This is a genomic window from Streptomyces sp. ADMS (assembly GCF_033441795.1).
In the GTDB taxonomy this organism is placed as follows: domain Bacteria; phylum Actinomycetota; class Actinomycetes; order Streptomycetales; family Streptomycetaceae; genus Streptomyces.
The window spans coordinates 1-51,317 of record NZ_JAVFVX010000060.1 but is presented as its reverse complement, the minus strand read 5'-3'; the positions used below and the strand labels follow the sequence as shown (position 1 = coordinate 51,317).

Annotated in this window: 44 protein-coding genes, 1 tRNA gene and 4 pseudogenes; 18 read left to right on the top strand and 31 right to left on the bottom strand. The window is 70.8% G+C overall.

The annotated features are described in order from the left end of the window. Positions 1–55: 55 nt before the first annotated feature. The 3 genes from cydD to RB628_RS24740 all read left to right on the top strand — a co-directional run bounded on the left by cydD (position 56) and on the right by RB628_RS24740 (position 6,412). Positions 56–3,637, top strand: coding sequence for a thiol reductant ABC exporter subunit CydD (gene cydD, locus RB628_RS24750; protein ID WP_318322718.1), 3,582 nt, complete (start codon positions 56–58; stop codon positions 3,635–3,637). Positions 3,638–3,663: 26 nt separating this feature from the next. Beyond that, the gene (locus RB628_RS24745; protein ID WP_318322717.1) at positions 3,664–5,241 is read left to right on the top strand and encodes a GAF domain-containing sensor histidine kinase; all 1,578 of its coding nucleotides are present in this window, start codon (positions 3,664–3,666) and stop codon (positions 5,239–5,241) included. 103 nt (positions 5,242–5,344) lie between these two features. Beyond that, positions 5,345–6,412, top strand: a complete 1,068-nt coding sequence (locus tag RB628_RS24740; RefSeq protein ID WP_318322716.1) for a M23 family metallopeptidase — start codon at positions 5,345–5,347, stop codon at positions 6,410–6,412. Between the two features lie 25 nt (positions 6,413–6,437). On the opposite strand, the gene RB628_RS24735 is transcribed toward RB628_RS24740, so the two are convergent. The 6 genes and pseudogenes from RB628_RS24735 to RB628_RS24710 form a co-directional block, all read right to left on the bottom strand. After that, a complete protein-coding gene (locus RB628_RS24735; protein WP_318322715.1) occupies positions 6,438–7,307 on the bottom strand; it encodes an HAD family hydrolase in 870 nt (289 codons plus the stop codon). 80 nt (positions 7,308–7,387) lie between these two features. Then, positions 7,388–7,753 (bottom strand): annotated as a pseudogene (locus RB628_RS24730) (LLM class flavin-dependent oxidoreductase); the annotation flags it as partial. Positions 7,754–7,809: 56 nt separating this feature from the next. After that, complete coding sequence (locus tag RB628_RS24725) at positions 7,810–8,757, bottom strand: ribosome-inactivating family protein (RefSeq protein WP_318322714.1); 948 nt, start codon at positions 8,755–8,757, stop codon at positions 7,810–7,812. A 132-nt stretch (positions 8,758–8,889) separates the two neighbouring features. Continuing rightward, the gene (locus tag RB628_RS24720; RefSeq protein ID WP_318322713.1) at positions 8,890–10,113 is read right to left on the bottom strand and encodes a HAMP domain-containing sensor histidine kinase; all 1,224 of its coding nucleotides are present in this window, start codon (positions 10,111–10,113) and stop codon (positions 8,890–8,892) included. Positions 10,114–10,149: 36 nt separating this feature from the next. Next, entirely contained in the window at positions 10,150–10,818 is a 669-nt protein-coding gene (cseB, locus tag RB628_RS24715; protein WP_318322712.1) for a two-component system response regulator CseB, read from the bottom strand. A 62-nt stretch (positions 10,819–10,880) separates the two neighbouring features. Beyond that, entirely contained in the window at positions 10,881–11,330 is a 450-nt protein-coding gene (locus RB628_RS24710; RefSeq protein ID WP_318322711.1) for a hypothetical protein, read from the bottom strand. A 437-nt stretch (positions 11,331–11,767) separates the two neighbouring features. Here RB628_RS24710 and RB628_RS24700 point away from each other — a divergent pair. Beyond that, positions 11,768–12,013 (top strand): annotated as a pseudogene (locus RB628_RS24700) (LLM class flavin-dependent oxidoreductase); the annotation flags it as partial. A 33-nt stretch (positions 12,014–12,046) separates the two neighbouring features. Here the strand turns inward: RB628_RS24700 and RB628_RS24695 are convergent. Further along, the gene (locus tag RB628_RS24695) at positions 12,047–12,949 is read right to left on the bottom strand and encodes an LLM class flavin-dependent oxidoreductase (RefSeq protein ID WP_318322709.1); all 903 of its coding nucleotides are present in this window, start codon (positions 12,947–12,949) and stop codon (positions 12,047–12,049) included. Positions 12,950–13,249: 300 nt separating this feature from the next. On the opposite strand from RB628_RS24695, the gene RB628_RS24690 reads away from it, so the two are divergent. Continuing rightward, positions 13,250–14,065 (top strand): sulfite exporter TauE/SafE family protein, encoded by an 816-nt coding sequence (locus RB628_RS24690; protein ID WP_318322708.1) that lies wholly within the window; start codon positions 13,250–13,252, stop codon positions 14,063–14,065. A gap of 109 nt (positions 14,066–14,174) precedes the next feature. Here RB628_RS24690 and RB628_RS24685 read toward each other — a convergent pair whose 3' ends face one another. The 4 genes and pseudogenes from RB628_RS24685 to RB628_RS24670 form a co-directional block, all read right to left on the bottom strand. Continuing rightward, complete coding sequence (locus RB628_RS24685) at positions 14,175–15,143, bottom strand: lanthionine synthetase C family protein (RefSeq protein ID WP_318322707.1); 969 nt, start codon at positions 15,141–15,143, stop codon at positions 14,175–14,177. Continuing rightward, positions 15,140–16,126, bottom strand: coding sequence for a thiopeptide-type bacteriocin biosynthesis protein (locus tag RB628_RS24680; protein ID WP_318322706.1), 987 nt, complete (start codon positions 16,124–16,126; stop codon positions 15,140–15,142). Before RB628_RS24680 ends, RB628_RS24685 begins: the two co-directional genes overlap by 4 nt. A gap of 63 nt (positions 16,127–16,189) precedes the next feature. Next, positions 16,190–16,282, bottom strand: a pseudogene (locus RB628_RS24675) (hypothetical protein); the annotation flags it as partial. 70 nt (positions 16,283–16,352) lie between these two features. Further along, positions 16,353–17,423 carry a lantibiotic dehydratase family protein gene (locus RB628_RS24670; RefSeq protein WP_318322705.1) on the bottom strand — a complete coding sequence of 357 codons (1,071 nt, stop codon included), beginning with the start codon at positions 17,421–17,423 and terminating at the stop codon, positions 16,353–16,355. Between the two features lie 264 nt (positions 17,424–17,687). Between RB628_RS24670 and RB628_RS24665 the strand changes: the two genes are divergently transcribed. Next, positions 17,688–18,080 carry a hypothetical protein gene (locus RB628_RS24665; RefSeq protein WP_318322704.1) on the top strand — a complete coding sequence of 131 codons (393 nt, stop codon included), beginning with the start codon at positions 17,688–17,690 and terminating at the stop codon, positions 18,078–18,080. 312 nt (positions 18,081–18,392) lie between these two features. On the opposite strand, the gene RB628_RS24660 is transcribed toward RB628_RS24665, so the two are convergent. The 5 genes and pseudogenes from RB628_RS24660 to RB628_RS24640 all read right to left on the bottom strand — a co-directional run bounded on the left by RB628_RS24660 (position 18,393) and on the right by RB628_RS24640 (position 22,551). Further along, entirely contained in the window at positions 18,393–18,836 is a 444-nt protein-coding gene (locus RB628_RS24660) for a hypothetical protein (protein WP_318322720.1), read from the bottom strand. A 41-nt stretch (positions 18,837–18,877) separates the two neighbouring features. Further along, positions 18,878–19,162, bottom strand: a pseudogene (locus tag RB628_RS24655) (hypothetical protein); the annotation flags it as partial. Between the two features lie 23 nt (positions 19,163–19,185). Next, positions 19,186–19,734 (bottom strand): RNA 2'-phosphotransferase, encoded by a 549-nt coding sequence (locus RB628_RS24650; protein WP_318322703.1) that lies wholly within the window; start codon positions 19,732–19,734, stop codon positions 19,186–19,188. Between the two features lie 173 nt (positions 19,735–19,907). Next, entirely contained in the window at positions 19,908–21,662 is a 1,755-nt protein-coding gene (locus RB628_RS24645) for an SDR family oxidoreductase (RefSeq protein WP_318322702.1), read from the bottom strand. A 46-nt stretch (positions 21,663–21,708) separates the two neighbouring features. After that, positions 21,709–22,551 carry a M24 family metallopeptidase gene (locus tag RB628_RS24640; RefSeq protein ID WP_318322701.1) on the bottom strand — a complete coding sequence of 281 codons (843 nt, stop codon included), beginning with the start codon at positions 22,549–22,551 and terminating at the stop codon, positions 21,709–21,711. A 266-nt stretch (positions 22,552–22,817) separates the two neighbouring features. Between RB628_RS24640 and RB628_RS24635 the strand changes: the two genes are divergently transcribed. The 5 genes from RB628_RS24635 (at position 22,818) to RB628_RS24615 (ending at position 26,765) form a co-directional block, all read left to right on the top strand. Continuing rightward, positions 22,818–23,831: an ABC transporter ATP-binding protein gene (locus RB628_RS24635; protein ID WP_318322700.1), complete on the top strand. Its 1,014-nt coding sequence runs from the start codon at positions 22,818–22,820 to the stop codon at positions 23,829–23,831. Beyond that, the gene (locus RB628_RS24630; protein ID WP_318322699.1) at positions 23,821–24,744 is read left to right on the top strand and encodes an ABC transporter permease; all 924 of its coding nucleotides are present in this window, start codon (positions 23,821–23,823) and stop codon (positions 24,742–24,744) included. Before RB628_RS24635 ends, RB628_RS24630 begins: the two co-directional genes overlap by 11 nt. Next, entirely contained in the window at positions 24,741–25,652 is a 912-nt protein-coding gene (locus RB628_RS24625; protein WP_318322698.1) for an ABC transporter ATP-binding protein, read from the top strand. The genes RB628_RS24630 and RB628_RS24625 overlap by 4 nt, the downstream gene beginning before the upstream one ends. Positions 25,653–25,663: 11 nt before the next feature. Continuing rightward, on the top strand, positions 25,664–26,383 hold the full coding sequence (locus tag RB628_RS24620) for an ABC transporter permease subunit (protein ID WP_318322697.1): 720 nt from the start codon (positions 25,664–25,666) through the stop codon (positions 26,381–26,383). A 100-nt stretch (positions 26,384–26,483) separates the two neighbouring features. Further along, positions 26,484–26,765: a hypothetical protein gene (locus RB628_RS24615; protein ID WP_318322696.1), complete on the top strand. Its 282-nt coding sequence runs from the start codon at positions 26,484–26,486 to the stop codon at positions 26,763–26,765. Positions 26,766–27,093: 328 nt separating this feature from the next. Here RB628_RS24615 and RB628_RS24610 read toward each other — a convergent pair whose 3' ends face one another. From RB628_RS24610 to RB628_RS24570, 9 genes are all read right to left on the bottom strand, one after another. After that, positions 27,094–27,906, bottom strand: a complete 813-nt coding sequence (locus RB628_RS24610; protein ID WP_318322695.1) for an HAD family hydrolase — start codon at positions 27,904–27,906, stop codon at positions 27,094–27,096. Then, positions 27,903–29,192: a serine--tRNA ligase gene (serS, locus tag RB628_RS24605; protein ID WP_318322694.1), complete on the bottom strand. Its 1,290-nt coding sequence runs from the start codon at positions 29,190–29,192 to the stop codon at positions 27,903–27,905. Before serS ends, RB628_RS24610 begins: the two co-directional genes overlap by 4 nt. 538 nt (positions 29,193–29,730) lie before the next feature. Further along, the gene (pheA, locus tag RB628_RS24600; RefSeq protein WP_318322693.1) at positions 29,731–30,663 is read right to left on the bottom strand and encodes a prephenate dehydratase; all 933 of its coding nucleotides are present in this window, start codon (positions 30,661–30,663) and stop codon (positions 29,731–29,733) included. A gap of 102 nt (positions 30,664–30,765) precedes the next feature. Continuing rightward, positions 30,766–32,085 carry an iron uptake transporter deferrochelatase/peroxidase subunit gene (gene efeB / locus RB628_RS24595; protein WP_318322692.1) on the bottom strand — a complete coding sequence of 440 codons (1,320 nt, stop codon included), beginning with the start codon at positions 32,083–32,085 and terminating at the stop codon, positions 30,766–30,768. A 7-nt stretch (positions 32,086–32,092) separates the two neighbouring features. Beyond that, a complete protein-coding gene (locus RB628_RS24590; protein WP_318322691.1) occupies positions 32,093–34,063 on the bottom strand; it encodes a copper resistance CopC/CopD family protein in 1,971 nt (656 codons plus the stop codon). A gap of 19 nt (positions 34,064–34,082) precedes the next feature. After that, entirely contained in the window at positions 34,083–34,550 is a 468-nt protein-coding gene (locus RB628_RS24585; protein ID WP_412180717.1) for a copper chaperone PCu(A)C, read from the bottom strand. After that, on the bottom strand, positions 34,547–35,200 hold the full coding sequence (locus RB628_RS24580; protein WP_318322690.1) for an SCO family protein: 654 nt from the start codon (positions 35,198–35,200) through the stop codon (positions 34,547–34,549). The genes RB628_RS24585 and RB628_RS24580 overlap by 4 nt, the downstream gene beginning before the upstream one ends. 138 nt (positions 35,201–35,338) lie before the next feature. Next, on the bottom strand, positions 35,339–36,082 hold the full coding sequence (locus RB628_RS24575) for a YcnI family protein (RefSeq protein WP_318322689.1): 744 nt from the start codon (positions 36,080–36,082) through the stop codon (positions 35,339–35,341). A gap of 168 nt (positions 36,083–36,250) precedes the next feature. Next, positions 36,251–37,087, bottom strand: coding sequence for a hypothetical protein (locus RB628_RS24570; RefSeq protein ID WP_318322688.1), 837 nt, complete (start codon positions 37,085–37,087; stop codon positions 36,251–36,253). A 250-nt stretch (positions 37,088–37,337) separates the two neighbouring features. On the opposite strand from RB628_RS24570, the gene RB628_RS24565 reads away from it, so the two are divergent. From RB628_RS24565 to RB628_RS24555, 3 genes are all read left to right on the top strand, one after another. Beyond that, entirely contained in the window at positions 37,338–37,850 is a 513-nt protein-coding gene (locus RB628_RS24565) for an ATP-binding protein (protein ID WP_318322687.1), read from the top strand. Positions 37,851–38,376: 526 nt separating this feature from the next. Next, positions 38,377–39,318, top strand: a complete 942-nt coding sequence (locus tag RB628_RS24560; protein WP_318322686.1) for an intradiol ring-cleavage dioxygenase — start codon at positions 38,377–38,379, stop codon at positions 39,316–39,318. A 9-nt stretch (positions 39,319–39,327) separates the two neighbouring features. Beyond that, a complete protein-coding gene (locus RB628_RS24555; RefSeq protein ID WP_318322685.1) occupies positions 39,328–40,161 on the top strand; it encodes a triphosphoribosyl-dephospho-CoA synthase in 834 nt (277 codons plus the stop codon). 441 nt (positions 40,162–40,602) lie between these two features. Here the strand turns inward: RB628_RS24555 and RB628_RS24550 are convergent, their stop codons facing one another. From RB628_RS24550 to RB628_RS24540, 3 genes are all read right to left on the bottom strand, one after another. Further along, entirely contained in the window at positions 40,603–40,737 is a 135-nt protein-coding gene (locus RB628_RS24550; RefSeq protein ID WP_318322684.1) for a hypothetical protein, read from the bottom strand. Positions 40,738–41,055: 318 nt separating this feature from the next. Continuing rightward, on the bottom strand, positions 41,056–42,522 hold the full coding sequence (locus RB628_RS24545; RefSeq protein ID WP_318322683.1) for an aminopeptidase P family protein: 1,467 nt from the start codon (positions 42,520–42,522) through the stop codon (positions 41,056–41,058). A gap of 88 nt (positions 42,523–42,610) precedes the next feature. Next, positions 42,611–44,026, bottom strand: coding sequence for a PP2C family protein-serine/threonine phosphatase (locus RB628_RS24540; RefSeq protein ID WP_318322682.1), 1,416 nt, complete (start codon positions 44,024–44,026; stop codon positions 42,611–42,613). A 607-nt stretch (positions 44,027–44,633) separates the two neighbouring features. Between RB628_RS24540 and RB628_RS24535 the strand changes: the two genes are divergently transcribed. Both RB628_RS24535 and RB628_RS24530 read left to right on the top strand, forming a co-directional pair. Continuing rightward, on the top strand, positions 44,634–45,308 hold the full coding sequence (locus RB628_RS24535) for a bifunctional DNA primase/polymerase (protein WP_318322681.1): 675 nt from the start codon (positions 44,634–44,636) through the stop codon (positions 45,306–45,308). 56 nt (positions 45,309–45,364) lie between these two features. Continuing rightward, the gene (locus tag RB628_RS24530) at positions 45,365–45,946 is read left to right on the top strand and encodes a hypothetical protein (RefSeq protein WP_318322680.1); all 582 of its coding nucleotides are present in this window, start codon (positions 45,365–45,367) and stop codon (positions 45,944–45,946) included. A 209-nt stretch (positions 45,947–46,155) separates the two neighbouring features. On the opposite strand, the gene RB628_RS24525 is transcribed toward RB628_RS24530, so the two are convergent. From RB628_RS24525 to RB628_RS24515, 3 genes are all read right to left on the bottom strand, one after another. Further along, complete coding sequence (locus tag RB628_RS24525) at positions 46,156–47,121, bottom strand: DUF5926 family protein (RefSeq protein ID WP_318322679.1); 966 nt, start codon at positions 47,119–47,121, stop codon at positions 46,156–46,158. Between the two features lie 134 nt (positions 47,122–47,255). Further along, on the bottom strand, positions 47,256–47,894 hold the full coding sequence (locus tag RB628_RS24520; protein ID WP_318322678.1) for an ATP-binding protein: 639 nt from the start codon (positions 47,892–47,894) through the stop codon (positions 47,256–47,258). A 195-nt stretch (positions 47,895–48,089) separates the two neighbouring features. Continuing rightward, complete coding sequence (locus tag RB628_RS24515; protein ID WP_318322677.1) at positions 48,090–48,899, bottom strand: glycerophosphodiester phosphodiesterase; 810 nt, start codon at positions 48,897–48,899, stop codon at positions 48,090–48,092. A 288-nt stretch (positions 48,900–49,187) separates the two neighbouring features. On the opposite strand from RB628_RS24515, the gene RB628_RS24510 reads away from it, so the two are divergent. Both RB628_RS24510 and RB628_RS24505 read left to right on the top strand, forming a co-directional pair. Next, positions 49,188–50,651 carry a S1C family serine protease gene (locus tag RB628_RS24510; RefSeq protein ID WP_318322676.1) on the top strand — a complete coding sequence of 488 codons (1,464 nt, stop codon included), beginning with the start codon at positions 49,188–49,190 and terminating at the stop codon, positions 50,649–50,651. Positions 50,652–50,714: 63 nt separating this feature from the next. After that, a tRNA-Ser gene (locus RB628_RS24505) sits at positions 50,715–50,802 on the top strand. Positions 50,803–51,317: the final 515 nt, after the last annotated feature.

Here is a 51,317-nt window from a genome sequence, read left to right as displayed (position 1 = left end):
GTTTCACGATGTTTCACGTGAAACATCGTGAAACCACCACCCTGGACCGAAGGGCATGTTTCACGTGAAACCAATCGATCCGCGGCTCCTCCGGTACGCCGGTGCCACGCGCCGCTTCCTGCTGGCGGTTGTCGGCCTGGGTGCCGTCGGCGCGGGGCTGGTCATCGCACAGGCCATGCTCATCGCCGAGGTGGTGGTCGGCGCCTTCCAGCATGGTCTGTCGGTCACCGAACTCCGCACTCCCCTGCTGTTGCTGGTGGCCGTCGCCGGTGGCCGGGCCGTCGTCTCCTGGCTCACCGAGCTGGCAGCGCACCGGACGAGCGCGGCGGTGAAGTCGGAGCTGCGCGGGCGATTGCTGGAGCGGTCCGTCGCGCTCGGCCCCGGGTGGCTGAGCGGGCAGCGGACCGGGTCACTGGTCGCCCTCGCGACCCGGGGAGTCGACGCGCTCGACGACTACTTCTCGCGCTATCTGCCCCAGTTGGGGCTCGCGGTGGTCGTACCCGTGGCTGTGCTGGCGCGGATCGTCACCGAGGACTGGGTGTCGGCCGCGATCATCGTCGGCACCCTGCCGCTCATTCCGGTCTTCATGGTCCTGATCGGCTGGGCCACACAGTCCAGGATGGACCGGCAGTGGCGGCTGCTGTCACGGTTGTCGGGCCACTTCCTCGATGTCGTGGCCGGGCTGCCGACGCTGAAGGTGTTCGGCCGGGCCAAGGCGCAGGCCGACTCGATCCGGCGGATCACCGGTGAGTACCGGCAGGCGACCATGCGGACCCTGCGGATCGCCTTCATCTCGTCCTTCGCGCTGGAACTGCTGGCCACGCTGTCCGTGGCGCTGGTCGCGGTGACCATCGGTATGCGGCTCGTGCACGGTGAGATGGACCTGTACATCGGGCTCGTCATTCTCATCCTCGCGCCCGAGGCGTACCTGCCGCTCAGGCAGGTGGGTGCCCAGTTCCACGCGGCGGCGGAGGGGCTGGCCGCGGCGGAGGAGATCTTCGCCGTGCTGGAGACGCCGGTGCCGGAATCCGGGACCGGAGCGGTTCCGGAGGGCGGGGTGGCCTTCGAGGGAGTGACGGTCCGTTATCCCGGGCGGTCGGCGGACGCGGTGGCGGACGTGTCCTTCGCTGTCGAGGCCGGGGAGACCGTCGCGCTCGTCGGGCCGAGCGGTGCGGGCAAGTCGACGCTGCTGTACGCGCTGCTCGGGTTCGTACGGCCGACGGAAGGGCGGGTGTGTGTCGGGGGCGCCGATCTTGCCGGCGTCGACCTGGAGCGGTGGCGTTCGCGGGTGGCCTGGGTGCCGCAGCGGCCTCACCTGTTCGCCGGGTCGATCGCCGAGAACGTACGGCTGGCCCGGCCCGCCGCAGACGACAACGCCGTACGGAGGGCACTGGCCGATGCCGGTGCGCTGGAGTTCGTGGAGGCGCTGCCCAAGGGCGTCCATGCGGTGCTCGGTGAGGACGGGGCCGGGCTCTCCGCCGGGCAGCGGCAACGGCTCGCGCTCGCCCGGGCGTTCCTCGCGGACCGGCCTGTACTGCTGCTCGACGAGCCGACGGCCGCGCTGGACGGGGAGACCGAGGCCGAGGTCGTGGCCGCCGTTCGGCGCCTTGCCGTCGGGCGGACGGTGCTGTTGGTCGTGCACCGGCCGGCGCTGCTGGGGGTGGCCGACCGGGTGGTGCGGCTGGAGGAGGCTGTCCGCCCCGCTCAGCTGCCTCACCCCGAGCAGGCAGGCGGTTCCTTCGGCGGCGACGGGCTCCTCATCGGCACTCCGCGGGGTGCGCAGCTTCCCGCGCCCGACGAGGAAGAACGTGTGCCGGGCGCTCCCGCAGGGCGCCAGGGTGTGCTCGCGCGGGTGCGGGCCATGTCCGGGGCCCGGCGCGGGCGGCTCGGACTCGCGCTGCTGCTCGGAAGTCTCGCGCTCGGCAGTGCCGTCGGGCTCATGGCGACCTCCGGATGGCTTATCTCGCGGGCCTCGCAACAGCCGCCCGTGCTGTATCTGATGGTCGCCGTGACGGCCACGCGGGCCTTCGGGATCGGCCGGGCCGTCTTCCGGTACGCCGAGCGGCTGGTGTCGCACGAGGCCGTGCTGCGGATGCTGGCCGACACCCGGGTCGCCGTCTACCGGCGCCTGGAGCGGCTGGCGCCCGCCGGACTGCGGACGACCCGGCGCGGTGACCTGCTGTCGCGGCTCGTCGCCGACGTGGACGCCCTCCAGGACTACTGGCTGCGCTGGCTGCTGCCCGCCGGGGCCGCTCTCGTCGTCTCCGCCGCCTCCGTCGGGTTCACGGCGTGGCTCCTGCCGGAGGCCGGGGCCGTGCTCGCCGCCGGGCTGCTCGCGGCCGGTGTCGGCGTTCCCCTCGTGACCAGTGCCGTGGCGCGGCGGGCGGAACGCCGGCTCGCCCCGGCCCGCGGGGTACTGGCCACGCACGTGGCCGACCTGCTCACCGGGACCGCCGAGTCGACGGTCGCGGGCGCCCTGAACGGACGTACCGAGCAAGTACGGCAGGCCGACGGCGCGCTCACCCGGATCACCTCGCGAGCCGCGACCGCCACCGCGCTCGGTGACGGACTCACCGCGCTGCTGACCGGACTGACCGTCGCGGCCACCGCTCTCGCGGGCGCTCAAGCGGTCGCCGACGGGCGGCTCGGCGGTGTGGTGATGGCCGTTGTCGTCCTCACTCCCCTGGCCGCCTTCGAGGCCGTCCTCGGACTGCCGCTCGCCGTGCGGTACCGGCAGCGGGTGCGCAGGAGCGCGGAGCGCGTGTACGAGGTCCTGGACGCGCCCGAGCCCGTACGTGAACCGGAACAGCCGCGGCCGGCGCCGCAGTCACCCTTCCCGGTCGTCGTCCAGGGCCTGGCCGCCCGCCATGCCGGACAGGCCCGGGACGCGCTCGCCCGCCTCGATCTGACGATCGACGAAGGGCAGCGGATCGCGGTGGTCGGCCCGTCCGGGTCCGGCAAGACGACCCTTGCGCAGGTGCTCCTGCGGTTCCTGGACGCGGGCGCCGGCTCCTACACCCTGGGCGGCGTGGACGCGTACGCGTTGGACGGTGACGACGTACGGCGCCTGGTCGGGCTGTGCGCCCAGGACGCGCACGTCTTCGACAGCTCTGTGCGCGAGAACCTGCTGCTGGCGAAGAAGGACGCGACCGAGGGCGACCTGCGGGACGCGCTCGCGCGGGTACGCCTGCTGGACTGGGCCGAGTCGCTGCCCGACGGGCTCGACACACTGGTCGGCGAGCATGGGGCGCGGCTGTCCGGCGGACAGCGGCAGCGGCTGGCGCTCGCCCGGGCGCTGCTCGCGGACTTCCCGGTGCTTGTGCTCGACGAGCCCGCCGAACACCTAGACCTGCCGACCGCCGACGCGCTCACCGCCGATCTGGTGGCCGCCACCGAAGGTCGTACGACGCTGCTCATCACCCACCGGCTGGCCGGTCTCGACGCCGTGGACGAGGTGATCGTGCTGGACGGCGGACAGGTCGTGCAGCGGGGGACGTACGCGGAGCTGGCCGCCGTCGACGGGCCGCTGCGGGGGATGGCGGAGCGGGAGGCGGAGTCCGAGCTGTTGGCGCTGGCGGCGGAGGTGCGCTGGTCCCGCCCGTTGGGCAGGGGAGCCGCTCCACTCGACTTTCGGTGACAAAGAGTACTTATTAGGCTCATGGGATGTCCGACCCACCGCTTCGTCCCGAGCCGTGCCTGCCGCAGTTGCTCAAGGCGATGCGAGCCGTCGGGAGCGGGCTCGGGCCCCATGCCACGCTTGAGCGGATCTGCGTGACGGCGGCTGCCCTGGCCGGCGCCGGGCACACGGCCATCGGGATCGCGGCCGAGGACGGTCGTGGCTTCGCCGACTTCGTTCACCACCGCGACGTCGGCGACGGCGCCGAGGAGAACGTCCGTGGGGTCGCGGAGCCGGCCGACGGACACGAAGGGCTGCTGGCGCGCGGCTTTGTCGGCGTTGCGATCAGTGCGCACGGCGAGGTCTTCGGGAACCTGTACCTGGGTGACAAGCACGGCGGCGGGCCGTTCACCGACCACGACCTGACGCTGGTCCGGGTGCTGGCCACCGAGGCGGGCATCGCCATCGGCAACGCCCGCCTGTACGAGGCGGCCCGGCAGCGCGAGCGCTGGATCGACGGGTCCGTGGCCGTGACCACCGCACTGCTCTCGGGCGGAGACATCGGCGACTCCCTCCGGATCGTCGCCGAACAGGCCCGCCGGCTCTCCGGGGCCGCGGCCGGGATCGTACTGCTGCCCGCCGACGAGGGCGGCCTGGAGATCGTCGCCGTGGACGCGGAACGGCCCTCCGACGCGCTCGGCGTCATCGTCCCGCCGGAGAGCGAGGTCGTCGCCGAACTCCTCGACGGCGAGCCGGTGTTCGTCGCGGACGCGGCCACCGACCCCCGGCTGGCTCTCGGCGCCGCCCTCACCCGCGACTACGGGCCCACCATGCTGCTGCCCCTGCAGAGCGACGGCCGCGTCGTCGGCAGCCTCGCCATGCCCCGCGCGCGGGGAGAGCGCGCGTTCACGGAGACGGAGCGCGTGCTCGCCGTCCAGTTCGCCGCGCAGGCCGCGCTCGCGCTGATGATGGCCGAGGCACAGCGTGACCGGGAACGGCTCGCGGTGTACGAAGACCGCGACCGGATCGCCCGTGACCTGCACGATCTCGTCATCCAGCGGCTGTTCGCCACCGGGATGATGCTGGAGAGCGCCCAGCGCGGATCGGTCGCGCCCGGCGTACGGGACGGCGTCGGCAGGGCCGTCGACGAACTCGACGTCACCATCCGGGAGATCCGCACCGCGATCTTCGCGCTCCAGGACGACCCCGGCAAGGTCCCGTCCGAGCTGTCCACCCGGGTGGAGCGGGAGATCCACATGGCCGCCGTGGCGCTCGGCTTCAGGCCCTCGCTCCGGGTAACCGGCCCGGTCGACACCGCCGTGGGTGAGCTGACCGGCAAGAACCTCGTCGCCGCGCTGCGTGAGGGGCTGTCCAACGCCTACCGCCATGCCGGGGCGTCCCGCATCGATGTCGTCGTCGACGCGAAGGTGAACCTGCCGGACGGCCGGCCGGGAGTCCGGCTGACTGTCGCCGACGACGGTGCCGGCATCCCCGAGGGCGGTCGGCGCAGCGGCCTCAGGAACCTGAAACGGCGTGCCGAGTCGCTGGGCGGCGACAGCCGCCACGGACCCGGCATCGGCCCGGACGGCGGCGGTACGACGGTGGAGTGGCAGGCGCCGTACTGATACCTGTCACGGACCCCGTCACTGAGCCGTTCGTGGCAACGGGTCCCCCAGGCGTACGACTTGAACAGGCCTCCGGACCGGTTTGCGGTACACGATCGCTGACATGGGATCACGTCGCCGTCATCCGCTGCTCGTTCCGGCACTGCTGTGCGCGCTCGCGGTCCTGCTCGCCCGGCCCACCGTCGCCTCGGGCGACGGCGCGGGCCCCGGACCTGACTCCGGTACGGACTCGGGCCTCAGTGCCGAGGTGACCCGGCTGTACGCGGATGCCGCCGTGGTGACACAGCAGTACGAGGCCGGACGGCGGGAGGCCGAGGCGGAGGGGGCAAGAGCCCGGCGGTACGAGGAACTCCTCGCCCGTGAACGACGCGACATCGCCGTCCTGCACGAGGACCTGGGCCGTATCGCACGCGGCCAGTACCGCGACGGCGGCGGCCTGCCGCTCACCGCACAGATGCTGTTCGCGGACAGCCCCGAGGAGCTGATGCGCGGTCAGCGGGCCGTGTGGCAGGCCGATCTCGCCGTCAACAACGCGATCGGCAAGAGCCGGCGCGCAGAGGCGCGGCTCGCCGCCGACGAGGCGAAGGCGGCGGCGCAGCGGCAGAAACTGGAGCGGCGGAACGGTGAAATCGCCAAGCTGAAGCGGACGATCGAGGAGAAGCTCGAAGAGGCCCGCTGGACGCTGCAGGGCCGGGCCGACGCCTCGGTCGCGGCGGGCTCGTGCCGGGGCGCCGTCCGGCTCGACCAGCCGGACCCCGGGACCATGCCGGAGTACGTCACGCCCGTGGAGACGTACGAACTCTCCGCGAGTTTCGGCAGCGGCGGCGACCGGTGGGCGAACGGGCACACCGGGCAGGACTTCGCGGTGCCGATCGGCACTCCGGTGCGGGCGGTCGGTGCGGGCACGGTGGTGTCGGTGTCGTGCGGGGGTGCCTTCGGCATCGAGATCGTGATCGAGCATGCCGGGGGCTACTACTCGCAGTACGCGCACCTCGCCGCCGTCACGGTCGACCAGGGTCAGCGGGTGACCCCGGGCCGGTGGATCGGCCAGACCGGCACGACCGGCAACTCGACCGGCCCGCACCTGCACTTCGAGGTACGCGTCACACCGGAACTGGGGTCGGGGGTGGACCCGGCGCCGTGGCTGGCGGCGCGTGGGGTGCAGTTGTAGGAGTTGCGCCCGAGAGGCGGCGCTCTCAGAGGCGTTCCGCGAGCAGCCGCTCGATCACGACGGCCACCCCGTCCTCGTTGTTGGGCGCCGTCCGCCCCGAGGCCGCCGCGAGGACATCGGGGTGCGCGTTGCCCATCGCGTACGACCGGCCCGCCCAGGTGAGCATCTCGACGTCGTTCGGCATGTCTCCGAACGCGACGACCTCCTCGTGCGAGATGCCCCGCTCCGCGCAGGACAGGGCCAGGGTGCTCGCCTTGGAGACACCGGGACCGCTGATCTCCAGCAGGGCGCTGGGGCTGGACCGGGTGACGGTGGCACGGTCGCCGATCGCGATCCGGGCGGTGGTGAGGAACGCGTCGGGGTCGATCGTGCGGTGGTACGCGAGGATCTTGAGCACGGGCTCACCGTCGCTCGGCCCGCCCGGGGCCAGCAGCTTCTCCGCGGGCGCCAGATTGTCCGGCACCTCCATGTGCAGCTTCGGATACTCCGGTTCCTGGTGGAAGCCGTACGTCTGCTCCACGGCGTACACGGTCCCCGGCGCGGCCCCGCGCAGCAGCCGTACGGCGTCCAGCGCGTTGTCCCTGGCCAGCTCCCGCACCTTCACGAAGCGGTGGGAGCCGGGGCCGCCGTGGAGGTCGACCACGGCGGCGCCGTTGCCGCAGATCGCCAGACCGTGACCGTGGACGTGCTCGCTGACGATGTCCATCCAGCGGGCCGGGCGGCCCGTCACGAAGAAGACCTCGACGCCCGCGGCCTCGGCGGCGGCCAGGGCGGCGACCGTGCGCGGGGACACCGACTTGTCGTCGCGCAGCAGTGTGCCGTCGAGGTCGGTGGCGATCAACCGGATGGGCAGGGCGGCGGCGGGCGTCTCGGGCTCTCTGGTCGCTGAGGTCACCCGGCCATTCTCGCGTATGCGCGCGCAGGACCGGGCGGGCGCCCGCACCGGTGACCGGCCCGCCCTGCCGGGAAGGGGCAGCGCAGCTGGGCCAGTGCCTCTGTGGCGATGCGCTCGAAGACCTGCTCGTCGGCCGCGAAGCCGGAGTCGGGGACGGGCCAGTGGATCACGATCTCGGTGAAGCCCAGCTCCTGGTGCCGGCCCGCGAAGTCGACGAACGCGTCCACGGACTCCAGCGGCCGTCCCCGGTCCGGGGTGAACGCGGTGAGCAAAATCCTGTCGAGGCCGCTCAGGTCCCGGCCGATCGCGGCGCACGCGTCGGCCAGCCTCTCGGTCTGCCCGCGCAGGGCCTGGAGCGACTGCTCGGGCGTGCCGCTCTCGTACAGCCGGGGGTCGCCCGTCGTCACCCACGCCTGCCCGTACCGCACGGCGAGCTTCAGACCGCGCGCACGTACGGATCTGTGAGGGCCGAGGGGTGAGGATCCCCTCGGCTACGCGGCGGCTAGAGCTCGCCGTCGTGGCCGCCGGACGAGCTGACGTGCCTGGCTCCGAGTGCCGTGAGAAGGAAGATCGCGGCGGTCGCGGCGTTGTGGACCGAACGGCCGTAGAGGGTCACGTGCCTGCCTCCGTTGTTCCGGAGGATGTCGCTCGCAGCCCCCCAGTTGCGCATGGCGTGCACGTCCTGGTCGGTGAGGGTGTGCTGGTCGGAGTTCCTCCAGTGGGCGTGGACGCTCTCCTCGATCTCTCGGATACGAGCTCCTTCCGCGATGCCGATGATCAGGGTCTGCATCGACCTCGCCCGTGCCTGCTGGCTGGCCGCGGGGTTACGCAGGGTCAGGACAGCGCTCTCGAACGCCGTGTGTCCGAGGTTCACGGTGTTGAGGGCCCTGTTGGCCCAGCGCGGCCCGGACAGGGCGTCGTACCCCTCGGGAAAGCCTGTTGTGACGGAGCTGCCCGAAGGCGTGGCAACGTCGGCAAGGTTGAACGTGTGCCTGTGGCCGCCGTTGATGTAATAGAACTGCACGACGTAGTAGTTGCTGAGGCGGACGACCGCGTGCAGCGCCGGGCCGCCGGGGATCGAGATGGTGATGTCGGCGAACTGGTTGTCCTCGCTCTGGTCGGTGATGTCGATGTTCCGCTGGACGCCGTCCGCGTCCAGGATCCGCCGGCGCTGTGCGTTGGCGTACATACGGGCTTGTGCCCGCAGGTTGCCGATCATGGAGGCGTAGTTGTTGGCGCCCGAGGGCCCTGCCACGAGCGGCCAGTTCATCGCGTGGAACTGCTGTGAGCTGGAGGAGAGTTCGACGTCACCGGGGTTGAGGGTGACACTGTGGGCCGCGTCGGCGTGAGTGGTGTGCGCCTGGGTGAAGCCTTCGAGCGAGGCGCCGCCGATCAGCGTGGCCGCCAGGGCCGCGGGGACGCCGAAGCGCGTGATCACGTTCACGTTCATGGAGTTCGTCTCTCTGTACGTTCCTGCAGCCAGGACCGGTCGTGCGGGTCGGATGAGAGAAACGTAGGAGGCGAACGTCGCCAGGGCCGCTCGGCCGCGTAACGGCTTTCCATCACGGGAGACGGTTCTTTGTCACGTCCCCGTACAGCCGCTGCCGGGCTCACCGGCCGGCAGCCGCAGGACCGCCTCCGCGCCGCCCTCGGGTCGGTTGCGGAAGGACAGGCGGGCGCCGATCAGGCGGGCCTGGCCGACGGCGATGGTCAGGCCGAGGCCCGTGCCGCCGGCCGGGGAGCCGGTGCGGAAACGCTGCGGGCCGGAGGCGTGCAGCACCGCGAGCAGCTCGGGCGGGAAGCCGGGACCGTCGTCGCGGACGCACACCTCCGGTCCGGCGACCTCCACCAGCACGGGCGGGGCGCCGTGCCGGAGCGCGTTGGCGGCGAGGTTGGTGAGGATCCGCTCCACCCGGCGCGGGTCGGTCGTGACGACCGCGTCCCGGACCACGCGGACCTCCACCGCCTCCAGTCCGGTGACCGCGCGCCGGGCCATGGCGCTCATCTGGCGCGGCTCGCACTCCACGACCGCGGCGTCGGCGTCGAGGCGGGCCACCTCCAGCACGTCCTCGACCAGCGTCCGCAGCCTGCGCACGCCGGCGGCCATCAGCTGCGACGCCGGGCCGGGCGGCAGCAGGCCGCTCGCGGTCGCCATGCTCGTGACCGGGGTACGCAGCTCGTGGGCGATGTCGGCGGTCACCCGGCGCTCGGCCTCCAGCCGGGCGCTGAGCGCGTCCGCCATGGTGTTGACGGAGACGGCGAGACGGGCGATCTCGTCGCGGCCGTCCGGAGCGACCCGGGCGCCCAGCTCCCCGTGGGCGATGCGTTCGGCGGTGCGGGCGGCGGCCGTGGCCCGGCGGCCCATCCGCACACCGAGCACCAGGCCGGTCAGGGACGCCACCACGGTGGCGGCCGCGCCCGTGGCGACCAGTGTCCTGTCCAGGTCGGCCAGGGACTGTGCCTCGGGGGCGTAGGAGCGCGACAGCACGAGCACGTTGCGGTCCGACACGCGGGTCGCCGCCCACAACACCGGGTGCGTGCCGCCGGTCTGCAGGTAGGTCACCCGGACCCCCTGGCGCACGGCCTCGGCCACCGGGCCGGGCAGGTTCGGGGGGTCGACGCGGGCCGGGGACTTCCGGGCGGCCGCGTAGTCGTACGCCGCACTCAGAAGCTGCCGGTCCAGGTCCGTGCGGGCGGTGGCCAGCTGGTTCCCGGCGGTGATCCGGTGCACGAGCACACCGATCGCGGCGGCCACGCACACGGCCGTGGTGGCAACGACCAACGCGACCTTCGTACCGACGTTCACGCGGGCCGCCTCTCGACAGGGTGCACGGTGCCGGCCTCAGCCGCGCAGCTTGTAGCCGACGCCGCGGACCGTCTCGACGCGCTCGCGGCCGATCTTGGCCCGCAGCCGCTGTACGCCCACGTCGACCACCCGGGTGTCGCCGGACCAGGCGTAGTCCCACACCCGCTCCAGCAGCAGGTCCCGGGTGAGCACCGTGCCCGGGGAGGCGGCGAACTCCCGCAGCAGTTTCAGCTCCGTGGTGGTCAGGGTGAGGAGCCGGCCGTCCCGGCGCACCTCCAGCGACACCGCGCAGAAGGTCAGGTCCCCGAAGCACAGAGGGCCGGTCGGTGACGGCCGCTCGGCGGGCGCGGCCCGGCGCAGCAGGGCCCGGATGCGGGCCACCAGGACCGGGCCGTCGAAGGGCTTGGTGACGTAGTCGTCGGCGCCCGCCTCCAAGCCCATGACGACGTCCACCGGGTCGTTGCGCGCCGAGATCAGCAGCACCGGTACCCCGGACTCCTCGCGGATCCGGCCGGCCAGGCTCACCCCGTTCAGCCGGGGCAGCATGATGTCCAGCACGGCCACGTCGGGTCTGCGGTCGCGGAACATGTCGAGTCCGGCCACCCCGTCGGCCGCCGTACGGACGCGGTAGCCGTGTGCCTCCAGCGTGAGCCGGGTCGCCTCGCGGATCAGGTCGTCGTCCTCGACCAGCAGAACCTCGTGCATGTGCCTCTTCTCCGGTGCTTGCTCTCCGGGCTCCTCACGGGCGCCCTTCTCTTCGGGCGCGGTCAGGCTGCGGGCACGTGCAACGGCAGGCTGGAGTAGTCCACGGCCCAGTCAGGGGCAGGCGGTCGTACGGCCGTGACGGAGGCGTGGCTGTAGTACGCCGCGTACTGGCGTTTGACGAGGCCGCTGAGCACGACCCTGACCCGGTAGCTCGGCGGCCCGTCGTCGGCACACTGGGGCAGACAGTCCAGGTCGATCACGTAGCCGGTCGCGGTGGCCCGGGGCGATCCCCAGTCCCGCCACGCAAGCCGGTCCAGGGGAGGGCCCTCAACCATGCTGATCAGGTCCGGTCGCTCCCGAGGCACGGCCTGCCAGTCCTCCACGTACGTCGGCCCTGACCAGGGGATACCGGTCGGGGCCAGCCCCTCGACGCGGGGCCCGCTGTCCACCGCGGCGCACCCGGTCAGACAGACGGTCAGCACCGCGCACAGCGCGAAAGGCCGACGACGCATGGGCGTGCTCCTCCCGCACGGAGATCCGTGAAGCCAGTGGGGTGACAGTCCGGTGCCCCGTGAGTGCCGTGAACAAGTACCCTGCCCGTTTCGGGTAAACGGAATATGTCCAGACATGGAACCACGGATGGACGAACCCGGCAGGGGTCTTTCCGCAAGCTGGACATCGCTGTCGTTGTCCGTTTCTTGCGGATCACCGGCGGGAAAGATCAGGCTCGGTCGGGGAGGTCGGGCGTGGCCTGACGGCCTCGCGGCCTTCACCGCCGCCTGGCTGCTGGCCGGAGTCGCCATGCCCGCCACCTTCTACCAGCCCGCCTCGCCGCCCTCACCCGCTGGTGGGGAAGGGACCGCATCCGCGCCCTCACCATCGTCACGCTCGCCGGCGGCCTGGCCGCCACCGTCTTCGCCCCGCTGAGCGCCACCGTAGGCTCCGAGGTATGAGTCTGCGTCTGAGCACCGTGATCCTTCCGTACCGCCGCTGGCGCGAGGGCGGGCGTTCGGCCTGGTCACGGGCCGAGCAGCTCGCCTTCCACGCGGCGTACACCTACGACCACCTGTCCTGGCGTAGCTTCCGCGACGGCCCGTGGTTCGGAGCGATCCCGACGCTGGCCGCCGCCGCAGCCGTCACCGAGCGGTTGGGCTTAGGAACCCTCGTCACATCGGTCAAGGCTTTTTCGCCTATCGCATCCTGACCAGGGGAATACGCTCCCCCAACGTCAGCGGAGCTGCGTCGGAGCCTCCATGGCAATCTGCTCGAAGACTTTCTCGTCCACGGCGAAGTCGGAGTCGGGGATCGGCCAGTGGATCACGAGGTCGGTGAAGCCCAGTTCCTGGTGCTGGCCCGCGAAGTCGACGAAGGCGCCGAGGGACTCCAGCGGACGGCTGCGGTCCGGGGTGAACCCGGTGAGCAGGATCTTGTCGAGCCCGGCTGCGTCCCGACCGATCGCCGCACAGGCGTCGGCCAGCTTCTCGACCTGCCCGCGAAGGGCGCGAACCGACTGCTCAGGAGTGCCGCTCTCGAACAGCCTGGGGTCGCCAGTGGTCACCCACGCCTGCCCGTACCGGGCGGCGAGCTTCAGACCACGAGGCCCGGTGGCAGCCACCTCGAACGGCAACCGGGGCCGCTGCACACACCCCGGAATGTTCCGGGCCTCATGTGCCGAGTAGAAGTCACCCACGTACGACACCGAGTCCTCGGTGAGCAGCCGGTCCAGCAGCGGAACGAACTCCCCGAACCGGTCGGCACGCTCCTGCGGGGTCCACGGTTCCTGCCCGAGCGCGGTGGCGTCGAAGCCGGTACCGCCCGCACCGACCCCCAGCGTCATCCGTCCGCCGGACACGTCGTCGAGGGAGATCAGATCCTTGGCGAGAGTCACCGGGTGACGGAAATTCGGCGATGTGACGAGGGTTCCCAAACGCATGTGCCGGGTAACGGCCGCGGCGGCGGTCAGGGTCGGGACGGCACCGAACCAGGGCCCGTCACGGAAACTCCGCCAGGACAGATGATCATAGGTGTACGCGGTGTGGAAACCGAGTTCCTCTGCGCGCTGCCAGGCCGTACGACCCCCCTCGTTCCAACGGCGGTACGGCAGGATCACGGTGCTCAGGCGCAGTTTCATGCCTCTGAGCCTACGGCGAGACCCGGTCAGACCCAGACACACAAGTCCCAGCGGCCCTGGCAGGGCGGGACAACATCGACTAGGGCCTGCGCCATCACGGACGGGACATGACCCGGCCGCTGGCGTGCCTCGGACTCACGTCATCAACGCCAACGGCTGTACTACGGATGCCGGGAACGGAACCTGACTGCGACTGCATACCGCTCACGCGATGTCGCACCAACACGGTCCCGGTGCCTCCCCCTGAAGTTGCGGGCCGGTGGTAGCAGGCAGGGGTCGCCACCGGGGAGGATTCCTGTCATGACCACTGACCAGCCGCTTGCTCCGCTGCGCTCGGCGCACTCGATGCCCGTGGTGTTCGGCGCAGGGGCAGCCATCGGCGTGCTGGGCGGGATGATCGGGCTGGGCGGTGCGGAGTTTCGGCTTCCGCTGCTGATCAGCCTGTTCGGGTTCGCCGCGCTCTCCGCCGTCATCCTGAACAAGGCGATGAGCCTGGTCGTGGTCCTGACCGCGCTGCCTGCCCGCCTGGCGGCCGTGTCCGCCTCCGAACTGGCCGCGCACTGGCCCGTCGCGGTCAACCTGCTCGCCGGGAGCCTGCTGGGCGCCTGGGCCGGCGCGTCGTGGGCAGTGCGGATGCGCTCCTCCACCCTGTATAAGGTGCTGGCTGCGCTGATGGTGCTGATGGCCGCGGCCCTGCTGTTCACGCACTTCTCGACGCTGGGGACGCTCGACCTGCGGCTGTGGGTGCAGGTGCCGCTCGGGGTGGTGGCCGGGTTCGGCATCGGGGTGGTCGCGGCGATCATGGGCGTGGCCGGCGGCGAGCTGCTGATCCCGACGATCGTGCTGCTGTTCGGGCAGGACATCAAGACGGCCGGAAGCCTCTCCCTGTTGGTGTCGCTGCCGACGATGCTGGTGGCCTTCGCCCGCTACAGCCGCGACGGCAGCTTCGCGGTGCTGGGCGCCAACCGCCGCTTCGCCCTGGTCATGGTTGCGGGCTCGATCGCCGGGGCGGTGCTGGGCGGGCTGGTGCTCGGGGTGTTCCCGGACGTGGTCCTCATTCCCGCGCTGGCCGTGATTCTGCTGGTCTCTGCCGTCAAGCTCGCCCGGCACAACTGAACTTACGACCGCGGGCCGCCTACTCGTCTTCGCTGTCGTCCTCGACGGCGTCCGGATCGCGGAAGGGGCGCAGGCCCTGGCCTGGGCCGCAGCAAGATCAGCGTGCCGGTCATGTCTGCTTGCCCGTCAGGCCGTAGGGAAGGGCGGGGTGGGCGGCGGCGATGGTCAGGAGGCGGTTGTACTTGTGCTGGAGAGGGTCGGCCAGGCAGTCCAGGAGTGCTCGTTCGGCCATGCGTTTGCGGTTGGTGTCGTTGAGGGCGAGGGCGGTGAGTTGCTGGGCGCGGGTGAGGCCGGGGGTGCCGTAGCACCAGGATGGTGCGGCCGGGTGTATGGGGCTCGCGGTGGTGTCGGTGGTCCAGCGTGGCCATCGGGTGCCTCGGTGGTCGTCGACGCGTATCTGGTCCAGCCAGCGGCAGATGCGCAGCATCGCTTCCTGGTGGCCGGGCACGGTGGTGCCGCGCAGGTGGGCGAGTGCGAGGAGGGTCAGGGGCCCGGTGATGCCGTGGGCCAGTCCGGCGTTGGCGTGGCCGTCGGGGGTGGGTGCGTCGAGGTTGACGGGGCTGTGCCCCACCCACCAGCCGGGCCGTGGGTATCCGTCGGGGCCGGGGAGCGGCTCGGTCAGGCGCACCATGTATTCCAGGACGCTTTCGAGTTCTGGGCCGTCGGGGGTGCGGCGCAGGAGGAGGGCTCCGAGGCCGGTGAGGCCGCGCAGTAGGTCGTACTCGGCGAAGCTGGTGGGTCGGCCCTGATCGATACGGGTGTGGGCGGCGTCCAGGCGGGTTCGGGTGTGCGTTGCCACGATGCGGTCGAGGGCGTTGAGGGCGCCGGCGTATTGGTTGCTGTCGGCGGCGGTCAGGTGCAGGACGTATGCCATCGCGGGTGCGCCGAGGAAGAGGCTTGCTTGGTCGCTGTCGATCAGTGGGCCGACGGCGGCGAGTCGACGGTGGACGGCCTGCCACGATCCACGGCCTCGGTGGGCGTGTTCGATGTGGAGCAGGGCGATGCCGAGGGGGCCGTGGGCGAGGGACTGCCGGAAGGCGGTGTCCTGCTCGGGGATGGGTCTGGCGCCGGTGGTCACCGTGGTGCTCCTTCGGTGCGGGCGCTCCAGGACAGGGCGGCGGTGCGGGCCAGGCGGCGGCAGATGGTCTCGTTGTCGGGATGGATGCCGGCTGCCCGGTTGTGGTGCATGTGCAGCAGCGACGGCAGTACGTCGGTGGGTTCAGCGCCGTGGTCGGTGAGGGCGGTGCGGTACGTCTCCAGTGCGGCGCGGCGACTGGCCCAGGCGGTGACGACGCGTTCGCCGCCTGGCAGGGCTCGTAACGCGGCGAAGTCGCTGTCCGGGGCGGTCAGTTGTATGGCCAGTGCTTGGAGATCACGCGAAGGCATCTCGCCTTGCCCCTTGAGCAGGTACTCGATCAGCCAGCGGCGCCCAGCCGCCAGGCTGCCGCTGAACGTGGCGGCGATGTCCGTGAAGCTGGCGGCGGTGACGGCCGGCTGCAGGTGGGGAAGTAGGCCGAGCGTCCGTTGGGCGATTGCGGCGGCGGAGTCGGTGGCGAAGGCGCGCTCGGCGGCGGCCAGGGTGTCGCCGGTGCCGTAGCGGCCGGTCTCCGGTTCGTCGGTGTCCCACTGAATGCTGCGGATCAGTCCGGTGTTGCGGAGTTCTGCCGCCCAGGCTCCGACGTGCTGCGCGGCGGTGCCGAAGGCATCGGGGGCCGGCAGTCGGAGGCGCAGACGCAGGTGGGTGTCCGGATCGCTGTAGCGCGTGTACCACCACAGCGGTTCGCCGCCTGCCCAGTCCTGGAACAGACCGGGCAGGTGCGTGGTCAGGATCTCCGGGACGCGTTCGGGGTGGCAGTAGATCTTCAGGTACGCCCATGGAGAGGTGCCCGGCAGGCGCCCGCTGTCGCGCCGTACGACCGCTGTCGTTCGGGGGTGGTGGACTGCGGGTGGGCGGCTGGAGGCGAACGGCATGGTGATTTCGTGGGCGTGGCCGAGCCAGCCGTATGCCTCGTCCTCGGGGGCTTCGTGCAGTGTCGCGGTGCCGGTGCGCTCCAGCTCCATGCGCAGGAGGTGTCGGTGGGTGGGGTGGTCGAGGACGAGGCGGAGGCGCTGGTCGTCGGAGCCGAGGAAGACGGTGTGGGGTACGCCGTAGCGACAGCGCCAGTCGGTGAAGCGGCGTAGCCGGCCGGGATTGTCGTCGTGGTCGAGGTCGCTCAGTCGCAGGCGCCAGCAGGCGGGCGGGCGAGAGGATGGTGCGGCCGGTGCGGACTTCGGGCAGGAAGGGCAGTCAGGCGGCGGCTCCCCAGGCGAAGGGGGTCAGCACGGCTGTGTGAGAGCGGTGCACCTCGGTGACGAAGCGGACCAACGGGTGGGTGGCGTTGGTGAGTTCGACGGCGTTCATCACCGACGGCTCGATGAGTTTGCCGGTGGCCAGCGAAGTCAGGTAGAAGCGCTTCGAGTCCGCGGTCACCGCGAGGTCGTCCAGGTCGAGCGTGGCGGCGGGGTTGTGTTCGCCCAGCGGCAGCAGGTGGGGCGTGACGGCGAGTGCGCGGCTGACGTTCTGGGTACGGCGGCGCAGCGGCGGGCTGGAGACCTGCGCTCGCTCCGCGTCGGCGGTGAGCGTGGGCAGGGCCGCGTACGCGGCCGTCATGCGGTGGCGGTCGGCTGACTCCAGCATGGCCAGGAACCGGCCTGTCGTCGTGCCCGCCGCTTGGGACAGGCCCGCGATGCGCAGCGCGAACTGCCCCTGCTGCAGGGCGTCCAGGGAGGTGGCGAGCACGGAGAAGCACAGCTCGACATGGGCAGGTACCTGAGTGGCCTCGTCGACGGCGAGCGCGGCAAGATCCTCTTCCGTCAGGACCACCTCGCGTACCTGGTTCGCCGCCGCGTGTTGGGCGAGGGCCAGGAGGTGCTCGTCCCGGCGGGCTGTGCCCTGGACGGGTCGCTTGAGGACGGAGCCGCGATACCCCGCCGGGAAACCGAGGCCGATGTCGGGATCAGTGAGGTCACGGACCGGGACGAGGGCACCCATGCTGTAGCGCTCCAGGAAACGGGCGCGGTAGTCCTGCCAGGCCGGGGGCCCAGCCGGGAACGGCGAGATACGGGCCATGACCTGAAGGGCGTGTTCTGCCACTCGGGCGACCTCGGCGGGCAGGACGACTTCGCAGTCGGGCAGCAGATTCACCACCAGGGTCCGCTCGGTGACGCCGGTCAGGGCTGTCATGCGCTGGGTGGCCTCGGTGCGTAGAGCCCGCTGTTCGTCGGCCGGGGCATGGTTGTGCCGGATCAGAAGCTGAGGGATCTGCCGGAGGGGATGGCGAGGACGGGGGCTTCCGGCACCGGCATCCTTCGTGAACATCTATGAGCGGCAAGATCACGGTTGTTGCCCCAACTCGGCAGGAGACGGTGCTGAAGCGTACGAAGCAAGCACCGTCGCCGTCCGCCTTGCCGGGTACCAGAAAGCAGTCGTACAGACCGTCTGTGTCCGGTGGTTGAGGGGTCGTGTCCGGGCGGTCATCATGATGAGCGGGGAGGGGCGGATGACCGGGAGCGTGAGCGAAGTGTTCGACGGCGCCATGGACGTATTCGTTGTGGCCGTGGCTCTGGAGCAAGGATGGCAGGAGTGAACCGGTCCGTTTCCTGGAGTGAGGCGGCGTTCGTGGCCACGGCCTGCTGGGCGGTCAGCGGTCTCGGATACGGTGTGATCGCCGCCCTCGACGAGCCGCAACTGTCAGTTGCTCCTCTCATCGGGCTGGGGCTTGTCCAGTGGTTCTGGGTGCGCCACCGCTCCTGGTTGTCAGCGGTCTTGGCAGGTCTCGCGGGGGTTGTCGTGCTGTTCGGGCTTGTCGACATCCTGCGGCCGGAGCTGGGCCGGTATGTCGCGGACGCGCTGTCCACGGGGGCCGCGGCGACCGTCATCGTGGCCGTGCTCACGCTGGTGGGACGCGGACGGGGACACGTGATCGCGCGGCAGATCGATAAGCCCGCGCAGGCAGCGAGCCGTCCGCAGCAGTAGCTTCTTCAAGATGAAGATTCGTCCGGGTGCTCAGAAGCTGCCCGGCCACGGGCGCGTCGGACGAGGTGGTTCGCCAGCAACATCACCCAGACCACCAGAAAGAGTGCCGCGACAACTCGCAGCCATGGCTCAGTGCCGCTACTGGCTGCTGTCTACGCATAGAACAAAATACTGAAAACCATCCAGCCCGGGCTATCAAAAAACTTCCTCGCGTTTCGCGACATTCCCGCCTTCCTTCAGTTCTCGCGCGTCCTCTCTGTCAGCCTTGGGTGAGACGGGCGAACGTGGCCGGTTTGGCGCCGGTGTTCACGATCAGGCGGTGGAACCACTCGGGTCCGGGACTGCTCGCGGCGATCCGTACCGCGTCCTGGTGCTGGGTGAGGTGCGGGTCGGTGGTGTCGCCCGCGAGGAGTCGTGCGGCGCATGCGGCGGCTGTGCCCCGGCCAGGGCGGACACGGCGAGAGCGACGGGCAGCGCATACCCCTCCACTCTGCGCCGCCGGACCGACCGGCCGTGCGGCAGCACCAGCTCCACAGACTCGGTCTCGACGCCCGCGGGCGCCACGCCGCCGTCGGCTGCTGACCCCACGGGCTGCCACAGCAGCAGCCGTCCGAGGCGGGCGGGCTCGCCGGGCAGGAACACCGCCGCCCAGCCGCGGTCGAGCAGGGCCGTTGAGAAGGCGGTTGCCTCCGGCGAGGCCAGCGGCGGCGCGACTCTCGTGCCCGTGTGTGGTTCTCGTACGACGACCCGTGCCACGCTCTTTCGCCCCATCGATTCCAGGCGGCCCTCACCGCGCCCGGGACGTCGGGGCACTCGACGCCCTCGACAGTGATCAGGGCGTCGTCGTCGGGGAAGAGGCGGACGGCCACCCGGGGGACTCCGCCGAGCTCGGCGAAGGCCTCGTGCGGGAGGGAGCCGTCCGGGTCCGTGGTGACGCCGATGTCCGCGGCCGTACGTCGCGAGGTCTGGTCGGCGCCGATGTCGTGGCTGACCTCGATCTCACGGGCGTACTCGGCGGCGAGGGCGCCCAGGGCGGTGACGGCGGCCTCGGTGGAGGGCAGGTGGTCCATGCCCTCGATCATGTCGTTGTCCCGGTCGTGCGGTGTCAGTGCGGGCCGGAGAATCGCAGATAGCGCGGTGCTACGGACTCCGTGAGCCACACGCCGTTCGCGCTGACGTGGAAGAGGCGGCCGTCGCGGTGCATGGCGGCCGAGTCCACCGAGAGCACCACGGGCCGTCCTCGGCGGGCGCCGACCCGGGTCGCGGTCTCGCGGTCGGGCGAGAGGTGCACGGCGTGCCGGTTCATGGGCCGCAGGCCCTCGGCGCGGATCGCGTCCAGGAAGCGGTTCACCGTGCCGTGGTAGAGGTACGGCGGAGGAACCGCCGGGGACAGTCCGAGGTCGACCTCGACGCTGTGGCCCTGGCTGGCGCGGATACGGGTGCCGTCGATCGCGAAGCGTCTTTTGTCGTTGGCGGCGACCACATGGTCCAGTTCGTCCGGGGTGATCCGGAAGCCGTGGGATGCGGCCGCCGCGAGCAGCGTGTCGATCTCGACCCAGCCGGCCTCGTCGAGTGTGAGCCCGATCCGCTCCGGCTGGTGCCGCAGATGCTTCGACAGGTACTTCGACACCTTGATGGTGCGTCCTTCATCCATCTCGTCAGGGTGCCGGGCGAGACCGTGATCACGCATTTGATTTTGGTCCGGAGGTTTGATCCACAGCCAAGTGCAGTTATCCACAGGGGAATTGGAGAAACTGTGGACAACCGGACGACGTTTCAAGGACTTTGGTCAACTTGATTACATTTGTACCTATTTGGGGTGGTCGGTCACAGTGGTGGGTCCAGCCGCGCCAGCGCCCTCAACGCCCTCGGCATGAAGCGGGACATGAGATGCGCACCCCGGGCCTCCGGGGTCACCGGGACGACCGCATCGTTGCGGACCACCGCACGCAGGATCGCTGAAGCCACCTTCTCCGGCGGGTAGTTGCGCAATCCGTACAGCCGCGCCGTCCGCTTCTGCCGACGGGCCTGTTCCTCGGCGTCGACTCCCGTGAACCGCGCGGTCGTTGTGATGTTGGTGTTGACGAACCCGGGGCAGATCGCCGAGACGCCGATTCCCTGGTTCGTCAGCTCGGCGCGCAGACACTCGCTGAGCATCAGTACCGCGGCCTTCGAAGTGCTGTACGCGGGCAGCGCCTTGGAGGGCTGGTACGCGGCAGCGGACGCGATGTTCACGATGTGGCCGCCCTGTCCGCGCTCGGCCATCTGCTTCCCGAAGAGCCGGCAACCATGGATCACCCCCCACAAGTTGACGTCCAGGACCTTCTTCCAGTCCTCCGGGGTCGTGTCGAAGAAGGACCCGGAGAGCCCGATCCCCGCGTTGTTCACCAGCACGTCCACGACGCCGTACTCGGTGGCGACCTTCTCGGCGAGCTTCTCCATCGCCTGTTCGTCCGTGACGTCGACCGGCTCCGCCCAGGCTTCCGGGGCGCCGACAAGACGGGCCAACTCGGCCGTACGGGCGGCGCTTTCGGCGTCCCGGTCGACGGCCACCACGCGGGCGCCCGCCTCGGCGAACGCGAAGGCCGTGGCACGTCCGATGCCGCTGCCCGCCCCGGTGACCAGGACGAGCTGCCCGCCGAAACGCTCTGCGTACGCGCCCGTTGCCGTCGCCGGAAGCCGTCCGTCCTCGTTGGCGGTCACGAACTCCCCGATCCAGGCAGCCACCTGGTCGGGACGGGTGCGCGGGATCCAGTGCCTGGCATCGAGCGTGCGGCGCACCAGCCGGGGCGCCCACCGCTCCAGTCCGTCGGTCAGCGACTCGGAGAGGAACGCGTCCCCCAGGGGCGTGATCAGCTGCACGGGCGCGTGTGCGTACGCGTCCGGACGCGGCCTGCGCAGCCGGGACCGTACGTTGTCCCGGTACAGCCAGGCGCCGTTGGCCGCGTCGGTGGGCAGGGTGGTGGTCGGGTAGCCGGCCGCGGAGACCCTTTCGAAGCGGGCCAGCAGCTTCGGCCAGCGTTTGCCGAGCGGGCCGCGCCAGGCGAGTTCGGGCAGCACAGGTGTGTGCAGCGCGTACACGTACCACGACTTGCTTCCCTGTCCCAGGAGTTGGGCGACCGCGCGCGGAGTGGGCCGTTTCAGGCGCCCCTTCGTCCAGTGGCCGAGGTGGTCCAGGGACGGCCCGGACATCGACGTGAAGGACGCGATCCGGCCCTCGGTGCGCGCGACGGTGACGAACTCCCAGGACTGCACCGAGCCCCAGTCGTGCCCCACCAGGTGCACCGGCCGGTCCGGGCTGACCGCGTCCGCGACCGCCAGGAAGTCGTCGGTCAGCTTCTCCAGGGTGAAGCCGCCGCGCAACGGAAGCGGTGCCGTGGAGCAGCCGTGGCCCCGCACGTCGTACAGCACCACGTGGAAGCGGTCGGCGAGGCGTGCGGCGACCTCGGACCACACCTCCTTGGTGTCCGGATAACCGTGCACGAGGATCACCGTCGGGCCGGCCGGGTCACCCAGCTCGGCGACACACAGCTCGATCCCGCCCGTCCGCACCTGGCGCTCACGCGCCCCGTCGAGAGTCACTCGTCCTCCGCCCCGCGCTCACGCGCGCCCTCGGGGATCACGACCGTCACTTCGCCTCCGCCCAGCGCCGCACATGCGGCAGATCGTCGTCCAGCCAGAACGCGCTCTCCTGCGGGTCCGTGGAGTCCGTGACGACCAGGATCTCCTCGAACTTCGCCCCCGTGCCCCGGAATCCGAGATGAGGCTCGACCGCCCACAGGCCCGGCTGCGGCGGATGGCCGGAGAAGCGGTACGGCGACCACAGGGGCGACCAGCCCTCGCGATGTCCGCGCAGCGCGTCCCCCGCCAGCCCCTTCAGGGACTGCGTGCCGAACCCGAAAAGCCTGGGTGACCAGGGCCGCTCCTTCACCCGGTCGACCTTGTGCGCGATCACCCCGAAGGGGTACGCGCGATGCCGGTTGGCATAGCCCTGGCGGACCATGAGGCGGTCCACGTCCTCGTAGATCTCGCGCAGCGGGCGCCGCTCGCGCACCTCGCGCAGGATCAGCTCCCGGTGCGCCTCCAGGTCGGCCATCAGCCTGTCCTGCACCGGGTTGACGCCGAGCGAGCCGGAGTAGCCGATGTCCGCCGCGAAGCCCCGGTGGACCGGCGCCAGGTCCAGGATGAACGGCATCCCGGGCTCCAGCCTGCGGCCGGTCGGGAAGAACTGGAGCGGGATGCGGAAGTTAACGAACGCCGTGCGGTCCCCGAACCAGGCGAACGGCAGATGGAACCAGTCCCGCACGCCCCGCTCGCGCAGCCACTCCCGCTGCATCCGGGCCGCCTCGCGCTCGGTGATCCCCGGCTCCAGCCGCGCCGCGACGGCCTCGGCGCACTCGTACGCCAGCCGTTGCACCCGCCGGAACCCGGCCAGTTCCTTGGCGAGTCCGTCCGCCTCCGCCGTCGTCATTGCCGCCGCCCACCGTCCCCATCGACCGCGCTACGCGCCCGTAACTTGACCCTCGCGAATCTGACACTTGTTAGAGCCCGCGTCAACAGTCGAACGTCTGTCTGTGGACAACCACGCCGTCGTCTCCTCTGATGTCCCTGCGATGTGGAAAAACAGAGGCGGGTTGTTCGACCTGAGGGTGACCCCTACGGGCCCGTACGACTGAAGGTGGATGCCGAGACAGCTCTTCGGGTTGACGACCCGGTGTGGTGTGCGCCACTACCGTCATGGACGTGACTGTGATCGCGACCGAAAGCCTGAGCAAGCGGTTCCCCCGGGTGACCGCGCTCGACCGGCTCTCCATGGACATCGGACCCGGTGTGACCGGACTCGTCGGTGCCAACGGCGCCGGCAAATCCACCCTGATCAAGATCCTGCTGGGGCTGTCTCCCGCCACGGAGGGCCGGGCCGCGGTGCTCGGACTCGACGTCGCCACCGAGGGCGGCGCCATCCGTGAGCGGGTCGGCTACATGCCGGAGCACGACTGCCTGCCGCCCGACGTCTCGGCCACCGAGTTCGTCGTGCACATGGCGCGCATGTCGGGGCTCCCGCCTGCCGCCGCCCGTGAGCGGACCGCGGACACCCTGCGCCATGTCGGCCTGTACGAGGAGCGCTACCGTCCCATCGGTGGCTACTCGACCGGCATGAAGCAGCGTGTGAAGCTCGCCCAGGCCCTGGTCCACGACCCGCAGCTGGTCTTCCTGGACGAGCCGACCAACGGCCTCGACCCGGTGGGCCGCGACGAGATGCTCGGCCTGATCCGCCGTATCCACACCGACTTCGGCATCTCGGTCCTGGTCACCTCGCACCTGCTCGGCGAGCTGGAGCGGACCTGTGACCACGTGGTGGTCGTCGACGGCGGCAAGCTCCTGCGCTCCAGCTCCACCACGGACTTCACCCAGTCCACGGCCATCCTCGCCATCGAGGTGACCGACACCGACGAACACCCGGACGGCACCCGCGCGGTGCGCGACGCGCTCCACGCGCGCGGGGTGGACACCCACGAGGGCAGCGGCCTGCCCGGCGCCGGACACATCCTGCTGCTCACCGCCCAGGGCGAGGACACCTACGACCTCGTACGGGACACCGTCGCCGACCTGGGCCTCGGTCTGGTGCGCATGGAACAGCGCAGGCACCACATCTCCGAGGTCTTCACCGACAGCGACGAACAGCAGCGCGCCGCACAACAGAACACCGCACAGCACAGCGCGGGAAAGGAGGCGGTCGGCCATGGCGGTTGAGCAGACCCCGGCACAGGCGGGCGCCCAGTCCCGCATCCACAACATCGGCTACCGCTCGTACGACGGCCAGCGCCTCGGCCGCGCCTACGCCCGCCGCTCCCTCTACTCGCAGTCCCTGCGCGGCGCCTACGGCCTCGGCCGCTCGGCCAAGTCCAAGGTTCTGCCGATGCTGCTCTTCGCGGTCATGTGCGTCCCGGCGGCCATCATGGTGGCGGTCTCGGTCGCCACCAAGGCCAAGGAACTGCCCGTCGAGTACACGAGCTACGCGATCATCATGCAGGCGGTCATCGGCCTGTACGTCGCCTCGCAGGCGCCCCAGGCCGTCTCCCGGGACCTGCGCTTCAAGACCGTACCGCTGTACTTCTCGCGCCCGATCGAGACCGCCGACTACGTACGGGCGAAGTTCGCGGCGCTGGCCTCGGCCCTGTTCCTCATCACCGCGGTGCCGCTGGTGGTGCTCTACGGGGGCGCCCTGCTGGCCAAGCTCGACTTCATCGACCAGACCAAGGGATTCCTTCAGGGGCTCGTCTCCGTGGCAATGCTCTCGCTGCTCTTCGCCGGTATCGGCCTCGTCATCTCGGCGGCCACCCCGCGCCGCGGCTTCGGCATCGCGGCCGTCATCGCGGTACTGACCATCTCCTACGGGGCGGTGTCCACGCTTCAGGCCATCGCCGACGCGCAGACCATGGGAGACGGGCAGGGGAGCTCGAGCGTCGCCCCCTGGATCGGCCTCTTCTCGCCCATCACGCTCATCGACGGGGTGCAGACGGCCTTCCTGGGCGCGACGTCCGCCTACCCCGGAGGGGTAGGCCCCAGCACCGGCGAAGGCGTGGTCTTCCTCCTCGCCGTCCTGGGTCTCGTCGCCGGCTGCTACGGCCTTCTGATGCGCCGCTACCGAAAGGTCGGACTGTGACCACGCTCAACATCGACCACGTCTCGCGCTGGTTCGGCAACGTGGTGGCGGTCAACGACATCACCATGACGATCGGACCCGGCGTCACCGGCCTCCTCGGCCCCAACGGCGCCGGAAAGTCCACCCTCATCAACATGATGGGCGGCTTCCTGGCCCCCTCCACCGGCACCGTCACCCTCGACGGACAGCCCGTGTGGCGCAACGAACAGATCTACAAGCACATCGGTATCGTGCCCGAGCGCGAGGCGATGTACGACTTCCTCACCGGCCGCGAATTCGTCGTCGCCAACGCCGAGTTGCACGGACTGGGCGCCAAGGCGGCGCAGCGGGCGCTCGCCACGGTCGAGATGGAGTACGCGCAGGACCGCAAGATCTCGACGTACTCCAAGGGCATGCGCCAGCGCGTCAAGATGGCGAGCGCGCTCGTCCACGACCCGTCGCTGCTCCTGCTCGACGAACCCTTCAACGGCATGGACCCGCGCCAGCGCATGCAGCTCATGGACCTGCTGCGCAGCATGGGCGCCGAGGGTCGCACGGTCCTGTTCTCCTCGCACATCCTCGAAGAGGTCGAACAGCTGGCCGCCCACATCGAGGTCGTCGTCGCCGGACGGCACGCGGCCAGCGGCGACTTCCGCCGTATCCGCCGCCTGATGACCGACCGTCCGCACCGTTACCTCGTCCGCTCCAGCGACGACCGCGCCCTCGCCGCCGCGCTGATCGCCGACCCGTCGACCTCCGGCATCGAAGTGGACCTCGCGGAAGGCGCGTTGCGCATCCAGGCCGTCGACTTCGGCCGCTTCACCGCCCTGCTGCCCCGTGTTGCCAGGGATCACGGCATCCGGCTGCTCACGGTCTCGCCTTCCGACGAGTCCCTCGAATCCGTGTTCTCGTATCTCGTCGCCGCGTAGGAGGCCGACTCATGTACGACCCCACAGTCGCCCGGCTCACCTACCGGGCACTGCTCGGCCGCCGCCGGGCCCTCATCCTGGGCGCGCTGCCCCTGCTCCTCATCGTCATCGCCGTCGCCGTACGGGCCCTTGTCGGCGCGGACGACCAGACGGCGGCGGACGTCCTGGGCGGACTCGCGCTCGCCACGATGGTGCCGATCATCGGCGTCATCGCTGGCACCGGCGCGATCGGCCCGGAGATCGACGACGGCTCTGTCGTCTACCTGCTCTCCAAGCCGCTCAAGCGCCCCACGATCATCTGCACCAAGCTGATCGTCGCGATCGGCGTCACCATGGCGTTCTCGGCGGTGCCGACGTTCATCGCCGGCCTCATCCTCAACGGCAACGGCCAGCAGGTCGCCGTCGCCTACACGGTCGCCGCGCTGGTCGCCTCCATCGCCTACGCCGCGCTCTTCCTGCTGCTCGGCACGGTGTCCCGGCACGCGGTGGTCTTCGGGCTCGTCTACGCCCTGGTCTGGGAGGCCCTGTTCGGCTCCCTGGTACCCGGGGCGCGCACACTGAGCGTCCAGCAGTGGGCCCTTGCCGTCGGCCACGAGGTCACGGGCGGCGACCTGGTCACCTCGGACGTCGGCCTCACCACGGCGACGGTCCTGCTGATCGCGGTCACCCTCCTCGCCACCTGGTACGCCGGACAGAAACTGCGCACGCTGACACCGACCGGCGAGGAGTAGGCCGTACCCGCCCGGCTGCGGGCCGGTCTCTTGACAGCAACTTCACGCGTGTCCCGGCACACTGGACAGACGGGGATACGCGGGGCGAGGAGGAACGGGGATGGCTCGGAAGGCAGCACGGGGCGGGAACCAGGGCCAGGAGCGGGGACAGGGGCCGGGCGACGGCGCGGCCGGGGCCGGGGCCGGGGACGACTGGAACGAGCCGGTTCTCGACGAGGACTTCATACGCTCCGCCGGCACCGCCGAACCGTCCGCCCGCGCCCGGATGCTCGCGGCGCGGTGGCGCGACGAGGCGCCGGAGCCGCAGCCCTGGCGGTCGGACGAACCCCCGGCGGGCTGGTTCTTCAGCAAGTCGCGTCGCCGCTGGTGGCGCCGCAAGTAGTGGGGCCCCGGAACCCGTTCACCAGTTTTATTCGGTGGCGCCCGACTCGGCGTACGGGCACAGTAGTTGTGTCCGGTACGCCGGATCTGCCCGAGTCGCGGATCCGGTGTCCGGGGTCGGGTTCTGGGAGCGGAGCCGGGCGACGCCGATGCACGGCGGTCCGCGCGGCTTCCTTCAGGGCAGCCCGCGGTGGGCTCCGGAGCAGTCACTACCTCCGTGGAGCCCGTCGGCAGGGGCGCTGCCCGGGGCGGCCACTTCGAGCGCGCGAGTCACCTCGCGCGGGCCGCCCTCCCAGGCCCCCCGCAGGCCCTCCAGGGCTCCGCAAGCCCTACGCGAGCATCCGCTCCAGCACCACCGCGATGCCGTCCTCGTCGTTCGACGACGTCACCTCGTCCGCCACCGCCCGCAGTTCGGCGTGTGCGTTGGCCATCGCCACCCCTCGTGCCGCCCAGGCGAACATGGGGACGTCGTTGGGCATGTCGCCGAAGGCGATCGTGTCCGCGGGCTTCAGGCCCAGTCGACGGGCCGCCAGGGACAGCCCCTTCGCCTTGGAGAGGCCCAGGGGAAGAAGTTCGACTATCCCCTCGCCGGCCATGGTGACCGTGACGAACCCGCCCGCGGTTCGCGCGGCGACCTTGGTGAGTTCGTCGGCGGACAGCGTCGGATGCTGGATGTAGATCTTGCTCAGCGGCTCGGCCCAGAGGTCCGACGGGGCCGTGAGCGGGACGAAGGGCAGCGAACCCACACCCGCGTAGCCCGGCCCGACCAGCACCTCACCGTCGAGGCCCGCCCGGCTCGCCGCCAGGAACAGCGGCCCGACCTCCGCCTCGATCTTCGCCAGCGCGAGCGAGGCCAGCTGCCGGTCCAGGGTGATCGACGTCAGCAGGCGATGCGCCCCGACGTCGTACACCTGTGAGCCCTGACCGCAGACCGCGAGTCCCTCGTAGCCGAGTTCGTCGAGGATGTGCCGCGTCCAGCGCACCCCACGGCCGGTGACGACGATGTGCGCGGCGCCCGCCGCGGTGGCCGCGGTGAGCGCCTCGCGGGTACGCGCCGAGACCGAGTCGTCGGAGCACAGAAGCGTTCCGTCGAGATCGGTCGCGACGAGCCGGTAGGGGAACGGCGCAGCGGCGCCGGTCACTTGGAGACCGGTGTCAGCAGCTCCCGGCCGCCCAGGTACGGGCGCAGCACCTCGGGCACGCGTACCGAGCCGTCGGCCAGCTGGTGGTTCTCCAGGATCGCCACGATCGTGCGCGGCACGGCGCACAGCGTGCCGTTCAGCGTCGCGAGCGGCTGGACCCTGTTCTTGCCGTCGCTGGTGTCGCGCATCCGCACGGACAGGCGCCGCGCCTGGAAGCCGTCGCAGTTGGAGGCCGAGGTCAGCTCGCGGTACTTGCCCTGGGTCGGGATCCACGCCTCGCAGTCGAACTTGCGCGAGGCGGACGCGCCCAGGTCGCCCGAGGCCACGTCGATGACCTGGAAGGGCAGTTCGAGGCCGGTCAGCCACTGCTTCTCCCAGTCGAGGAGACGCTGGTGCTCGTTCTCCGCGTCCGCCGGATCGACGTACGAGAACATCTCGACCTTGTCGAACTGGTGCACGCGGAAGATGCCCCGGGTGTCCTTGCCGTAGGTGCCGGCCTCGCGGCGGAAGCACGGCGAGAAGCCGGCGTAGCGCAGCGGCAGCTTGTCGGCGTCGAGGATCTCGTCCATGTGGTACGCGGCGAGGGGGACCTCGGAGGTGCCGACCAGGTAGTAGTCGTCCTTCTCCAAGTGGTACACGTTCTCCGCGGCCTGGCCGAGGAAGCCGGTGCCCTCCATGGCGCGCGGGCGGACCAGCGCCGGGGTCAGCATCGGCGTGAATCCGGCCTCCGTGGCCTGGGCGATCGCCGCGTTGACGAGGGCCAGCTCAAGGAGCGCGCCGACGCCGGTCAGATAGTAGAAGCGCGAGCCGGACACCTTGGCACCCCGCTCGACGTCGATCGCGCCCAGCGCCTCGCCCAGCTCCAGGTGGTCCTTGGGTTCGAAGCCCTCGGCGCCGAAGTCGCGGATGGTGCCGTGCGTCTCCAGGACGACGAAGTCCTCCTCGCCGCCGACCGGGACGTCCGGGTGGACCAGGTTGCTGAGCTGGAGGAGGAGCTTCCTGGTCTCCTCGTCCGCCTCGTGCTGCTCGGCGTCGGCCGCCTTGACACCGGCGGCGAGCTGCCCGGCCCTGGCCAGCAGCTCGGCCTTCTCGTCGCCCGAGGCCCTGGGGATCAGCTTGCCGAGCGTCTTCTGCTCGGAACGCAGCTCGTCGAAACGGACGCCGGACGACCTGCGCCGCTCGTCGGCGGACAGGAGAGCGTCGACGAGCGCGACGTCCTCTCCACGGGCGCGCTGCGAAGCGCGCACACGGTCGGGGTCCTCACGGAGCAGGCGAAGGTCAATCACCCTCCAAGGCTACCGGTGCGCGGTTGGCACTCACGACTCGATATTTCCATACGCACCCTGTGTTGTCATTTGCCCTAAATGTCGATCAACCTGAAGGACGTCAAAGAATGGCAGCCGACCTCCCTGGAAAGAGTCAGTCGGTAGCGTTTGGTTGACTCGAATCCCTTGCGGAGGGCGGGACTTGGGAGCGGGGTCGTCCACAGAAATCCACACCCGCGCAAAGTTATCCACAGGCTGTGCGAAAGATCTGTGGATTACGCAAGTGATCGTTTCGAAGGGTGTCCGCGAGATGGCCAATTCCCGAAGCAAACCACCGGCACGTCCACTTTCGGGTGGAAATGCGTAACCCCGGGGAGTTACGCCAGGGAAACGAGTGGACGAAGGGTGGCATGCAGGGCTGTGGACGAGCCGGCAACCTGTAGGGCGATTTGTCGACAGGTCGGGACTCCGTTGTCGACTTGTCCCCAGGTCGAGAAGACAGCCTGTGGATAACTTCTGTGGACAACGGAAATCGGCTGGTAGGACCGGCCGGCACCGCCTAGAAGCGGCCGTCCTGGCAGCGCGCCACCCAGTCCGCGGCTGTCACGAACTCCTCGTCGGACGTCCCCGGCAGCGGAGCGCGGACGTCTTCCACGCCGATGTCCGCACGCGGGTACGAACCCAGGTACCGCACCTTGAGGCAGATCCGCCTGAGTCCCATCAGGGCTTCGGCGACCTTTCGGTCGGAGATGTGGCCTTCGGCGTCAATGGCGAAGCAGTAGTTGCCGATGCCCTGCCCGGTCGGCCGGGACTGGAGCAGCATCAGGTTGACGCCCCGTACCGCGAACTCGCCCAGCAGGTCGCGCAGTCCACCGGGGTGGTCGTCGCGCTGCCAGATGACGACGGACGTCTTGTCCGCGCCGGTCGGCGCGGCGGGCCGGGCGGGCCTGCCGACCAGGACGAATCGTGTCTGCGCGTTCTCCGCGTCGTGGATGCCGGTCTCCAGCGCCGTGAGGCCGTACCGGGCGGCGGCGAACTCGCCCGCGAAGGCGGCGTCGTACCGGCCCTCCTGCACCAGCCGGGCACCGTCCGCGTTCGAGGCGGACGACTCCCAGACCACGTCCGGGAGGTTGACCTTCATCCAGTTGCGGATCTGCGACTGCGCGGCCGGATGGGCGGTGACGGTCTTGATCTCCGACAGCTTGGTGCCCGGCCTGACCAGCAGCGCGAAGGTGATCGACAGGAGCACCTCGCGGTAGATCATCAGCGGGGAGCCCGCGACCAGCTCGTCGAGCGTGGTGGTGATACCGCCCTCGACGGAGTTCTCGATCGGCACGAACGCGGCCTCGACCTCTCCGCTGCGCACCGCGTCGAGCGTGGCCGGCACGGACACCATCGGGATCAGCTCTCGGGTGGCCGCCTCGGGAAGCGTGCGCAGGGCAACCTCGGTGAAGGTGCCCTCGGGGCCGAGATACGCGTAGCTGGCTGGCATGCCCTCACCCTAATGGCCCTTGCCGAACCCGGCTCACGTCTCCCGGCCCCACCGCTCCAAGGGGTGACACCGACCCCGGAAACCGCCCCGCAAACCGTCGAGTCACCCCTCCAGCAGCCGTTGCCCCACGTACTCCCCCTCGCCTGCCCCGCCCGGCACCGCGAACAGCCCGCTCGACTCGTGCCGGATGAACCTGGACAGCGCGTCGCCCCGGTCGAGCTTGCGCTGGACGGTGACGAAACCGCGCAGTGGATCGGCCTGCCAGCAGACGAAGAGGAGCCCCGCGTCGGGCGTCCCGTCCGTGCCGATCCCGTCGTGGAAGGAGAACGGGCGCCGCAGCATGGCCGCGCCCCCGTTCTCGTCGGGCCGGGTGATCCGGGAGTGGGCGTTGATGGGGACCACCAGATCGCCGTTGGCGTCGGCCTTCTCCAGGTCCATCGCGGTCGTCTCGCTCCCGCCGCTGAGCGGCGCCCCGTTCGACTTCCGCCGCCCGATGACGTCCTCCTGCTGCTTGACCGACAGTTGCTCCCAGTCGTCGAGAAGCATCCGGATGCGGCGTACGACGGCGTAGGAGCCGTTGGCCATCCAGGACGGTTCGGCGGCGGCGGGCACGAAGATGCGCTTGTCGAAGTCCGGCTCGGACGGCTTCGGGTTGCGGGTGCCGTCGATCTGGCCCATCAGGTTGCGGGCGGTCATCGGCTGGGCGGTGGCGCCCGGCGACCGGTTGAAGCCGTTCATCTGCCAGCGGACACGGGCCGCGCTGCCCGCGTCCTTCTGGATCGCGCGCAGGGCGTGGAAGGCGACCAGGGCGTCGTCGGCGCCGATCTGCACCCACAGATCGCCGTTGCTGCGGGCCTTGTCGAGGTGGTCGGAGGAGAACTCGGGCAGCGGGTCGAGCGCGACGGGGCGCTGCTTCTCCAGCCCGGTGCGGGCGAAGAAGCCGTGTCCGAAGCCGAAGGTGACCGTCAGGGACGACGGGCCCGCGTCCCGGGCGACATCCGTGTCGTCGTGCGCGGCGGCCTCGCCCGCCATGAGCCGCCGGGCGGTGTCCGACCAGCGGCGCAGCAGCGCGGCTGCCTCTGTGCGGCCCGCGCCCGCCGCCAGGTCGAAGGCGACGAGATGGCCGCGGGCCTGGAGGCCGTCGGTGATGCCCGCCTGATGTTTCCCGTGAAACATTGCCATGTCCGCGCCCACCGTAGTGAGCGCCACGGACTGACCGGGGGAGCCGGAGGCGTCGGAGCCGGAGGAGCCGACGGCATAGCCGGTGGCTCCGCCCGCCGCCCCGAGCACGAGCCCGGTGGCGCCGGCGGTACCGAGCAGCCGCCGCCGCGAGAGGTACTGCGCGGCGTTCTCCGCGGCGGCCGGGTCGGCGTCTCCCACGGTGTTGGCCCCGCTGGTTTCCTTGGTGGACTGGTCAGACATGGTGCGGTCAGCCGATCTGCGCGTTCTTGTCGACGGTCACTTGGTCGATGTCGGAGGTCCGCACGGTGACGGCGATCTTCCAGTCGCCGGCCATGGGGATCTGGACCCCGTTCGCCGTCCAGTGCCCGGTCGCGAGGTGGTCCGGGGTCACGGGCAACGGCCCGATGTTCTTGGCGGTGAGGGTGAAGGCGACCTTCACTTCGGGCACGTCGAACGCCCTGCCGTTGGGCCGCTGTACGTACACGTGCATGACGTTGCCGCCGACGCGGGCGGGGTTGATGTCGATGCGGACGAGGCCCTTGCCGTCCTGGCCGCCGGTGTCGAACGGCATGTCCAGGGTCAGCGCGCCGGTCCCCTCCGAGGAGTCCGAAGAAGAGGACGAGGACGACGACGATGCCGAGGCGGCGGCCTTGGCCTCCTCCTCCGTACGGCCCGGCTCGGTGGACGTGAGCACCGTGGTGACGGCGAGCAGGACGACGGCGACGCCCGCCTCGGCGAGCACCGAGCGGCGCAGCCCCGAGCGCAGGGGGTCGGCGTTGCGCAGCCGCTTCAGCCGCGCGGTGACGAAGGCGGCCCGCTGCCGGGCGAGCTGCGCGGCGCGCCGGGGGTCCCCGCCCCCGGCGGCTGCGGCGGCGACGGGTTCCTTCTCGGGGTCAGCGGCCTGGTCCTCCGTACCCTCGGCTGTCTCGGCTGCGGCGGTTTCCGGCAGTCGGGTGGTCCAGCGGCGCGAGATGGAGGCGATGCCGACGAGGACGATCACCAGGCCGATCTTGACGAGCAGCAGTTGTCCGTACGAGGTGTCGGTGAGCGCCGACCAGGAGCCGACCTGGCGCCAGGACTGGTAGATGCCGGTCGCGACCAGTGCCAGCACGCTGCCGAACGCGAGGTGGGAGAAGCGGCGTACGGCCGAACCTTCGACAGGGGCGTCCGCGGGCGCCCGGAACAGCGCGACCAGGAGCGCGCAGAGTCCGCCGAGCCAGAGAGCGACGGCCATCAGGTGGACCACGTCGACGGGCATGGCGATGTTGGCCTGGAGGCCGGTCGAGGCGTGTTCGGCCAGCGCCCAGCTGGCGGCAAGGCCGATCGCCACGACACCGCCGCCGATGGCGAGCCCGAAGGTGAGGTCGCGCTTCGCCGTGGCGTCGTAGTCCTTGCCGTCCTGGTCGTTCTCGTCGTCCTCCGTTTCGGGCTGGGCGTACGCCCCGAAGAGGACCGCGATGAACAGCGCGGCGGCCGCGAGCAGCAGCAGCCGGGAGACGAGGGCGGCGCCCGTCTTGGTCTGGAGGACGTCTCCGAGGAGGCCCAGGTCGAAGATGTCGCCGGCCTTGCCGGAGCCGGTGTACGAGCCGCGCATCAGCAGCAGCGCGAGCGTGGCCGCGGTCATCGTGAGCCACCCTGCGGCGACGAGCCGCTGGAGCGCCCGTACGCCGGCCCCGCGCTGCCAGCAGGCGAGGACGAAGGCGGCGCCGCCGACCATGACGATGAAGCCCGCGTACGAGACGTACCGGCCGAAGCCGTAGAGGGCGCCGACGACTCCGCCGCCCGCCGACTCGGCGGAGACCGAGACGCTGGTGACGGAGGGAGCCCCGATGGAGAAGGTGAAGGCGCCGGCGACGGGGTGGCTGTCCGCCGAGACGACCTGGTAGGCCACGGTGAACGTGCCGTCGGGCAGACCGGAGTGGAGCGGGACGCCGTACGTCGTGCCGCTGAGCTCGGTCGCCTTGCCGGTGTCGACGCGCTTGCCCTGGGGGTCGAGTACGCGGAACGAGCCGTCGGACAGCGCGACCTTCTCGGAGAAGGTCAGTGTCACCTGGGTCGGGGCCTTGTCGACCACCACACCCTGCTGCGGAGCACTGCCGGTGAGCGCGGCGTGTGCGGAGACCGGCGCGGCGCCGGCCAGCCCGGCGAGCAGCGCGCCGGCGACCGCGAGGAACAGCAGCACCAGGGGCCGTACGCGGGGGGCGATGGTCTGTGTCACGGTGATCCCTCCCTCGGTCTCAGTGTCCGGTCTTCGGGTTGTACGTCGCCGACTTCACCGGCATCTCGACGGTGATCGGCGAGGTTTTGGCAAAGTGCAACTGGACGGAGACCTTCTCGCCCTCTTTCGGCTTGCGCTTGAGCTGCTCGAACATCAGATGGTCGCCGCCGCTTCGCAGGACGAGTTCGCCGTGGGCCGGGATGTCGAGGCGCCCGGCCTCCTCCATGGTCTGCCCGACGGTCTTGTGGACGGTGATCTCGCCCGCGACATCGCTGGTGACGCGGGTGAGTGCGTCGCCGGCGGCGCCCTTGTTGGTGATGACGAGGAATCCGGCCGCCATGGAGTCCGAGACCGGCTGGGGCATGTAGGCCGAGCCGACGGACAGGCCGGCGCCGTCCGAGGGGTTCCCGGATTCCGAACTCCCGCACCCGGTGAGGGCGAGCGCCCCCGCGAGCACCGTGGCCGTTGCCATGGCGAGGTGCCTCACGGGTTCTCTCCCTTGATGATTTTCGGGAGGTCCTTGGTGTAGTCCTCGACGGTGGCGTCCTCGCCGTACAGGACATAGCCGCCGTCGGTCTTCGGGGAGAACGCGATGACCTGCGTGCCGTGCATCGAGATCGTCTTGCCGTTCTTGTCCTCCGAGGTCGGCTCGATGGAGATGCCGAGGGTGCGGGCGCCCGCCTGGATGGTGGCGAAGTCCCCGGTCAGGCCGATCACCTGGGGGTCGATGCCCTTGAGCCACTTGCCGAGCGCGGCCGGGGTGTCGCGCCTCGGGTCGGTGGTGACGAAGACGATGCGGAGCTTGTCCTGGTCGGCCTTGGACAGCTGCTTCTTGGCGACGGCGATGTTGCTCATCGTCAGCGGGCAGACGTCGGGACAGTTGGTGTAGCCGAAGTAGACGAGGGTGGGCCGGCCCTTGGTCTCCGTGCGGAAGTCGTAGTTCTTGCCCTGGGTGTCGGTGAGGACCAGGTCGGGCTTCTCGAAGGGCTGGTCGAGGATCGTGGCGGCCTTGTCCGAGCCGGACTCGACGGAGACATCGGCGACGGACTGGCCGGAATCGTCGCCGCTGCCGCAGGCGGAGAGGGTCAGGGTGGCCGCGACGAGCAGGGCGGACGCGGCGAACAGATTCTTGCGCATAAGAGGGGTTCCCGAAGGTGTTGTTCGTGGGAGGTCCGGTGCGTACCCAGGGCGCGTACGGACACCGGGAGGTGCGGGACACCGGGGGCGTGCGGGACAACCGCACGCCCCCGGCGCGCGCCGGAAGGTGAGCGGGTGTCAGACGGTGGTGCGGCGACGGCCGGCCAGGACGCCGAACGCCACGCCCGCGACACCGACGACGATGCCCACGACGCCCAGCACGCGCGCGGTGGTGTCGCTGCTGTCGGCGGGCTCGGCGGCGGTGGCCGTGGTCTTCGCGGCGGGCTCCGCGGAGGCCGCCGCCGTCTCCTCCGTGGCCGAGGAGCCGCTGTGGTGGTCCTCGGTGGCGGCGGACAGCGCCAGCACCGGGGCGGGGTGGTCGGGCTCCTCGGCGCCGTCCTCCGGGACCTCGATCCAGCGGACGACCTCCTTGTTGGAGTACGTCTGGAGTGCCTTGAAGACGAGCTTGTCGGTGTCCTCGGGCAGCTGGCCGATGGAGAGCGGGAACTTCTGGAAGAAGCCGGCCGGGATGCCCTTGCCGTCGTCGGCGGTCCAGGTGACCTTGGAGACGGCCTCGGAGATCTTCTCGCCGTGCAGCTCCACGGGCTTGGCCAGCGTGGCCTTGGTGACCTTGACGGTCCAGCCTTCGACGGGCTGCGGCATCGCCGAGGCGAGGGGGTGGTCGGTCGGGAAACTGACCTCGAGCCTGGTGGTCGAGGCGTTGTCGCGCTCGTTCGGCACCTTGAAGTCGACGGTCGCGTAGCCGCCCTTGGCGGCGGTGCCCTCCGCCGCCACGCTGACGTGCGCGAAGGCGGGGCCGGACAGGACGAGGACGGTGGCGCAGGCGAGGGCACCGGCGGCGGCGATACGGGAAACCTTCATGACGGAAGGCGCTCCACTTCGAGTGAGGTCCGACGGGTCGGAGAGGAAGAGGGACGCGCGTGCGAAACGGTGCACGCGCGCGTGCCGCACGACGGCGAGCCATCCTCAGACCCTCGGACCCGTGGATCCGAAGACCCTGGGGACCCGACGGGGAGCGGTCGCGTCGTGTCAGGCGGCGAGCACGAGACCGGCGGCCGGCGGGCCGCGCCGGATCACGGTGTGCTGGAGCGCGGTGGAGGGCGGCCCGATCGGTACGGGGGTCCACGCGTGCGGTGCGTGCGGCGCGGTACCGGGCGTACCCGGAAGGCCCGTACGGAGGGCGCGCGCCAGCGCGAGCGCCCCGCGCAGGGACCGTACGAGCGCCCCCTCGGCCACCCCGTCCGCCGACAGCCGCATGAGCCGCAGCAGGGCCAGGTCCCCGTGGTGCAGCAGCCAGCCGGTGGCGACGGCGGCGAGGACATGGCCGAGCAGCATGGGCAGGGACGGCAGTACGGAGGTGACCGGCCCGGCGGAGGCGAGGGCGTCCGCCGTGTGGTTCATCGACCCCATGTCCGTGCCAGTACCCGTACCCGTGCTCGTCTCCGTACTGATCCGCGCGTCGGCAAGGATCCGCTGGGCCTGGGCCGGGCTGATCGTCGCGAGCGGCACACCGCACAGCAGCCGGGCGGCCCGTGCGACGAGGGCGGTGTCCGTCGTGGCGGCCGTGGCAGCCGCCGTCGATGACGCGGTGTGCTGTCCCAGCCCGAACAGGGTGTGCAGGACGGTCTGGCCGACGGCCAGCAGGGCGGCGATGGCCGGCAGCGAGCGGGTCCGTCCGGCGAGCGGTGCCGCGACGGCGAGGACCCCGAGGAAACCGGCGCCCAGCGTCCACAGCGGAACCGAGGCGCAGGAGGCGAGGGCGTGACCGGCCCCGGCCAGCACGACACAGACCGCGGCGAACACCGCGGCCCTCAGCGTCCGGAGAGCGCTTCCGGAGGGCGCTGTGCGCCGGCGGCGGGCAGTCATGGCGGGCTCATCATCGCACTGGCCCCAGGACGCCCATACGGCAGGTCCACAAGGTGAGTACGGCCGGGTAACAGTACTTACGGCGGGGTAAGAACGGAAGATCGCTTCTGCTGTCCGATGTCCTGCATACACCGATTGCATCCACCGGTACATCCCCCGTATGGGCGGCATCACGTCAACCGCGTGCTTACACACCGCCGCTCGTGGCAATACGTACAGGTATGTCGAGCCGCGGCCTGGAGGCTGGAGCATGAGCATCTGGTGGTCACTCCATCTGCGGCGCGAGGCTGCGAGCGTTCCGCTCGCCAGACGCCTGCTGCTGGGCACCATGGAGACGGCGGGCGTCGACCCGGACATCTCCTACGACCTCTCCGTCGCGCTCAGCGAGGCCTGCGCGAACGCCGTCGAGCACGGCGGGAACACCGCGCACGGCGACTCCCGGGGGGCCTATCACGTCACCGCGTACCTCGACGGCGAGAAGTGCCGCATCGAGGTCGCCGACTTCGGCCCCGGCTTCCCGGCAGCCCCAGGGGCCCAGGAGGTTCAGGGAGATCGAGGGGGTCAGGCGGTCCCGGAGGCCTCGCGCCGTCCGGTACCCGCGGCCGCCGTACCGCACGACGCGGAGCACGGCCGCGGTCTGTCCCTGATCGAGGAACTCGCCGATCACGTCAGTATCGGCAACAAGCCGGGTCTGGGTGGTGCGGTGGTCAGCTTCGACAAGATCCTCAAGTGGAGAGAGGACTCCCTGCTGCAGGTGTCCTGACCAGGACGCAGATGTGAGGCGTGGGGAGCTGACCTGCCCGAACAGGCTGCGGTTGAGCGGGCGTTCGGCTACTTGAGCCGCGCTCTCGGGGCCTGTCTCAGGCGGCCGGAGCGAACGCAGGGCACAGGCAGGGCACAGATAGGGCACACGCCTGGGGTTTCTGCCTCGGCCGGGGCACCCTCGGGGGCCGCCGGCGCGGCGGCCAGGCTCGTCGGGCCCGAGTGGGTCCTCACCTCCCTCGGCATCCGGACGCGGATCGGCCCGCAGCCCCGCGACGTGATCGGCTTCAGCCTCGCCGCTCCCGGCGACACCAGCGCCCAAGGCCGGCCGATCCGGACCGCGCACCCGAGGTTCCCCCGGAGCGGGTGCGATGGGAGCGTCGAAGTGCTCTGCAGTCCTCAAGTGGCGCAAGGACGCGCTTCCGATGGCGGTGTGACGCCCGGTCACTTCAGGTTTCTCACGCTTCACAGGCGGCTCTCAGCCCGCACCCATGTTCCTGACGGACGGCATCCCTAACTTCCTGGTCATGACGGGAAACCACAAGGACACATCGATCAGCCGGCGCCGCGCTCTCGTGGTGACCGGGGGCACGGTCGCCGCCGGCGGGCTCGCGGTCGCGGGCTACCAGTCGGCCTTCGCGGACGAGGCGACGACCACGGCCACGACCGACGCCACCGCATCCGCATCCGCCACCGCGAGCGAGAGCAGCGGCACCTGTGTGCTCATGTCGAGCGTGACGGAGGGGCCGTACTACCTCGACAACGCGCTGGTGAGAAAGGACATCACCGAGGGCAAGTCCGGTGTCCCGCTGACCCTGCGCATCACCGTCCAGGACACCACCGAGTCCTGCGCCCCGGTCGCCGGCGCGGCCGTGGAGATCTGGCACTGCGACGCATGGGGCTACTACTCCGGCTACACCACCGCCAACCCCGGCGGCTCGGCCCCCGCCGAGAGCGAGGACGGCTCCACCGCCAACGACAACACCTATCTGCGCGGTTACCAGATCGCCAACGCCAACGGGGTCGTCAAGTTCGAGACGATCTTCCCCGGCTGGTACACCCCGCGCACCTGCCACATCCACCTCAAGGTGCACACCGGCGGCCAGAAGGAGGACGGCACCTACGAGGGCGGCAAGGTCAACTACACCGGCCAGCTGTTCTTCCCCGACGACGCGGCCCAGGAGATCTTCACCCTGGAGCCCTACTCCCAGCACTCCGGCAGTTACACCACCCTCGACAACGACATGGTGTACGACGGTGGCGGCGCCTCCAGCGGTCTGCTCACCCTGAAGCCGGTCCACAAGAAGGACGTGTCCAAGGGCTACCGGGGCTTCATCACCCTGGGCATCGACCCGGACGCCGAGAACACCGGCGCGGGCAGCGGGGGTGGCGGTACGCCCCCCAGCGGTGAACCGCCGGCGGACGCCCCGACCGACAGCGCCTCCGCGTCCTCGTCGGCCTCCTCGTAGGCTGCCGCCATGAGCAGCCGTGAGGACGAGGCGCTGGCGCTGGCCGCCGTGGAAGCGCTGACCGGGCAGCTGGCCCTGGCTCCCAAGCCGGGCCTGCCCGACCCGCGCGATCTCGACGCCCGTGCCACGCGCAAGGACCAACTTGCCCTGCGCTGGTCGGCCAAGGCGCTCGCGCCCGGCCTCACGGCGATGGCCGCCGCAGCCCGCCGCACCGGCGAACCGACGCCCGTGCTCCGTACGGAACTGGGAGCGATCGGCCGGTCCACCGAGCACTCGGTGGCGCTCGCGGGCGGCGGCCATCGTGGCGCCCTGTGGGCGCTCGGTCTGCTGGTCGCGGCGGCCGCCCTGGATCCCCGGGCCAAGGCGCGCGACGTAGCGGCGGTCGCCAAGCGCATCGCCTCCCACCCCGACAAGCGCGCCCCGCGCAGACCCTCCCGGGGTTCCTCGGTGTCGGCGAAGTACGGCGCGGCGGGCGCCCGGGGCGAGGCGAGGGCCGGATTCCCGCACGTACGGCGGGCGTTGGACGCCCTTGCCACAGCCCGCTCGAACGGTGCGACAGAGGCGGAAGCCCGCCTCGACGCCCTTCTGACCGTCATGTCGACGCTCCAGGACACCGAGTTGCTGTACACGGCGGGCCCGCACGGCCTGCGCCACGTCCAGGCGGGTGCTCGCGGAGTGCTGGAAGCGGGCGGCAGTTCCACGGAGGCGGGCGCCACGGCACTGGCCGCCTTCGACACAGACCTGCACGCGCGCGCGTGGAGCCCACGGGGCAGCGCCGGCCTCTTCGCGGGCGCCCTGTTCCTGGACTCCCTGCCGGTCGGCTCACTGACACGGGCGGCCTGAGCCCCGCGTCCACCGGGCCGGCGGCGGCCTTCCGTGCCGCCGGCCCCATCGCGTACGAGGCCAGCAGCGTGCCCCCGCCGACGAGCAGCGCGGTGAGGACGAGGGGACCCGCGGTACGGGCCACGGCGACGCCGGCGCGGAAGAAGTCCTGGTATTCGCCGACCCGGTCGGCCGGCGCCGGTTCGAACGACCGCTGCCCGACCCCCGCCGGCTGCCTCGTCTCGGCGCCGACCTGAAGCACCGCGCCGACCACCTGGAACCCGGCGGCCACCCAGGGGCTCACCCCGGCGGACAGGGCGAACACCGCGCACGCGGAGAGCATCACGCACCCGGACCGCCGTACCGCGCGCATGGCCGGCGCGAGCCCCGTCACCCGGGCGCCATCCGCACCTGGAACACCACCACGGCCTCGGTGTCGAGAACGAACAGTGCGGAGACGACTCAGGCCGGAGCACCGGTCCGCTCGGTGATCCACTTGGTGATCCACAGCGGGATGCCGAGGCTGAGCAACGGCATGCGCAGCGACAGCACGGTGTTGAGCAGGGGCACGACGACGTACGGCCGGTCGCGCAGCACACCGAGCCCGTGCGGGACTTCGTCACGGAGACGGGCGCCACCGAGGCAGCCGCCGCCGCGGCGGCAGCCCCGCGCACACCAGGAGACTCACCGCGTCCAGCACGAACACGCCGGGATACGCGGCGCGCGTCCCTGCGTGCAGTGCGAGCCCGCCGGTGGCGTCACGCAGGGCATGCCGGGCCCCACGTGACGCCCTTCAGGGGCGACAACTTCCAGATGCGGGTCCACCCCGATGCCGGTAGGGGCGCGGGGTCGTGTCGAATGTGCGGCTACCGCCGTGTGGGCGTGCTCAGCCGCGAACAAAGCGTGGCCGAAAGATCAGCTCTTCAAAGAAGCCATCCACGCCTCGACCTCATCAGACCGGCGAGGCAGTCCGGCCGACAGATTCCGGTTCCCACTCCCCGTCACCAGAATGTCGTCCTCGATCCGCACCCCGATACCCCGGTACTCCACAGGCACGGTCAGATCGTCGGCCTGGAAGTACAAGCCGGGCTCGACCGTCAGCACCATCCCCGGCTCCAGCGTCCCGTCGACATACGACTCGACCCGAGCCGCCGCACAGTCGTGAACGTCCATGCCGAGCATGTGCCCGGTGCCGTGCAGCGTCCACCGCCGCTGCAACCCAAGCTCCAGCACCCGCTCCACGGGCCCCTCGACAAGCCCCCACTCCACGATCCGCTCCGCCAGCACCCGCTGCGCCGCATCGTGGAAGTCCCGGTACTTGCCCCCGGGCCGCACGGCCGCGATACCGGCCTCCTGGGCGTCGTACACCGCGTCGTAGATCTTCTTCTGGATCTCGGTGTACGTACCGTTGATCGGCAGCGTCCGCGTGACGTCGGCCGTGTAGTACGTGTGCGTCTCGACGCCCGCGTCCAGCAGCAGCAGTTCACCGGAGCGCACGGCCCCGTCGTTGCGCACCCAGTGCAGCGTGCAGGCGTGCGGACCGGCGGCGCAGATGGAGCCGTAGCCGACGTCGTTGCCCTCGACCCGCGCGCGGAGGAAGAAGGTGCCCTCGATGTACCGCTCGGAGGTCGCCTCGGCCTTGTCGAGGACCTTCACGACGTCCTCGAACCCACGCACCGTCGAGTCGACGGCCTTCTGCAGCTCACCGATCTCGAACTCGTCCTTGACCAGCCGCGCCTCGGACAGGAAGCCCCGCAGTTCCTCGTCGCGCTCGGCGGTGACCTTGTCGGTCAGCGCGGCCTCGATACCGGCGTCGAACCCGCGTACGACCCGCACCGGCCCGGTGGCCTCCGCCAGCATGCCGGCCAGCTCGCGCACGTCCGAGGCCGGAATGCCGTACAGCTGTTCGGCCTCGGTGAGCGAGTGCCGACGGCCGACCCACAGCTCACCCTGGCCGGAGAGCCAGAACTCGCCGTTCTCGCGGTCGGAGCGCGGGAGGAGATAGATCGTCGCCCGGTGACCGTCGGCCGTCGGCTCCAGGACGAGAACGCCGTCCTCGGTCTGGTTGCCGGTCAGGTACGCGTACTCGACCGAGGCCCGGAAGGGGTACTCCGTGTCGTTCGAGCGCGTCTTCAGATTGCCTGCCGGGATCACCAGACGCTCGCCGGGGAAGCGCGCGGAGAGCGCGGCGCGGCGGGCGGCGGTGTGCTCTGCCTGCACGATGGGCTCAAGGCCCGTCAGCTCCGTGTCGGCCCAGCCGGACTTCATGCTTTCGGCAAGCTCGTCGGACACGCCCGGGTACAGGCCGTTCTTCCGCTGCTTGATGGGCTCTTCGGGCTCGGTCTCAGTCTCCGGGGTCGCCGGATTGAGCTCGTCCGCCACGGTCATCCTCCTAGATACGGCACTGGACCCCGTCCATCGTACGGTCGTACAGGACAGGGCCCAGGGGGTATGAGAGGCGTCCGGCCGCTCACTCGAACCGCGCCGCCAGCAGGACGACGTCCTCCCGGCCGTCCGACGCGTCCGCCTCGTCCGGCAGCATGCACCGCAAAACATGGTCCGCGACCGCGCCCGGCTCGTCACGCAGCGCCTTGGGCACGCTCGCCGCCGCCGCGTGCAGCCGGGAGAAGGCCCGGTCCACGGGCTCACCGGTACGGTGCAGCAGCCCGTCGGTGTAGAGCAGAACCGTCTCTCCGGGCTCGGTCCGGAACTCCACACCGGGCGCCTCCCAGCAGGCCAGCATCCCGAGCGGGGCCGACACGGTGGTCTCCACGAACTCCGTGCGCCGCTCGCCGATCACCAGGGGCGGGCAGTGCCCGGCACCGGCCAGCGTGACCTTGCGCAGCGCGGGCTCGCAGTACGCGAACAGGGCGGTGGCGCAGCGGGCGGGCTCGGTGAGCCGCAGAAGCAGCTCCAGGTCGGAGAGGACGGCCACCGGGTCCTCGCCCTCCATCACGGCGTACGCGCGCAGGGAAGCCCGCAGACGGCCCATCGCGGCGATCGCGCTGGGCCCCGAGCCGGTCACCGCGCCCACGGCCAGGCCGAGAGCCGCGTCCGGGAGCGGCAGCGCGTCGTACCAGTCGCCGCCGCCGCGCGGGCCGGTGCGGTGCCGGGCGGCGAGCTGGACGCCGGCCACCCGGGGCAGCCGGGCGGGCAGCAGCTCCTCGGACATCGTCCGCACGCACGCGCGCGTGCGCTCCACCTCTACCAGCAGGGCCAGGTGCTCGGTCGCGTACCGCGCGTACAGGCCGGCGAGGTGGCGCTGCCGTTCGACCGGCTCCGCGGGCTCGTCGTACAGCCAGACCGCAGCGCCGAGGCGGCCCGCGGACTCGGTGGACAGGGGGAGCGAGTAGCTCGCCGCGTAGCCGAGGCGGGCGGCCACCTCGCGGTGACAGGGGTCGAGACCGTCCTCGGCGAAAAGGTCCGGGTGTGTGATTTCGCTCTCGCCGCCGGGCAGCCCCGCCGCCGTGTCGAGGAACGTCCCGTACGGCATCGCGCCGCGCGGGACGGTCTCGATGTGCCCGAGGTCGGCGCGGGCCAGCCCCAGGCCAAGGGTGGTGTCGGGGCCGAGTCCGTCATCGGGTTCCAGGACGACCAGACCGCGCCCGGCGCCCACGAGGGTGGCTCCGGCGCGCAGCAGTTCCTGGAGTGCGTCGGCGAGTGTCGCCGTGCGTGCCAGTCGTTCGGTGAGTTCGTGGAGCGTTGTGAGGTCGGACACCCAGCCGGCGAGGCGGTCCTGAAGGAGGATGCCGGGGCCGTTCGGGCAGGTCAGCGCGGGTGTGTCCGCAGGGGTCTCCGGGACTACGGGCGCGGGCGCGACAGTGTGGGCGGGTGAGGGAACCGTTGAATCGATTCCAGCCACTTTCGGGAGGTGAGGGGCGTTCATGGCGTCCGACCTTCCGACCGGCGCCTATTGCTCAATAGCATCGCAAACCCCCATGTGATTCTGCGCCGCTAGCAGTGTCTCCACATGTACACGCACTCGTGAGGGGATGTCCAGCATTGTCCTGCCGGGATTCCTGGTGTCCGTGAGTTCACCTGGTCCCCTTGCGAAAAAGCAAAGTTGGCCTAAAACTGACTCGGGTAGCGGGTTATTGCGGTCGACTGGCCTGGTTCGACAGAGCGTCACAGCGGTCTTGATGGGTACGTACTCGGTAGGGCCAGGGGTGGTTGTGGAACCGCCCGGAACCTGGCGACGGACCCGGGCGTCTTAACCACCGACGGCCGTGCCCCATCCTCCCTTGGCGGAGGCGGAGAGAAGTACGCGGGACGCAAAACGCCAGACTCCGCCACCCCGCGCCATGCCCATGCTTTTGATGAACGCAGTATGGACGCGGACGTAGCCAACGCTCGGCGCTCGGCGCACAAGGGGGCTGCCCCCTGCCTCTCCCAGGGGCGTGATGCGCAAAAGGTACGCACAGCGAAGTGATCGACACATGGTGTGATGTGGCCCACGGTGTTGCCAGGCGTGCAACGGAAAGGAACGAGCGCTCATGCGCGAGATCCTCGGAAGGCTCGGAAGGCGACGCAGGCTCCTGTCCCGGCGTGACGGCGGGAAGCCTGAAGTACTCGGCGCGGCTCTGACGTTCGCGACCGGATGGCAGTGGCCCGTACTCCCGGGTGTGGCACCGGATCCACAGGGGCGCGCCCGCTGCGGCTGCCCCGATCCCGAGTGCACGGTCCCCGGTGCCCACCCGTTCGACCCCGGTCTGCTCGCGGCCACCACCGACGAGCGCATGGTGCGCTGGTGGTGGACCAACCGGCCGACAGCCCCCATCATCCTCGCCACCGGTGGCGAGGCACCGTGCGCGGTCAGCCTGCCGGCCCCGGCCGCGGCCCGCGCCCTCGACGCGCTGGACCGCAAGGGCATGCGTCTGGGCCCGGTCGTCGCGGCGCCCACCCGCTGGTCGCTGCTCGTGAAGCCGTACACGATGGAACAGTTGGGCGAACTGCTGTACGCGAAGGACTTCGTGCCCGGCTCGCTCCGCTTCCACAGCGAGGGCGGTTACATCGCCCTGCCCCCGTCCGAGACCGGGCAGGGCCAGATCCGCTGGGAGCGCGCACCGCTGCCCGGCTCGTCCTCACCCTGGGTGCCCGATGTCGAGGCCGTGGTGGACGCCGTGGTCGAGGCTCTCACTCGTACGGGTGTGAGCGCGCCCGAGTTGTAGGGGTGTCGGGCGCGCGGGCAACCGGGCGCCCGGCCCCTGTCGTTATCTTCACCTTCATGAACCTCCGTCTGCTCGCGCTCTCGGGCGTCGTGGCGCTCACGGTCGCGCTTCCGCTGGCCGTGGCGTCCGCGGGGCCCGTGGGCGACGCGGACCGCGATGCCCTCCTCTCCCTGACCCCCGATGCCGGCCCCGGGAGCGCCGCCGGGGCGGGTCGCCAGGAGGTCCCCGGGGACGGCAAGGCGGGAGAGGCCGCCGATCCCACCGGTTCCCCGCTGCTGGGTCTGGGGCTTGCCACGGCCGCCCGCTGCGGTCCCGAACTCACCTCCCCCGAGGGCATCGAGGCGCAGACCTGTGTCCTGTCCCAGGGGGAGGAGACGTGGGCGCGCACCTACTACCGCAACGCGACCGGCCGCGGACTCACGTCCGTACTGAGCCTCATGGGGCCCGACGCCCGCACCGTGCAACTGCGGTGCGGGGTGGGCGCGGAGGACGAGCCGGGGGTGTGCGAGACGCCCAGGGAACGCACTGCGGGCGAGCCGGGGGCGTACACGGCGGTCGCGGAGTTCGCGGGAGCAGGCGGCCAGGGGCCGCTGTTGCTGCGTTCGGGGAGCAACTCCGGGGTGTCTGACGGGAGTTGACGTACGGCATTGATCCGCACGGGATCCGGGCACAGAAAGACCCGGTTGCTGGCGACGGGGGATGCACCAGCAACCGGGCTACTGCAACGCTAACAAGAGATCGGCTGTTCGCAAATTCGATCTCGGCTATTCGGACACCGATTCCGCTGTTCTCACGGGGAGTTGTGACCGGAGTCACCCGGGCCGGAGTCAGTGGGTCCGCCTGTGCGTCAGCTGAGTGTCACCTGTCGGTTGGTCAGGCCGCCGCGGGCGCGGCGCTCTTCCGGGGTGAGCGGCGCGTCCGCGGCCAGAGCCGTGGCGAGACGCTCGGCGAACTCGGCGGCCGGCTTCTCGATGTCCTCCGCGGTGACGCCGGTCGGCAGGTCCCAGACGGGGACGGTGAGGCCGTGCGCGCGGAAGGAACCCACCAGGCGGGTGCCCTCGCCCAGGCTGGACTGCCCGGCCGCGTGCAGCCGGGCGAGGGCGTCGAGCAGCTGCTCCTCGCCGTGCGGCATCACCCAGCGCAGGTGGTTCTTGTCCGGGGTCTCGCACCAGTACGCGGCGTCGACGCCCGTCAGCTTCACGGTCGGGATGGCGGCGTCGTTCGCCCGCTCCAGGGAGGCGGTGACGTCCGCCGTCGCGTTCTGTGCGTCCGGAACCCAGAACTCGAAGCCCGTGTGCACAACTGGCTCGAACGCGTCTTCGAGGTCGAGCAGGTCCTGCAGTCGCGGACCCTCGGCCGGGGCACGGCGGCCCTGGACGGGTGTACCGGGCGCGGAGGTGAGCGCGCGCTGGAGGGTGTCGGCGAGGTCGCGGCTGATGTCGCCCGACGCCGTGTCGTTCTGCAGGCCGAGCAGAACCGAGCCGTCGTCGCGACGCAGGGCCGGCCAGGCCATCGGCAGGACCGTCGCGAGTGTGACCGAGGGAACGCCCTCGGGGAGGCCGTCCTTCAGGTGCAGCTCCGCAGTGGCGGCGGGGACCAGCTCGCGCAGGGCCACCCAGTCGCCCTCTCCGGGCAGGCCCTCGAAGGGCCGGTGCACCAGTTCGGTCACCGCGTGCGCGGCGGCCCGGCCGTGACAGGCCTTGTAGCGCCGGCCGCTGTTGCAGGGGCAGGGCTCGCGCGCGCCGACAACAGGGATCTCTCCGTCGGACAGCTGAGGCCGCGAGGCCTTCGTCTGGGGTCGCTTCTTGGCCATCGTGGGTGTCTCCCGGTTACGGCTCGTCTCGTACTGGCGCGAGCCTAGCCGCTCGTACGACGGCCGACGGGACCCTGTGGACAACGGTCGCCACCGGATCTGCCGGGTTCTGTCGGTGGATCCGCCAGGTTCCGTCAGTCCATGTCGTCGAACGCGTCCGCGAAGTCCAGCTCGGGTATCGCGGACATGGAGCGGGCCGTGATGCGGGTGGCGAAGTCGGTACGCCGGTGGCCCGCGTCCGGGTCGTGGACGTCGTCGTTGACGACGACCCACACGGTGACCTCGCCGCGCGTGTCGTCCCGGACACCCCAGTCGTTGGCCAGCGCCGTGATGATGTTCAGCCCGCGACCGCCGTGCGCCGTGACCGAGGGGGTCGCCGGAACCGGGCGGGTCGGGCCGCCGCCGTCCGTCACCTCCACGGTGAGTCTGCCGCCCGAGTCCACGCGCCACGCGGCCCGGACGTCGCCGTCCCCGGCCAGGGCCTCGCCCAGTGGCCGACCGTGTTTGCACGCGTTGCTCAAGAGTTCGGACAGGATCAGCACCGCGTCGTCGATGACCGATTCCGCCACACCGCCCGTGCGCAACTGATCGCGCATCCGATGTCTCGCTTTCCCCACGCCCGCAGGGCCATGGGGAACGGCCATGCTCGACGACGTGGGCACCTCCTGTGCCACCACCAACGCCACCCCCGAGACCTCCTTTGCCCCACGCCACGGTGTGAATGCCCCTTTGGCCTGTACCGGAAACCGTCCCCTCCGCCTTCGGTGACGCACTCGCAATGATCGAATACGGAACGAACGCGCCGGTGCACTCCCTGTAATCGAGTGGCCGGATTTCGACGGTATGGCCGAAGGTGGAGGTTTCCTCACGCGGACCGCCAGGTCAAGGGGCCGGGCGTGAACCGGGGTCGGAGTCGGGTAAGAGTTCGCTCGTGGCCGGGGCGTTCCGGAGCCGTGGGGCGCGGCTGGTCAGCGGCCCAGTTGGCGCAGGACGGCTCCCGGGCGGTTGGTGATGATGGCGTCGATGCCCAGGCCGACGCAGAGACTCACGTCCTCGGGCTCGTTCACGGTCCAGACGTGCACCTGGTGACCGGCGCGTTTCAGCCGCTCGACGTACGCCGGGTGGCTCCGGACGATCCGGATCGAGGGGCCCGCGATCCGGACCCCCACGGGCAGCCTTCCGTCGCGCAGCCGGGGTGAGAGGAACTGGTTCAGATAGACCGTCGGCAGCGTCGGCGAGGCGGCCCGGACGCGCTGCAGCGAGCGCGCCGAGAAACTCATGACCCGTACCTGTGACCCGGCCGGGGACTCCGGGGCATCCAGGCCGAACCGTTTGAGCAGGAACAGCAGCCGCTCCTCGACCTGGCCCGCCCACCGCGTGGGGTGCTTGGTCTCGATGGCCAGTTCCACCCGCCGCCCGGTGTCGGCGACGAGTTCGAGCAGCCGCTCCAGGGTGAGTACGGAGGTGTCCTCGCGGTCCTCCGGGCGGTGCTCCCAGTCGGGGGCCTCGTCGACGTTCTTCCAGGACCCGAAGTCCAGGGCGGCGAGGTCGGCGAGCTCCAGGGCGGAGACCGCGCCGCGGCCGTTGGACGTACGGTTGACGCGGCGGTCGTGGACGCAGACGAGATGGCCGTCCGCGGTCAGCCGCACATCGCACTCCAGGGCGTCGGCGCCGGCCTCGATCGCCTTCTTGTAGGCGGCCAGCGTGTGCTCGGGGGCCTCGTCCGACGCTCCACGGTGGGCGACGACCTGGATCGGGTGTTGTCGTGCGTGGGTCACCGCGTCATGGTGTCACCGTCGGAGGGTGGGTGTGACGTCGCGGGCACCCGGTGTGCGTAACAGATGCTCCCGTTTGTGTTATTTGTCAGATATAAAGGGTGGCTCCGGACCCACAGGCACCGCTTATGGTGCCCTGACGGCCCGTGGGAAAAGCTGACGGCATACAAAAGGACACGCACAGCTGAATCACGTACCGGACGTGTATCCGTGTAATCGGGTACCCGACATCTGATCGGACGTGACCGAGTGCGACCGACAAGGACAGCCGTGGATCGAGGAGAAAGAGCTGTGAGCACCGAGAACGAGGGCACTGCGGTACCCCCGGCCCCGTCCGCACCTCCCGTGCCGGTGGAATCTCCTGCTGCCTCCCCGCAGGCCACCGCGCCCGAGGCACCGACAACCCCGCTCCCGCCGGTGCCGCCGGGCGCACCGGAGCCGGCACAAGCCGGCCAGGCACCGGCGTACGCGTCGGGGGGAGCGCCCGACGCGGCCCAGAGCGCCGGCCCGGGCCCCGAAGCGGCCGCCTGGCCGCCGCCCCAGCCGCCGGCCGCACCGGCGTACATGGACGGCGAGGGCGGCGGCGACACCGGCGCGCCCTGGGGCGCCACGTACGACCAGCAGCCCAAGCCGAAGTCCGGGCGCGGCGGGCTGTTCGCCGCGGTTCTGGTGGCCGCACTGGTGGCGGGCGGACTGGGCGGCGGCCTCGGCTACACCCTGGCCAAGGACAACGACTCCACCACGTCGACGACGGTCTCCGCCGCGCAGCAGAGCGGCGGCGACCTGAAGCGCGACGCGGGCACGGTCGCGGGGGTGGCCGCCAAGGCGCTGCCGAGCACGGTCACCATCGAGGCCGAGGGCTCCAGCGGCGAGGGCGGCACCGGCACGGGCTTCGTCTTCGACACCCAGGGCCACATCGTCACCAACAACCACGTCGTCGCGGACGCGGTCGACGGCGGCAAGGTGACGGCCACCTTCCCGGACGGCAAGAAGTACGACGCCGAGATCGTCGGCCACGCGCAGGGCTACGACGTGGCGGTCATCAAACTCAAGAACGCCCCGTCGGACCTCCAGCCGCTCACCCTCGGCGACTCCGACAAGGTGGCCGTCGGCGACTCGACGATCGCGATCGGCGCCCCCTTCGGCCTCTCCAACACGGTGACCACGGGCATCATCAGCGCCAAGAACCGCCCGGTGGCCTCCAGCGACGGCAGCTCCTCCAGCAAGGCGTCGTACATGAGCGCCCTGCAGACGGACGCGTCCATCAACCCGGGCAACTCCGGCGGCCCACTGCTCGACGCGTCGGGCAACGTCATCGGCATCAACTCGGCGATCCAGTCGTCCAGCGGCGGCGGCCTGGGCACCGGCCAGGCCGGCTCGATCGGCCTGGGCTTCGCCATCCCGATCAACCAGGCCAAATACGTCGCCCAGCAGCTGATCAAGACCGGCCAGCCGGTCTACGCGAAGATCGGCGCCTCGGTCACCCTGACCGAGGGCGCGGGCGGCGCGCAGATCAGCCAGAAGTCCGACGACTCCCCGGAGCCTGTGGAGGCGGGCGGCCCGGCGGCCGCGGCGGGCCTGAAGCCCGGCGATGTCATCACCAAGCTCGACGACCACGTGATCGACAGCGGTCCGACCCTGATCGGTGAGATCTGGACCCACAAGCCCGGCGACAAGGTCCAGATCACCTACGAACGCGACGGCAAGTCGAAGACGGTCGAACTGACCCTGGGCTCCCGCGAGGGCGACAGCTGACCTCCACGCGCGCGTGGGGACCCGTTACTCTTGTCCCGCGCCGTGCTGATCACGGCCGGTACAGGTGGGTTGCCCGAGCGGCCTAAGGGAACGGTCTTGAAAACCGTCGTGGCGCGAGTCACCGTGGGTTCAAATCCCACACCCACCGCCAGGTCGAAGAGTGTGCAGGTCGGAAGGGGTGTCTCCCGCTGAGGGGCACCCCTTCTGCATGGGACTGTCTCACCTTGGCGCGGCTCTGTCGCGTTGTTGATCAGTGCGTGTGGACCAGACGTGGACCACAATTGCTCCCGCGCCAGACTCCTCATGAGGTCAGGTAGACGGGACGCGTGGTGTCGCGGGCCACAGCGATCTACACGAGAGAACTCAGGCTGGCGTGCCCTCCTCACTCGGCTGGCGTGTCCACTGCGGGTGTAGCTCCCTGGCCCGTTCGTATGCTCTCCGTACGCGCTCAGGATCTGAGCCGCGCTCAAATACTGCGATCAGTAGCTCTTCCCGAGCCTTGGCGGCGGTGTGCACCTTGTGAGCGCTCATAGCGGCGAACGAAGGAATGCTCATCTCCGCCCCGTACGGCGGAAGATCTCAAGTCCAGTGAGACGGTCGTGACGCTATGCGGTTTGTGGTGCGGGTTCCCGGCGCTTGGCCGGGTCGTTGATCCATGCGGTCTGG

What these genes read in the sequence shown, in the direction of transcription:
- cydD (WP_318322718.1), top strand. Translation starts at nt 56, where the DNA reads ATGTTTCACGTGAAACCAATCGATCCGCGGCTCCTCCGGTACGCCGGT.
- RB628_RS24745 (WP_318322717.1), top strand. Translation starts at nt 3,664, where the DNA reads ATGTCCGACCCACCGCTTCGTCCCGAGCCGTGCCTGCCGCAGTTGCTC.
- RB628_RS24740 (WP_318322716.1), top strand. Translation starts at nt 5,345, where the DNA reads ATGGGATCACGTCGCCGTCATCCGCTGCTCGTTCCGGCACTGCTGTGC.
- RB628_RS24725 (WP_318322714.1), bottom strand. Translation starts at nt 8,757, where the DNA reads ATGAACGTGAACGTGATCACGCGCTTCGGCGTCCCCGCGGCCCTGGCG.
- cseB (WP_318322712.1), bottom strand. Translation starts at nt 10,818, where the DNA reads ATGCACGAGGTTCTGCTGGTCGAGGACGACGACCTGATCCGCGAGGCG.
- RB628_RS24710 (WP_318322711.1), bottom strand. Translation starts at nt 11,330, where the DNA reads ATGCGTCGTCGGCCTTTCGCGCTGTGCGCGGTGCTGACCGTCTGTCTG.
- RB628_RS24695 (WP_318322709.1), bottom strand. Translation starts at nt 12,949, where the DNA reads ATGAAACTGCGCCTGAGCACCGTGATCCTGCCGTACCGCCGTTGGAAC.
- RB628_RS24690 (WP_318322708.1), top strand. Translation starts at nt 13,250, where the DNA reads ATGACCACTGACCAGCCGCTTGCTCCGCTGCGCTCGGCGCACTCGATG.
- RB628_RS24680 (WP_318322706.1), bottom strand. Translation starts at nt 16,126, where the DNA reads ATGGAGCTGGAGCGCACCGGCACCGCGACACTGCACGAAGCCCCCGAG.
- RB628_RS24670 (WP_318322705.1), bottom strand. Translation starts at nt 17,423, where the DNA reads ATGTTCACGAAGGATGCCGGTGCCGGAAGCCCCCGTCCTCGCCATCCC.
- RB628_RS24650 (WP_318322703.1), bottom strand. Translation starts at nt 19,734, where the DNA reads ATGGATGAAGGACGCACCATCAAGGTGTCGAAGTACCTGTCGAAGCAT.
- RB628_RS24640 (WP_318322701.1), bottom strand. Translation starts at nt 22,551, where the DNA reads ATGACGACGGCGGAGGCGGACGGACTCGCCAAGGAACTGGCCGGGTTC.
- RB628_RS24635 (WP_318322700.1), top strand. Translation starts at nt 22,818, where the DNA reads ATGGACGTGACTGTGATCGCGACCGAAAGCCTGAGCAAGCGGTTCCCC.
- RB628_RS24630 (WP_318322699.1), top strand. Translation starts at nt 23,821, where the DNA reads ATGGCGGTTGAGCAGACCCCGGCACAGGCGGGCGCCCAGTCCCGCATC.
- RB628_RS24620 (WP_318322697.1), top strand. Translation starts at nt 25,664, where the DNA reads ATGTACGACCCCACAGTCGCCCGGCTCACCTACCGGGCACTGCTCGGC.
- RB628_RS24615 (WP_318322696.1), top strand. Translation starts at nt 26,484, where the DNA reads ATGGCTCGGAAGGCAGCACGGGGCGGGAACCAGGGCCAGGAGCGGGGA.
- pheA (WP_318322693.1), bottom strand. Translation starts at nt 30,663, where the DNA reads ATGCCAGCCAGCTACGCGTATCTCGGCCCCGAGGGCACCTTCACCGAG.
- efeB (WP_318322692.1), bottom strand. Translation starts at nt 32,085, where the DNA reads ATGTCTGACCAGTCCACCAAGGAAACCAGCGGGGCCAACACCGTGGGA.
- RB628_RS24580 (WP_318322690.1), bottom strand. Translation starts at nt 35,200, where the DNA reads ATGCGCAAGAATCTGTTCGCCGCGTCCGCCCTGCTCGTCGCGGCCACC.
- RB628_RS24575 (WP_318322689.1), bottom strand. Translation starts at nt 36,082, where the DNA reads ATGAAGGTTTCCCGTATCGCCGCCGCCGGTGCCCTCGCCTGCGCCACC.
- RB628_RS24570 (WP_318322688.1), bottom strand. Translation starts at nt 37,087, where the DNA reads ATGACTGCCCGCCGCCGGCGCACAGCGCCCTCCGGAAGCGCTCTCCGG.
- RB628_RS24565 (WP_318322687.1), top strand. Translation starts at nt 37,338, where the DNA reads ATGAGCATCTGGTGGTCACTCCATCTGCGGCGCGAGGCTGCGAGCGTT.
- RB628_RS24560 (WP_318322686.1), top strand. Translation starts at nt 38,377, where the DNA reads ATGACGGGAAACCACAAGGACACATCGATCAGCCGGCGCCGCGCTCTC.
- RB628_RS24555 (WP_318322685.1), top strand. Translation starts at nt 39,328, where the DNA reads ATGAGCAGCCGTGAGGACGAGGCGCTGGCGCTGGCCGCCGTGGAAGCG.
- RB628_RS24540 (WP_318322682.1), bottom strand. Translation starts at nt 44,026, where the DNA reads ATGAACGCCCCTCACCTCCCGAAAGTGGCTGGAATCGATTCAACGGTT.
- RB628_RS24535 (WP_318322681.1), top strand. Translation starts at nt 44,634, where the DNA reads ATGCGCGAGATCCTCGGAAGGCTCGGAAGGCGACGCAGGCTCCTGTCC.
- RB628_RS24530 (WP_318322680.1), top strand. Translation starts at nt 45,365, where the DNA reads ATGAACCTCCGTCTGCTCGCGCTCTCGGGCGTCGTGGCGCTCACGGTC.
- RB628_RS24525 (WP_318322679.1), bottom strand. Translation starts at nt 47,121, where the DNA reads ATGGCCAAGAAGCGACCCCAGACGAAGGCCTCGCGGCCTCAGCTGTCC.